Here is a 56,740-nt window from a genome sequence, read left to right on the forward strand (position 1 = left end):
GTGCGGGGGCGTACGCCGGGGGGCGCAAGCGCTTTCCGTTTACGGCTCAACGGGTGGGTGTAGCTGTCAGTGAATGTCAGGCTCACGCCTAAGTGTCCATTCATGTGCCGTACATGCGCGTGTTACGGAAATGTCCGTAATCGGTAACGTGGTGTCAGGCGCACCCCTACGGCCGGTGCCGGCGGGCCAGAGTTTGGGTCCTCGGCACCGACAAGGGGGCCGGGACCGCATCGCACCACCGGCCGTGTTTCGGCGGGTGGTGCACATGATCTGAGGGGACATCACTCATGTCTGCTTCTTCCACCCGTCGTCTGGCCGCCTCTGTTCTCGCGGCCGGAGCGATCGTTTCCGCCGCCGCTCTGCCGGCCATGGCCCACGACCGTGACGAGGACCGGCAGCAGCGCCGCTCGGGCGTCGAGATCAGCGCAGTCCAGGCCAACAGCCCGGGCCCGGACACCCGCTCGAACCGGTCGCTGAACCGCGAGTGGATCGAGATCACCAACAGTCACCGGCGCGCGGTCAACTTGGACGGCTGGACCCTGCGGGACCGTGACGGCAACCGCTACCGCTTCCACGACGTACGCCTCGCGGGCCGTGCGACGGTCCGGATCCACACCGGTGTCGGCCGCGACACCCGTACCGACCTCTACATGGACCGCCGCCACTACATGTGGGACAACCACGCCGACACCGCGACCCTGCGCAACGACCGCGGCCACACCGTGGACACCGAGTCCTGGGGCCGCGGCGGACACCACCGCGGCTGACCACACCGCCCGCACCTGACCACAGGCACAGGGCGGCGCGCCAACGGCGCGCCGCCCCCTCGCGGGCCTGGCGTGGCCTGCCGCCCGCCACCACTGTCGGCTGCTTCGAGCGCGCCGCAGGCAGTGATGCGCGGTCGAGCGCCCGCCAGCAAGCCCTGCCGGAACCGTCACCCGTGCAGACGCACCGAAGCCGGCGGCGGCAACCGCCATCCGGACTCAGCACATAGTTGAAGCGGTAATCGCAAGCTCGTTGCGCGGTAGGCTTCTGCCGCTCATCATCACTCTTGAGGGGGGACCTCACTTTGCGCATCACCCATGCCGCCGTCGCCGCTGCGATCACGGTCGGATCGCTCGCCGCACTGACAAGCCCGGTCCAGGCCGCCGAGTACTCCTCGGCGCTGAAGGTCCGCGGCGTTCAGTACGACGCACCGGGCCGCGACTCCAACAGCTGCTCCTCGGGGAACACCCGCGAGGAGTACCTGACGGTCAAGAACTACTCGGCATCGGCGACCGTCAACCTGAAGGGTTACGTCGTCAAGGACGCGACCGGCAACCGCTTCGCGTTCACGGTCAACCACTACCTGCAGCCGGGCGACTCGGTGAAGCTGCGGGGCGGCCACGGCACAGACTCCGACGCGAACAATGTTGTCTACCGCGACAACTGCAACTTCATGTGGAACAACGACAGCGACACGATCTACCTCTACAAGCCCTCCGGCAGCCGCGCGGACGTCCACTCCTACAGCAAGAGCGGCAACGACCGCGACGGCAACGGTTACATCACCTTCCACTGATCCCGCACCCGCTCACGCTCCCCTCGCCCAGTGGCGAGGGGAGCGTGAACTGCGTTCACAGCGGGAGGCGTCACCCGGATCCTGGCTCGGCGCGATCCCCGCTGCAGCAGCCTGCCAAGCCGAGTAGCACTGTTTGGTCGAACAGAAGGAAGCGAACGCGCGGCGTGCCGGCCTGGTGCACCTCCAGCGCGTACGCATTTCATCGAGGGCCATTGGAAAGCCGCCGAACCCACCGACTGGGTGCAGCGGACCGGGTCCCCACCCGCAGCGGTGACGTGTGCAAGAGCCGGACTGTCGAACCGCACGCCAGCCCAGGTAGGGCCGAACGCGCCGCCAGCAGTGCGGCAGGAGCCGCAGGCCATGCCGAGAGCGGCCGGGCGGGCGCGCGCGCTTCCGCATCTGACCCGGCGCGGGATCCCGCGGCTGAGGCGTCTTCACATCATCGTGCCGGGGCGTCGGATGTCCACGTACTCGCGGGCCTTCACCCCCGGCGCTCCGGGCTCGCAGCGTACCGACGTGATGCCGGAGGTGGCCCACCACTCACCGAGGTCGGTCATGACGGCGTGTACGGTCGCCTCGTCGGCGGCGCTGATGTCCAGCACGACGAGGCCGGGCTCGTTGATGTGCTGTTCGTCGATCTTCTCCATGCTCATGGCCGACGCTGCCCCGGCACTTCGTGGTTCGCCACTGGCCCACATTCCACCCATACGTGTCGTCCGGGCCTGCCTGCGCGGTGGGCCGGCTCATGCCCGGACGGTATTCAGAGTGTCCCCTGGGGGCGTCTCGTGGCCCCGGGCCCGGCGTGTGGGGAAGCGGCATCGTTTCTGCGGTGAATCGGCGCAGCAAGCGTGAACACCGAGAATCCGCCATACGTACCCTGCTGCTGGGGGTGCCCTGGGTGTCTGCTCTTCGGCAGCGTCGTAGGCTCACGACGCAGGCAGGCCTCGGTGGGGGAGGGGACGGCATGACGAGCATGTAGGTCCGCTGGAGTGACGCAGCGGCCTGCCAGGGCACCGACCCGGAGGAACTGTTCGCGAACACCGCGGGGCAGAAGCGGGCCAAGGCCAGCTGCGCCGGTTGCCCCGTGCGCCCGAGTGCCTTACCGAAGCACTCGACAACTGGTTCGAGTTCGGCGTGTCGGGCGGCATGACAGAACGCGAACGCAGAGCGCTGCTGCGCCGCAATCCTGAGGTCGTCTCCTGGCGGAAGGTACTGGACGAAGAGCGCCGCGAGCACGATCAGCGGCACGCGAGCTGACAGCAAAGCTTGGCAGCAGACGCTTGGGGAACCTGGGAGGCCCCTGCTCCCGAAGGCAGGGCAGGGGCGTCGCGCTCGCGTTCAGCGGCTGTCGTTGTGGAGGGCTTCGGCCATGGGTGAGGTGCCGTCCGTGACGTAGGCACGGATCGAGGCCAGGTATGAGGCCCGGTCGATGCGTCCGTCATCGTCAGAGTTGAGTGCTTCGAATGCCGCCTCGGCGCTGTCGACGGGGTTGCCGAGAGCTTCACGCAGCCGCGTGAACTCCGCCCGGGTCAGGGTTCCGTCCGCGTCGGTGTCGGCGAGGTCGAACAGTGAGCCCAGCGCATGCCGGCAGACCTCGTCGAACGCCTCTGCACCGGCCCAGGCCGCGTATTCCTCGAAGGTCACCTTCCCGTCGCCGTTCGCGTCCATCGACGCGTACACCTCTTCATGCGTGGCACGGGCGATGGAGACAAGAGGATCGTCACCGTCGCGCCCTGCCACGGCGGCGGCCCGTTCGGGGCGGGTGAGGTACTCCTGGCGGGAGATGACTCCGACACCGTCCACGTCCAACATGGAGAAGATCTACCTCTTGGCGGCGATGGCGTCCACAGAGATACCCTTCGCGAGTTCTAGCTTCCGGTCGATACATGCGGCTCCTGCCGCATGCAAAGCTGCGCGCCTGCCACTGGGCTCTGCTGCTGGGCTCATGGGGCGGGTTCGAAGTGCACTTCGGTGGTGGGGCACTGCTCGGCGAGTTCTAGCAGCTCGGCCTGTTCCTGCGCGTCGGCGGTCAGGCCCCAGCGGAGCTTGGTTGCGGTCCATTCCGCGGCGTACTGGCAGTGGACGTCGCCGGCGGGCGGCATCCAGGTGGCGGGGTCCTGGTCGGACTTGCTGCGGTTGGACCTGGCGGTGACGCCGACCAGCGAGGTAGGGGCTGTCAGGTCGTTGGCGTAGGCCTCGCGGCGCTGCGCGGTCCAGGCTGAGGCGCCGGAGTCCCAGGATTCGGCGAGGGGCACCATGTGGTCGATGTCGAGTCCGGAGGGCCCGGAGACCGTCGTTGCGTCGTAGTAGGAGAACCAGGTGCCGCCGGTCAGCTTGCACCCGGGGCCGATGGTCGGCGGCTCGATTGCCTCGGCGATCAGGACCTCGTTGCGGGTGTTGCAGCCGTCCGACGGGTTCTGTCCGGTGTTCCAGTGGCGGAACTTGTCGCGCGTGTACCCTGCGCGGGATTCGTCGGCGACGGTGAGCTGGTGGACGGCGACGCTGAGCGGGAGCGTCTCAGCGGAGTGCGCCGGCGAAGAGACGGTGACGGGCAGGAGGGTGAGCGCGGCAGCCGTAGCGGCGCGCAGCAGGTTCTTGATCACACACGTATGGATAGCGTGATATGGCCCGTGGTTGCCCCAGGACGCCGGACTGCTCACCCACCAGAGTGGTGCGGTTCACCGCAGAAACGATGCCCCCACGTGTCTGCGGCGAGCAGACACGCAGGCATCAGCGTGCCTGGAGGAGCAGGGGCCGGCTACGCCGATCTTGGTTCGCGGCCGCCGGGCTTCTACGCCGACGCCTGGGCTCGCCGCGTCACTCTCACCGCTCCGCACAAACCGACCCGTGCCCACCAGGGCATCGCGGCCGCTGCGTACCCTTGGTGAGCCCCCAGAGCTTGTCCTGGCCGTTAGCGACATCGCGGTCGACCATGGTCCAGCAGCGACTGCCACCCGGGGAGCTGAGCTGAACCACGTGCTGGTCCATTCGCTCGGGCAGCAGAATCATGACCGCAGCGGCGTACTCCAGCCGGATCTGTTCGGTCCACGCTCTGTCAGTATCGACGATCCCCTCGCCGTCACGGGCGAGCATGGCTGTCGTGGCGACAGTCATTGAGCCACTCGTCCGAGAGCAGAACGATTCGGTTGAGGCCTTCTGTCCTGCGGCCACGGGCCACATGGCCATGCCGTCGCCGCTATCTGAGGCGCTGGTGCAAGGGGCAGCGAAGGAGGAAGGCGACAGCCACGGTGCACGCGCCAGTTCAGAAATACTCGGTCGATCACCTCCTCCGCTGCATACAGCTGCCGATACCGGTCAGGCGAACGAGAAGCATCCGGCGACGTAATGGAGGCACGACGATGAACTGGCGTCACAAGGCCGCCTGTCGGCGGGAAGACCCCGACCTGTTCTTTCCCATCGGCACCGGTGGCCCAGCCATGCTCCAGGCCGAGGAGGCGAAGGCAGTATGCCGCCGCTGCCCGGTTATGGACGAGTGCCTGACATGGGCGCTTGAAGGAGGTCAGGACATGGGTGTGTGCGGCGGCCTGACCGAAGACGAGCGGCGCGCCGTCAAGCGCCGGACGACCAGGGCGGCCCGCGCCCGCGCGGAAGCCTGACTCACCAGCGTTCCATGCTGGTGGAGACGTTCCTGACTCCCTCGCACTGGTGGGCGCGGCCCTGCCGGCCGCCGTGGCGCCGTCCCACCCAGCCTCAATGCCGCTCGGTCGGACGGGTTCATGCGGGGGACCAGTGAGCGGACCCGGACGGGTCCGGCCGATTACTGCTCTTGTTGTCAAGCCACTGCCGTGACGGTTGGTGCCGGTTCGTAGCACCGCCCGTCACGGGCGGGGCCCACAGTCCGTACGGAACAACCCAACCTTAGTACTACAGCCGTAGATCGTGATCTTCATGCTTGAGCGGCTTGACGCCGGTAGTGGCTTGCCTGGGATCGGGCCTGGTGACGGCGTCGCCAGACGGACCAGCGAAGTCGGTGGACAGGGTCAAAGACGGTCCGGTCGACGAGCGTGATGAACAGTGGTTGGACCTCGTCACAAGTGAGCGGTATCAGCTCGTCGGGCGAGGGATGACCCTCGTGTTCGTTCGCGCGGAGGACAGCGAGGAAGGCATGCGCGAGCATGGCCAGGGTGACCCAGCGGGACCAGGGCGGGTTTGTTGTCACCGAGGCCGACGGCCCGGCAGCGGTCGGAATCGGAGGTCCAGGAACGCAGAACATAGAGTTCCCGGTCCACTGCGGCGTGCCTGCGGCGGCCGACGTGACCAGGTAGACGGCGACCTGGGCGTTCTCGACCCTGCCCGCGGTGCCGGTGTACTGCCGCTGGACTCCAACGGTGTCGGTGCCTTTCTTCACGTCGCCGGTCTCGTCGACCACCAGCACCGCCTCGTCGTCGTGCAGATGCTCCACCACGTAGTCACCCACCTCGTCGCGGACCTGGTCGGCATCCCACTTCGCTATCCCGAGCAGGTGCTGCATGCCGTCCGGGGTCCTGACTCCGGCCCACTCGGCGATGGTCCAGCAGTTCTTGCGCGGCAGGTCCGACAACAGGCCGAGTACCAACCTCCGGGGCCGGCGTCGGGATTCGACCCGTGTGAAGCGTCCCGCCATCCGGCTCATCAGGCCCTCGAACGCCTCCTGGCAGCAGGCAGGGTCTACGCTGTGACTTGCGGCCACCGCATGATCGTCTGTCTTCACACACCGATGATCAACGGTGGCCGCACCCGTCTCCACACCGCGTCAGGTCGCGCAGGGTCTGCCTGCCGTCCTGTGTATCGGAGGGCTTGTGCAACGTGGCGAAGTCTGGTGGGTCCAGTTCGACGAGCGGAGGCTGGTCGTACTGCTGTCAGGAGACGAGGCGTCCGGGCTCCAGGTGATGCAGGTCGTCGCTCCGGCGGGCCTCGACATCAGCGGTCTGGGCATCGAAGTGACGGTCGGCGCCGGTGAAGGGCTGCCGCTCGAAGGCGTGCTGCGGCTCGCGTTCCCGCGTCCAGGCTTCACCCCGTGCACGTGGCTGACCACCGTGTCCCGGGACGACCTGATAGAGCGGGCAGCCGTCCTGCCCTCCAGGAAGCTCAGCGAGATCGACGATGCCCTCCGACTCGCTGAACAAGCGCAGGAGGGGACCCCGCCAACGACCGCGAAGCTCGGCGAGTTTAGGGACGCCCTCCGTCGCGGTGAACTCGGGTAGACGGAGAAGGAGCCGACGCCCGCGACGGCATGAGCGACCTCGGGCGAGATGAGTGGGCCGGATTCTGAGCGGTCCGAACTCGTCGAAGGCGAAGGCCCGTTCGGGGAAGCGGTCCAGGACCTCCCCGATCCGATCCAGTTTCGCCTTGCGCCTGAGCGCGCATCCGCCCCGATCAAACAGGGAGTAGTGCGGTGCCACGGTCCGAGAGGGATCCGGCACAGGCAGATTCCGCCGTCACGCTGCCTGTGGGCTTCCGCGCCATGGTGTCGGTCGACTCCAGCATCGTCCGCGCCCACCAGCACGCGGCCGGCGCCCGAAAGGGGGCACCGCAACCCGGCGCTCGGCTGGTCCCGCGGCGGGATGACCAGCAAGGTTCATCTAGCCTGTGACGGCCTGGGCCGCCCGATCGCCTTTGTGGTCACGGGCGGCAACACTAATGACTGCACGCAGTTTACCGCCGTCATGGAGGCGATGCGGGTGCCCCGGCCGGGGCCCGGACGCGGGGCAAACAATGCCCTCGGGGCAAAACGCTCTTAAGTATCGCCAACCGGACTGGTGGATCCGTCAAAGGGGCTTGTCGGATCGACAGAGGACTGAGGAGTAACACGCAAGATCGTTTTTGCTGCCACGGAAGATCAGTTACCCTTCGACCTCCACACCTGATGTGCACACAACATGCACATCGGCGGGGGGTGTGATGTGGCGCCGCATTGCGTGTATCCCTCGCCGTTCATCGGCCGTTCATTCGGCATGGATCGAAGACGAGAAAAGGCTCATGATTCGACGAACTTCAGCAATGCTGCTTGCCGTGGCATCCCTTTTCGGAGCGGGAGTCGCCATGGCCGCGCCCGCGCAGGCTTTCGGATGCACATACAACAACGTCTGCCTCTGGTCTGACAGCGGACACAACGGATACGTGCGCAACGACTTCAACTCCCGTACCAACTGGTCCCAGATCAGCTACGACGGCGGCGCCTTCAAGCCGCTCTACCAGGGTGACGGCGTCATCGACAACGTCAGCTCCATCGACAACTGGGACCCGGACACCAGAGTCTCGGTGTACTACAACTCCGGATACTTCGGTCCCTGCTTCAAGGTCGAGGCCAACGGCGCAGTGTCCAACATGGCGAGCATCTACATCACCTCCAGCAAGACCGCCAACGACAACATGAACTCGCACAAGTTCAGCAACGAGTGCTTGGGGGCCACGTACAACTTCTGATCGCCGGCCCATGACCGCGGTGGGGCGGAGCCAATTCAGCCCCACCGCGCACATCCACTCTTTCCAGGGGTTCCCTTGCGTTACACACGTATCGTCATCGCCGCCGGGGTCGGCACGCTGCTGCTCACCGGGTGTGGAGAGGGCGTCCAGGAAGACGTCGGCGCAAGCGGCGGCGGTGGCGGTTCCGTGGTCCGGGATGTCGTCACGGAGGCCGACATCGTCCTCCCGGTATCTGCCTACTTCTTCACCTCCGAGCAGCAGGCGCTGGTCGACAACGCGAGCTCCACCCTGTCCTCCGACTGCATGAAGCGGTTTGGATTCGACTGGCCCGTCAAGAGGGTCGAGCCGGTGAAGGTCGTGAACCGTCGGTACGGCGTGGTCAGCGAGAAGGTCGCCGCTGAGCGCGGCTACCACCTGATCCCGTCGGCAGGCGAAGGCCGGGACGACGAAGATGCGGTTTCCAGAGGGGACAAGCTCCCGCCCGAGGCGTACATGGTCTACGGCGCCAAGGGCAGCAAGGTGGGCGCGGGCCGCAGCTACGAAGGCAAGGACGTCCCCGAGGGCGGCTGCACCGGGGAGGCCGGCCGCAAGCTGGGGCTCGACAAGGTACAGGACCCCGCAAAGGGCGACATCGAACTGCTCAGCATCGACTTCTCCTCCTTCGGGAAGGCCCAGGAGGCGCCGGAATTCAGAAAGGCGCAGGACGAATGGGAAGCTTGCATGAAGAAGGAGGGATATCAGTACACCGCTTTCCTGCAGCCCGCCGAGAAGTACGCACCTCGGGGGAACTCGGCGTCACCGCAGGAGAAGGTCGTGGCCAAAGCCGACGTGAAGTGCAAGCAGGAAACGAACATCGTCACCGTGCTGCTCCGGGTCGAAACGCAGATCCAGAACGACTACATAGAGCAGAACGCCACCGGTTTCGCCGAGATCAAGAAGGATCGCATCGCCGTCATCAAGTCGGCCAACGAGGCACTGGCGAACTGAATAAAGAACCACGAACAGCCCTCCGTGGACGCGGCCGAGGCAGCACGCCGTAACGGTGGTGACGTTGTACGGAGCAGGCGCCGGCGGGTCGCCCTACTCGCAGTGGGCGCGGTCGCGCTCACTGGGTCGGGCTGCGGAGCCTCCCTGCTGAGCGTCGCGCGGGCCCGCCGGGTCGGATCCGATTCCTCCGCTCCTCTGCCGGGCGAGCACGAGTGTTGGATTCCTCAAAGGGTGTACACATACCGGCGGGGTAAGCGCCTGGTGGGTGGTGCAGTTCTGCCCCCATATCCATGGCCGCGCGCGGGCGTTGAGCTGGGATGTTGCCAGGCGGGTGGCTTGTTCGATCTCGGGTGGCCCGGCAAGTGACTGTCCTGCGATGGCGGCCTTGCGGAAGATGCGCCACCGGCCTTCCTGGAGCTTGAGCCGGCAAGCACCGACGGGGATGAAGACGTGCCGGATCCTGGGGTGGTCCTTGAGCCAGGTTCGGGTGGACAGGCTGTTGTGCGAGGACAGGTTGTCGGTGACGACGTAGATCTCCCTCGTGGGATTGGCCGCCTCGATCTTCTGAAGAATGATCCTTGCCGAGATGTTCGGTGAGGGCCGGCACCTCCGGCTTGCCGAAGGAAATCTGATCCCCCCGCCGAGTTGTGTAGCCGGTCGAGGGCCGTGAACGTGCGGGTGGGCGACCGAGATCTGCCTGATCCGCCGGCCGTTGAGCCAACCGGCGGTACGGAGACAGGTGGTGCAGGCCAAGAGACAGCGAGGCGCGAATTTCGTGGCCCTCCGGGTGGAACAGCCCAATGGTGCCAAGCACGAACCCTGATGGCAGTTCGACCTGGTGGGGGCGGCCTTGGTGCGTTCTGCGTACGCCGCGGTGACGGGCCGTGCCACCACGACGACTTCGTCAGCGCGACCGGGGACGGCAGAGCTTGCCGGTGTACCAAGCATTGCGGATCTGCGCAGTGGTACCGAGCTGAGTTGTACCGGGGTCAACACAGTGCTTGGTGTCCCACACATTGATCCGGTCGATCTTGATCTGGATTCTAGAACCGTCATTGGTGCAGTGGTTGTAGAAGGCCAGGTGGCCTCTGGTGAAATACCCGCAGGGATCCGGGGCAGGCACCGCCGCAACCGCGGGCGCAGCAGTAGCCGCTGGAGCGGTAACACCCAGCAGGAGCGCGGCAAGGGCGAGAGGAACCAGTCGTCGTGTACCCATGAGGAGAAGGTACCCATACAGCGCAACAAATGAAACGAAAGGCCGCAATACGGCCGAATCGCAGCTGGCCGCTCGGGCGGACCCGAGGGGCAGGCGAGCCCGGTTCACGGACATCGAGCACCTCGAGTTCGGCCTGTAGATCTCCAGCAGCAGGGGCCCGAACCGCCTTCTGGGTTCGGGCCCTTTCTGCCGCTCCTGGCTTTGCCGAGCGTTCTCTGCCACAGGATTGTCGGACTCCGCTCCTATGATGCGGCCCGTGGATCGAGACTCACGACATCCGCCTGTGGTGCCAAGCCCTGCGGGGCCGACGGCCAAGCACCGGACATCATTGCCCAATCCCGCAACGCCGAATCCATGCACGTCGAGTGGCGACGCAAGGTCCGCGCCAGGCTCAAGCAACTGCAAGACAGCTACGTGCCCCTCTTCAAAGCGACGAAAGTCTTCCGCGTCTACTCCGGCACCTCGTCCCCCGGTCTCCTCCAAACTGAGGGATACGCCGCCGGCTTGATGTCCCTGATCACCGCGTTCCGCGAGATCCCCGACGACGTGGCGCAAGCCGTCGCCGCGCGCCTTGAGCGCTCCAAGATCCTGCACGAGTCGGGCCACCGCTTCGTCCTCCTGGTGGAGGAGACGGCCCTGCACCACCAGATCGGCGACGCTGACGCCATGGCCGCCCAGCTCGGATACTTGGACGGTGTCCTATGTGGTGAGTCGGGCAAGTCGTTTGTAGCAACAGAGTGCGGCGGCGAGGCCGAGAAAGGCCAGGTAGTTGCGGGGGTGTTGCTCGTAGCGGTGGTTGAGTCGGCGGTATCCGGTCAGCCAGGACATGGTGCGTTCAATGACCCATCTGCGGCGCCCAAGTCGCTCGCTGGACTCGATGCCCTTGCGGGCGATGCGCACGCCGATGCGTTTGCCGCGTAACCACTTTCGCAGGTGGGGAACGTCGTAGGCTTTGTCGGCGTGGAGGCGTTGGGGCTTGAAGTAGCGGCCGCGGTGGGGGTCGTGTCTCGTTTGGTGACCCGTGATCATGGGCTTCAGCGCTTCGCTGTCGTGGGTGTTCGCTGCCGAGACACCGACGAGGAGGGGCAGTCCGTTCGCGTCCGACAGGACGTGCATCTTGGAACCCGGCTTGCCCCGGTCCACAGGGCTCGGACCTGTGAGTTCGCCCCCTTTTTCGCCCTGACGTGGGCGGAGTCGAGGACCGCACGTGACAGGTCGAGCAGGCCGGCGTCGTCGAGGCGGTGCAGGATCTCCTCGTGGAGCCGCCCCCAGACTCCGGCCCTCGACCAGATTAAGAACCGGCGATGCGCGGTCGACTTCGATATCCCGAAGCACGGTGGCAACGCTCGCCAGGCACACCCACTGACCAGGACGTAGATGATCGCGGCGAACAGCGTCTCATCAGGCGTGTCCTGCGTCCCGCCACCCTGCGGGCGCACCTTCGACGGCGGGATCAGCGGCTCCGCGATCTCCCACAGCCCGTCCGGAACAATCCAGCTCCACGTACCCCGCCCCATACCAAGTCCAACGAACCAGCACCACATAGGACACTGTCTTGGACGTCGTTTCATTTGGTGAGGCGGCGGTGGCAGATGAGGGCTGCGGCTATGCCGACGAAGGCGAGGAAGTGCTCGGGCTTGCGTTCGTAACGGCGGTGGAGCCGGCGGCAGCCGGCCAGCCAGGACACGGCCCTCTCGACGACCCATCGGTGGCGGCCGAGCCTTTGTGAGGACTCGATTCCCTTGCGGGCGATGCGATGGCGGATGCCACGCTCGCGGAGCCATCGGCGCAGGTGGTCGTAGTCGTAGCCCTTGTCGGCGTGCAGTTTCCCGGGGCGCCGACGACGGGGACCGCGTCGGGAACGGATGGGCGGGATGCCCCGCACGAGCGGTTCAAGGCCCTGGCTGTCGTGCATGTTGGCCCCCGAGATGCCCAGCGAGAGGGGTAGTTGTATTGACCTGCAACGTTGTTGACGCGGGTGATGGGCGGGTGTCCGCCGAGTGCGGTGTGGCAGCGGTGGTGGTTGTAGGTGTGGAGGAAGTCTGACAGAGCTGCTTTCCGCTCGTGGTTCGAGGCGTAGGGCCGCAGGTAGGCCCACTCGTCAAGGAGCGTCCGGTTGAAGCGTTCGACCTTGCCGTTGGTCTGCGGCCGGTAGGGCCGGATCTTCTTGTGGCTGATGCCGGCCGCGGTGAGGCTCTGGGTGAAGAGCCTGGACTTGTAGCAGGCTCCGTTGTCGGTCAGGACACGTTCGACGGTGATGCCGTGGTCGGCGAAGAACGCGTTCGCGCGTTGCCAGAAGGCGATGGCGGTGTGCTGGCGCTCGTCGGGCAGGACCTCGCTGTAGGCCAGGCGGGAGTGGTCGTCGACGGCGGAGTGGATGTAGCTGTAGCCGATCACCGGAGTGCAGCTCTTGCGCTCGGTCGTGGTGGCCTGACGATTACGGTCGCCGGCCGTCCTGCCGACGGTCCGCCATCCGCCGCCGTCTGGGATGTTGCCGAGCTTCTTGATGTCGACGTGGACCAGTTCGCCGGGCCGGTCACGTTCGTAGCGGCGGATCGGCTCGCCGGTGGGCCGAAGGTGTGAGACACGCCATAAGGCCTCTGCGTTATCTCGCCCTCCATGGGGTAAGCGCGCGAAGGCAAAGTGCCAGGGCGACGTTCCACCGGCGCCGACAGACGACGCTAGGGTGCCTCAGATGTCACACGCTCCTCACGGGCGCACAGCCCCGCCCCCACCGGTCCGTGAGCCGGACTCTCCAAGTCCCCATGCACGGCCCGTCACCGCTACGCCCCGGCCCGGGGCCGCGAAGCAGCGTGACGCGTTCTTCGACAACGCGAAGTACTTGCTGATCGTGCTCGTGGGCGTGGCGCACATGTGGGAACCCGTGATGGACGGCAGTCGCGCGACCCGCGCGCTGTACCTGGTCGTCTACACCTTCCACATGCCGGCGTTCATCATCATCTCCGGATACTTCTCGCGCGGCTTCGACATGAGCCCCAAGAAGATCCAGCGCCTGATCACCGGCGTCGCCGTCCCGTACGTCATCTTCGAGACCGCCTACACCCTCTTCAGATGGTGGGCCGACGACTCCGATCAGCCGATCAGCCTGCTCGACCCCTGGTACCTCAACTGGTTCCTCATCGTCCTGTTCGTCTGGCGACTGACCACCCCCCTCTGGCAGTCGCTGCGCCATCCCCTGCCCGTTGCGCTCGGCCTCGCCGTACTCGCCTCGGTGACCCCCAACATTGGAGACGACCTCAACCTCCAACGTGTGCTGCAGTTCGCGCCGTACTTCGTGCTGGGGCTTCTGCTGAAGCCCGAGCACTTCCGGATGGTGCGCAGGCGCGAGGTCAGGCTGCTGGCCCTTCCCGTCGTACTGTGCACTGTCCTCTTCGCGTACTGGGTGGCACCCCGCCTTGAGCTCGGGTGGTTCTACCACAGCAGTGCCACTCAGGAGAGGGGTGTTCCGTGGTGGGTCGGGGCCGTGATGACGTTCGCCCTTTTCGGCTGTTCGCTTGTGCTGACGGCCTGCTTCCTTGCCTGGGTCCCGGGCCGCACGATGTGGTTCACGGTGCTCGGCGCCGGCACGCTCGGCGGCTACCTGCTCCACGGATTTGTGGTGAAGGGAGCCGTCTACGCGGAGGTGTTCGAGAGGTACGCCTGGCTTTCCACCCCGCTTGGCGAGGTTCTTCTGACCATGGCGATGGCTGTCGTGGTGACCCTGTTGTGCACGCCGTTCGTGTTGCGGCTCTTCCGCTGGGCGATGGAGCCCAAGATGAACTGGGCGATCCGCCGTGACCCGGTCGAGAACGCACGGAAGCGAGAACGGGCATCCCGTGACACTCGATATGCCCTCACCGCGAGGTGATCGACGCGATGCATGCATGCTTCAGTACCGGATCACAGGGGGCCATTTCCCGAGGACCCCAAGTGACAGTGACGACGCGTCTGCAACCGGCTGCTGATGCGGGCGCCTGAGGGAGACGGACATGGGGTGTGGGTGTAGAAGTGTCCGCAGGCAGGGTGGTCATCTCGATCCGGGTACCGGCGACTCGGTGGGCCTGTTCTCTCGGCGAAAGGCGGGCGATGAAGGGAGGCAAGCGGAAGCGGATGCGAGTGCTGCATTGCGCTGCGGGGCACGAAAGCACAGCCTGGGCCGCAGGTGGAACCTTTGTCGAGTGCCCACAGTGCAGCGTGACAATCTGGGTGCCCGAGGGCTTGCAGGACAGGAGCATCGCATTCTGGACCGTGCTCTCTGGTGCGCTCATCGCCAGCTTCATCCTGCTCGTACGGGCGTGAGACGTGCACACCGCGAGCCGGGCCTTGCGTGCCCTGGTGACGCTCGTTAGCGCGGTCGGCCCGATGATGATCTCGGGGTGCATCAGCCGCGTCAGGGGGCCTGGGACAAGATGTAGTTGGCCGGTCCGGGTGGGGCGTGGCGACCGCCGTTCTCGATGCCAGGCTCGTGGACGGCGGTTATGCACCTTTCGCGAGGTGGCTGCATTGATCACCAACGTCAGTTGGCTCCGCCCCGAAGCTCCTGAACAAAGCCCACTGGCTCCCGGCACCCGGTGGACCGCAAGGCGGGGTGGAGGCATTCCTCTTCCAGCTCGGTTGGAGCCCTTGGCCAGCGGGTTTCGGTATGGGCCGCCCGGGTCACCACCCGGCTCGCCGGGGGTGTGGCCCGCGATGATGCGGTGGCGTCAGTGAGTTCTCGCGGCCTTGGGGCGATGGCAGCCCACAGTCATCGTCGTCCGTCGATCAACCACGCTTTCGTCCGCTGGGAACCGCTCTGCGCGCAGCAAACGCGCTGCCGTAGGTGAGGGCCCTCCAGGGGCGGCAGGGCCCTCACAACGCGGGTCCGGGGGACAGATATACACACACGCGTCGCTCATTCAACGGCGCGGGTCGTGCGCTCGCCGGTTTCCTGCTCGGCTCCTACGGCCAGCAGGTGATCGCCGCTGCGCGAAGGCCGGTGGTGTCCGTGCGAATCGGTGACGCGATGGCGAGCGAGCCGGCCGGCGGTGAGGTCGTCGTCGGTCACCAGGGCGCGGCAGAAGACAGCGACGCCGTCCTGCGGTTCGCCTTCGAGGCGGCTGCCGTACGGGGGCTGCCTGTGCGGGCGGTCAGGGCCTGGAGCCTGCCGCCGATATATGCGTTCAGCCCCGGGTCGATGCTCCTGGCCGACGAAGCGGGAGGGTTTGAGCCGTTCGAGAGGAAGGCGTTGGAGCAGGCGCTCGCTCCCTGGCGTATGCGTTTCCCCGACGTTCAGGTGATCGAGCACGTCGAAATCGGAAGCGCGGGACAGATGCTGCTGTCGGCCGCCTCCCGTGCGCGACTGCTTGTGGTCGGCCGCCGGGTACGCCGCTCACCTGTGGGCGCCCGCATCGGGTCCGTCGCCCATGCAGCTCTGCACCATGCGCCCTGCCCAGTGGCGGTCGTGCCGCACGCCTGAGGACTGGCGGGTCTCCAGGTCTGCGGCGAGGCGCTGTGCATCGGCCGACTCCCTGCACGCCCCGCCGGTCCAGTCCGGCACCGGGAGACGGGCCTGGTCCGAGCGGCCGCTGCACGCCAGGAAGCCCGCCGCAACCCAGGAGGAAGCCCGCCCCGACGCAAGAGGACGGGGGGCGGGAACCACGGGGGCGGCAGGCTGGTTGCTCCCAGGCTGCTTATGGGCGAGGGCTCAGTGGGGTGGGCGGCCCTGGTGCGGCGAGGACGGGGTCGACGTCTGCTGTTCCTGCGTGGACAGCGCCTGGGTGGCGATGACAGCGGCCTGAACCCGGCGTTCCACACCCAGCTTGGCGAGCAGCCGCGAGATGTTGTTCTTGACCGTCTTCTCCGCGAGGAACAGTTGCTTGCCGATCTCACGGTTGGTCATGCCCTGTCCCACCAACGTCAGAATGTCCCGCTCACGTGCGGTCAGCCCCCGCAGACCCTGCGGCCGGTTGTCCTTGGGCGCATTGTCTCCTCGGAGGCGGGCCATCACCCGAGCCGTGGCGCCAGGGTCCAGCAGGGACTGGCCCGAGGCCACCGTGCGCACGGCGTTGACCAGATCGGTGCCGCTGATTTGCTTGAGCACGTAGCCGGACGCACCGGCCATGATCGCGTCGAGCAGCGCCTCTTCGTCGTCGAAGGAGGTCAGCATCAGACAGGCGAGATCAGGCATACGCGAACGCAGTTCCCGGCACACGCTCACGCCGTCCCCGTCCGGCAGCCGCACGTCCAGCACCGCGACCTGCGGTCGAAGGGCCGGCACACGCGCCAGCGCCTGCTCCGCGGTGCTCGCCTCCCCGACCACCGTCAGATCCGCTTCCGCGTCCAGCAGGTCGTGCACACCGCGCCGCACCACTTCGTGATCGTCCAGGAGGAAGACCTTGACCAGCGGCTTGCCAGGGGAGCCGTCGCTGCTGTCCGACATCGCATACTCCGTAGTCGCCGGGATCATCCACTGAGGCGGACCCTACGCATGGTGCCTGCGAGCGGGTCCGACGACCAGGGCCGGTCGGCCCTAATCGGCCGCTTGTCTTGCGGGGAGAAGAGCCGCTCCGGGACCTTCGGCCCACGGCGAGGGGCCTGCGGACCTGCTGGTGCGGTCCGCTTCCTGGTGGACTGACAGGACAGCGGCGCACCGCGCCCGGGCCACCGTCGCCCCTCCGCAACGCCGACACCCACGTACGGAGAGGGCTGCCGAGATGACCGTTACTCCGATCACCCTGTGCTCGACGCCGGTTGACGACACCACGGTGACCGTCCTCCTGACCGGTGAACTGGACATCGACACCGCTGACCGGATCGAGCCGGCGCTCGCTCACCTGGCCAGCGCCGGGGAACGGGACATTCACATCAACCTGGCGGGCGTCACCTTCTGCGACAGCTCGGGTGTCGCGCTGTTCGTCCGCGTCCCACCAGCGCTGCACGACCGCCGGTACGCGCCTTCGCCTGCACCGCATCCCGCGGCATACCACCGCTGGCGATCCGCGCCCTGGGGCTGGACCACATCGTCGCGTGCGGCTTCGCCTGAGAAGGGGTCCGGTCGGCCCTGTCGCCGTAGGAGCCTTGGGCGGAGTGTGACTGGCAGGAACAAGTGAACCCGGGGCGGGCCGGAGGGATCAGAAGGTCGGCATGATGAACGACGAAGCCACGTGGAGCACAGCGGACTACGGTGGTCAGACCGCAGCGCCGCGGCGTATCCCGCTTGACCGCGATGAGGCGCTGCGCCTGCTCGGTACGGTATCGCTGGGCCGGCTCGTCTTCACGCACCAGGCGCTGCCGGCTGTCCGTGCGGTCAGCCACCTCATGGACGGCGGGAACCTCATCGTCCAGCTGCACGACGGCGCCGCGCTCGCCTCCATCGTGGCCCCCACCAGCGCCACAGGGGTCGTCGTGGCCTATGAAGCCGATGCCATTGATCCAGTGACCCGTCTTGGCTGGAGCGTCGTTGTCACCGGCTATGCCCACCAGGTCACCGACGAGGTCGAGCTGGCCCGCTACGCCGCCGTGCTCCGCCCGTGGGCAGACCACCATGCCCCGGACGCCGCATTGCGTATCCGGCCGGACCTCATCACTGGGTCCCACCTTTCGGTTTAGGGCGCGTGCGTCGCAGCGGCATAGCGCTGACGTCGGCTTCGTCAGCAGCTTTGAGTGGCCTGCCAGGCGGCACGTGGGGACCAGACGGGCTGGTGCGGGAAGAGGCGGGCACCAGAAGGTCAGCAATTCCCCCTGGCCCCGATGGTGCGCCCCCGCTTGTCGGATGCTCCACTGCGCGAACTGCCGCTGCGCCGGACCTCAGCGGGGTGAGGGGGGAGGTGGGTCACTCGGCCCCCGCATTGTGGGCTCACCGGCCCTTCAGCTGCTCGTTCCCATGGCCCAGTCTGGTAATGGAGTCCGCCGGTCCGTTCGTGACCGTGGCGGTGGGCCGCGGCAAGTACAGAAGGTGGTGGGAAACGGTGTCCCGCAAAGTGCTGATCGCCTATGGGACCAAGAATGGTTCCACGGCAGAAATAGCCCAGGTCATTGCGTCGGTCATGCGTGACAGGGGTCTGGAAGCAGACGCCCGAGCTGCTGCTGAGGTCGAAGACGTCGCCCCCTATGACGCCGTGGTGCTGGGCGGCGCCCTCTACATGGGCCGCTGGCACAAAGACGCGCGGCGCTTCGCCCGACAGCACCGTCACATTCTTGCCGAGCGGCCGCTCTGGCTCTTCAGCAGCGGGCCCCTCGACCCGTCGGCGTCCGAGCGGGATCTTCCGCCGGTTCCCAGTGCAGGCCGTGCCGCGCGCCGGACACGGGCGCGTGAGCACGTCACCTTCGGCGGCAGGCTGGAGGCCGGTGCCAAGGGCCGTGTTGCCCGGATGATTCTTGAGGAGGGGCGGGGTGGTGACTACCGCGACATGAACAAGATCGCCGAGTGGGCCGCCGGGATCGCGAACGAACTGAGCGTCGGGGCGCAGTGAGTTGCGATGCTTTCGCCTGTCTGGAAGTGCCAGTGGCGTGAGCACCCGTTGCGCCGGCGTATCGACATCGTCGAAGCGTGGGTGCGCCTCGCTCTGGCCATGGTGCTGAGCGTGGGCGTTATGACATCAGGAGCGGCGGTGGTCTGGTCCGTGTACGCCGACGGCAGGACCGTCGCGGCCGATCAGGCGGCGTCCTGGCGTCAGGTCCGGGCCGAAGTTGTGCGCGAAGCTCCACAGCCGGATGCCTCTGTAGGGGAGACGGGGCGGGCGGACACGGTGCGCGCTGTGGTCCGGTGGGCCGCGCCGGACGGCAGCCATGTCCAGGGCGTCGCACTGGTGCCCTCGGGGCTGCAGCGTGGGCAGGGCGCCGATGTGTGGCTGGATGGCAAAGGCCGGCTTACACAGCCTCCGCTGAGTGAGCAGAACGTCGTGGCCGGTGCCGTGACGCTGGGTGTCTTTACCGCGGTCGCAGGAGTGGGAGTGGCTGCTGCGGCTGGTCTTGTTGTGCGGAGTGTCGCCGACAGGCGCCGTCTGACCGCCTGGGAGCGCGAGTGGCAGCAGGTCGGGCCGGGCTGGAGCCACCGCGACGCGTGATCTGGAAGACCACCTCCGTCCCCGTCTGAAGGAGTCTGCCGTATGTCTGCCTCACCCCATACCGTCAGTGACGTCATGACACGCGCCGTGGTCGCCGTGGGCCGCGGTGCGTCGTACAAGGAGATCGTCGAACTGATGCAGCAGTGGAAGGTCAGTGCCCTGCCGGTACTCGAGGGCGAGGGCCGGGTGATCGGTGTCGTCTCGGAGGCCGACCTGCTGCCCAAGGAGGAGTACCGCCTCGACAGCCCGAGCGCTGCCGAGCGGCCACCTACCGACCAGGGCAAGGCCGGTGCGGTGTTCGCCGAAGAGCTCATGTCGAGTCCTGCGGTCACGGTGCACGCGGACGCCACGATCGCCGAGGCGGCAAGGATCATGGCACGGCGGCGCGTCAAGCGGCTGCCCGTGGTGGACGGTGTCGGCCTGCTGAAGGGCGTTGTCAGCCGTAGCGATCTGCTGAAGGTGTTCTTGCGCTCGGACGAGGAGATCGCAGCCGAGATCCGTCACACTGTTCTCCTCGATGTGCCGACCACTGCGCGGGTCGAGGTCTCGGTCAAGGACGGCGTGGTCGTCCTGGGCGGCCGTCTGGACGATCGGGCGCTGGTGCCGCTGCTGGCGCGCGCCGTCCGCGCGGTGGAGGGAGTCGTCGACATTCGACTCGACCTCCACCCGTAGCCCATCCGTCGTCGACGGGTGCGTGTGCAGGAAGGGCGGGGACCGCACGCATTCGTCGCGTGTCTGCGGCGATCCGCCCACGGCACGTCATGCCCGTGCGCTCACACGCGTAAGCAGATTATGAAACTGGCGGGTCTGCATCACCAGGTGGGCCGGCTCCCAGAAGAGCACGTCCAGGGGCCGGGTCAGCAGACGCGGCCGGCTGCGCGAGCGCGTGCGGACGACCAGGCGGGTCATGTCCTCGGCGGCCGGGGCGAGGTGAAAACCCCAGATCGAGTCCACATACGCCCCAGGCACTGTGCCCGACGACGGGTCGAACGGACGGCCGAAGGGCAGCACTACGGACGAGCGCAGCACAAGGGTCTTCTGCGGCTCGAGAACCGCCACCGTGAACCAGGCGTCGCCGCTCGGCACGGCATCCAGCCGCTGTCCCACCACCAGCCTCTGCCAGTCCCCGACAATGCGGTCTGCGCTGGGCCGTCCGCCATTGTCCAACCGGTCCCAGCTGTACCAGCCCGCACGGTTGCACCCCATCTGCAGCAGCCACGGCCAAACCTCTCCAGGCGGTGCCGGCAACGTCGTTGCCATGGTCGACGACCCATCCGCGTCCGGCACCAGCTCATCGCCCGGGTAAGCGCGCGCTACCTCATCGCTGGATGCCCCCCAGGTCAGCAACCGGGGCCGGACGAGAGCGGTGTAAGCCCCCAGCGATGCAGCGGCCACCAGACTCACGGACGGCCCGCGTGCGAAGCGGTCTGTGTGCATGCGCCGAGCATCACGCCGACGACACTTGTCCGCCACCGGACGACAGCGGCCGTCGCCCGCAGCCGTTGCACCGCCCCAGTCGGATCGGCCCCGGCTGTGCGGGCCTGACAGCTGTCGCAGGGGAGCGGACGACGGGGGCTGCCCAGCTGGCACAGGTGGGGGCGAAGGTCCCTAACACGGGACATTTGGCCCTGTCGTACCTCATGGGCCGAGTCCCATTCTGGAAGCGCGGGAAGCAGCCTTCCGATCACCGGTGACACAGCGGAAAAGCGGCGAGCGCCATGCCAGACATCACCACCACGGACCTCTACGAGGTCATGGTGCCCAGTCTTGAAGAAGGCGCGGACAGAACCCCATCACTCAACCCGTTCACCAGGGGTGTGCCACCGCAGCGGGGCATCCCCCTCCCAGCTGGAGGACTGACATCCGCTGGGTACTCTCCCGCCGGTCTCTCCATGGCACCGGCCCCTGAGCCAAGGAATGCGCCACCGTCTTCCCCCGAGCCCCACCAGGACTCGAGCCCCTTGTCGCCTGGACCCCCGAGAGCGAAGCAGGCACTCCCCGGACGGGGACCTTCATGCCGCCCAGCTCCTGTCACGAGCGGCCGCACCCCTGCCGCGGATTCAGCTGCAGACCCGCCGCCCCCTCCCATCGCTGCTCTCATCAGACAGCAAGCGCCTCACGGTCCCTTGTGCGCTGACCGTGGCCGAGCAATGTCCGAGTGCCCCAACAACGAACGCGCGCGGTGCGTTCGGTTCCCAGCCTGAGCGAAGGAGCTGACTCTTATGACGACGCCTCCCGCCGTCTACCGCCCCGTGCGAGTCGAGGCGAGGCTGGATTCACCCTTGTCGCAATGGCTGTGGCTCGTGAAGTGGATCCTCGCGATCCCGCACTACCTCGTGCTCTTCTTCCTGTGGATCGCGTTCTTCCTGGTCAGCGTGGTCGCGTTCTTCGCGATCCTGTTCACGGAGCGTTATCCCCGCGGGTTGTTCGTCTTCAATCTCGGCGTGCTGCGCTGGACATGGCGCGTGTCGTACTACTCCTACGGCGCCCTGGGGACGGACCGTTACCCGCCCTTCAGCCTCGCAGAGGTCCCCGATTACCCCGCCCGGCTCTACATCGCCTACCCCCAGCGGCTGTCGCGAGGACTGGTCCTCGTCAAGTGGTGGCTCTTCGCCATCCCGCACTACATCGTCATCGGCTTCTTCGTGGGCGGCGCCCAGGGCGGGTGGTGGTCCACAGGACTGATCTCCGTGCTGGCAGTCATTGCCGCCGTCATTCTCACGTTCACCGGAAAGTACCCGAGAGACCTGTACGACCTGATCATGGGGCTCAACCGCTGGGTCCTGCGAGTGTCCGCCTACGCGAGCCTCATGACGGACGACTACCCGCCGTTCCGCCTGGACATGGGCGCCACCGAGCCGGACACCGGCCCGCTCTATGCGTGAGCCCCGCCGACGCCCGACAAGGGGCGTTCAGCCGCGAGGAGAGGTCGGGACCGCGCCTGTTGCCAGCACCGTCCGGGAGCGGGGAGGCGGCCTCCGTGCGCATCGTCTCTGCGCGAGGACAGTGGATGAACGTCCCTCGCCGTAGCTGTAAGGAGCTCGTCGTGCCTGATCAAGCCCTGGACGCGGCCGCAGTGCAGGCGCTGGTCGCGGATGCCACCGCCGCCCCCTCCATGCACAATGCCCAGCCGTGGCGGTTCCACCATGTACGGAACAGCAACGTCCTGCGCATGCGTATGGACCCCGCACGGGCGCTGCCGGCGGCCGACCCGCACAATCGGGGCCTGCACCTCGGGTGCGGCGCCGCCTTGTTCAACCTTCGCGTCGCCGCCGCCCACACAGGCTGGCGCGCGCGTGTATCCCTGCTGCCCGACGCGACCGAACCAGAGCTGATCGCCGACATCGCTTTCGTACGCCCGCCCGACACTGATCAGGACCTGGCCGGCCTTTACACGGCGGTACCCAGGCGGCACACGAATCGCAATCCATTCACCGACGAGGCCATCCCCCAAGCGGTGCTCGACGGGCTCAAAGGCGCCGCTGTCGCCGAGGGCGCCCGCCTGGCCTTCCTGAGCCCTTGGCAGGTGGACGCCGTACTCGAGCTCATGCAGGACGCCGAGACTCAGGAGGCGGCGGCCCCGGACGTGCAGGAGGAGGTTGCCCGGTGGACCCGTGCCCAAGCCGGGCGCACGTCTGCTGAGGGGATTCCCCGCGACGCCTTCGGACCCCGCCGGCACGGGGGCCGGGCGGTCGTGCGCGACTTCGAGGGCGGTCAGCACATCGACGGCCGCGAGACGGCGACGTTCGAGCACGCGCCGTGCCTGGCCGTCCTGGGCACCCAGCGAGACGGCCGAGCGGACTGGCTGCACGCCGGACAGGCCATGGAACGCGTCCTGCTGCAAGCAACCCTGGACGGGCTCGCCACCTCCCTCAGCTCCCACGCACTGGAATGGCCGGAGCTGCGCTGGGCCGTGCGTGACCCGCTCTCCGCCATGGGGCACGCCCAGATGCTGCTGCGTCTCGGATACGGCCCCGCTGCTCCGGCGACGCCCCGAAGGCCGGTGAGCGACGTGCTCGAGATCGTGTGAAAGCCGCACGGGGAACCGGCGCTGACGCGGGAGCTCTGGCGGGCCCCTGGCCGTCAGTGCGGGGCTGGAGCCGGGGGCGCGTCCCGCACGAAGATCCGCCGGCCGGTGATGCGGTCCGCCGTGACGGACACCCACAGGTCTCTCGCACCGCCTGCCCAAGGCAGGCTGTAGGCGTGCTCCGCAAGTGCGCGAACGGTCCCAGGATCCGTGACGGCGTGCGCCGTGCCGACGACCAGAACACTCCATCCCCGGCTGAACGCGTCGTCGATCCGGTCCACCTCGAAAGGCACCTCGTGCTCCACAGCCTGCGCCGGCAGGGCGTCGTGTGACGTCCTGAACACCACTTCACCCTCCCTGACCAGGTAGTTGACCGGCAGGATGGCAGGGCCTTCGCCGGACGTCACGCCGACCCGCCCCACACCGTGCGTGCCGAGCAGGGCCCAGCACTCTTCGTGATCGAGTTCCAGCAGCGCCGGGTGATAGGCGGCCCGGCCTGTACCCGGAGGCAGGTCGACACGCGCCCCGGACAGCTCGTCGGGAGTCGTCGACAGCGCGTCGGCCAGCTGCAGCAGGAAGCCGACTCCGGGACTGGCTGTCTGCTCCTCCACGTACTGGATGTATCCAGGTGCGGATCCGGCTCGGTGGGCCACCTCTTCGCGGGACAGCCCGAGCTGCTCGCGACGCGCGGCGACCCGCCGACCGAAGTCACCTGGCAAACCCTTCAGCACAGGGGCAGCGGATGCTGGCTGCGAATGTTCGGACATGTCGTCCACCTTCCTGGTCGGCATTCGTCGGCCATCTAGGGTCAGTCGTGCGGCACGACGGCAACGGGCGCCACCGAGTGGTGCACCACAGCGTGCGTCACCGCCCCGACATGGGCCCCGAGCCGCGCCTCGCGGTTCCTGCGCCCCACAACGACCAGCCGGGCATCGCGCGAGGACTCCACCAGATCCAGCGCCGGACGCCCTTGGCGCACCTGGCGGCTCACCGGCACGGCCGGGTATGTGCCGGTCCACGGCGCGAGCACGGTGTCCAGAGTCTTGTTCCGCTCGTTCGCGAGATCCGTCAGCTCCTTTGTCACCGCACCGGCAACGTCCGGCCCGAGGACGGGTGGCAGCGACCAGGTGTGCAGTACCCGCAGCCCGCAGCCGTACCGGTCGGCGCATGCGAACGCGAACTGCAGCAGGTCGCTGTTCGGATCGAAAAGATCCAGCCCCAGCACTACATCCCCTGACGGAGGGGACACCTGTGGTTTGTGGGGGCTGTCCGCCCGGACGAGAACCACTGGACGGCGGCTTCGGCCGAGTACGGCCAGCGAGACGGAACCGGCGACGAAGCCGGTGAGGGTTCCGATGTGCCGGGAGCCGAGCACCAGGAGCTCGGACCGGTCTCCCACCGCGCACAGGTCGGCAACGGGCTCTCCTGCGATGTGCTCCCTTGCGACCTGCAGGTCGGGATGCCCGCGGCGAAGACGCTCCGCAACAGAACTCAGAAGGTTGTCGGCCCACTTGCGCTGGGTGTCGGGATCCACCAACCGTGTGACGGCAGTGGCGTCGATGTTCCAGACGTGCACCAGACGCAGGGGCAGCGCCCGGCTCAGCGCTTCACCGGCGGCCCACTCTGCGGCCGACAGACTGTCTCGTGACTCATCGAGACCGACGGTGACACTTCGGGACATGGTGTGCTCCTCCCGTTGGCGAACACCCCCACCTACCACTCTGGTCGACGCTCTGCTCCCCCAAGAGGGGCCATACGGCCCTGTGAGGGCCGGACGGCCCCGTTCGTGCGACGCAGACCGGCACCCTGGTCCGGTCCATTACTGGCCACCCGGTGTCCATGTTGAGCAGCGGGCGACGCGACTCCTCGCGTATCGCGCCGAGCACCTGTCCGCAGCCCCTCTCGGACCTGCTCGGAGAGAGGAGGGCAGGCTGTTGCGACGGCTCGGCACCGGCATTGGCATTACCGCGACTGCCATCCTTGGACGACTGGGCAGGCGGTCAGCAGTGACCTGGAAGAGCGCTCGCAGGCCACTGTCCTCGGCCGCGGCTCGTCTCGCGGGCGATCCCCAGCACGACGGAGTCACAGCCATCGAGGTGGCGGTCACGACAGGCGCTCCGGGCTGCCAGTTGTGGGGCCGGTGAGCCGGCAGCGCACATCCACCACTCCCTCGACAGCACGGGTCAGGCGCTCCGCGACCGGAATGAGCGTGGCGTCCCGGACCTGACCGCTCAAGGTGACCCGGCCTTCCTCGACCTCCACAACAATGCCGGCGCGTGAGACGGGAAACAGGTGGTCGACCACCTCGTGGCGGACCTCGGCGGCAAGTTCCCTGTCGGGCCGCAGGAAGACTTTGAGCAGGTCCGCGCGGCTCACGATGCCTCTGAGGATTCCTGCCTCGTCGACCACGGGCAGGCGTTTGATCCGGTGCTGCGCCATGAGGCGTGCGGCCTGGGGCAGTGGGGCGTTGGGGTGGATGGTGACGGCCGGGCTCGACATCAGGTCCCGGGCGCTGACAGCGCCCGCCTTGGCGTAGTCCGCCAGCCGCTGTTTCTGGTCGATCAGCGTCGCGTCCGTGGCCCGAAGCTCCTCCTTGGGCATCAGGTCCGCCTCGGACACCACACCGATCACCCGGCCCTCGCCCTCCAGCACAGGCAGTGCGGTGACCCGCCACTGCCTCATCGTGGTCACGATCTCCTTGAACTGCGCCTCCAGACTCACGGCGGCCACGACGGAAGTCATCACATCGGCCACTGTGCTGGGGGACCGGCGCATCATGACGACGTCCCGTCTGCCGTGCGGTGTGCTGCTTGACCGGCTGTCTGCTCTTCCCGCGCGTCGGGTACTACGGCGACCGGACAGGCGGCGTGATGGAGCAGGGTGTGTCCGACTCGGCTCAGCTGCATGCCGAGTCGGCTGTGTCGCCGCCGGGCCCCGACGACCAGGATGTCCGCTGCTTCCGAGCGCGTCAGCGGTACCTTGCGGGCCGGTCCTTCGGCGGTGGCACGCAGCACCCGGACATCCGGGTAGGCCCGCTCAGGGGCTCGCAGAGCCTCTTCCAGGAGGACCGCCGCCTGGTCCTCGTAGTAACGGGACGGATCCCCGGCGAGGAGCGGATGGTCGGTCGGCTCGTGTGCCGGGCGACGCCAGGCTCGGACCGCCTCAAACGGGCACCCGCGCGCCCGCGCCTCGCGGAAGGCGAAGCGCACTGCCGCCGAGTCCACGTCGGCGTCGCCGATGGCGAGCAGCACCCGCTCATGTGTTCCGGCAATTCCGGCCGCATCACCGCGGACGACTGTCACCGGACACTGTGCGCCGGCGGCCACCGCCAGGCTCACCGAGCCGAGCAGAAGCCCGGCGATCTCGCCACGGCCTCGCACACCGGTGATCAGCGCGAACGCGTCCCTGCCCGCACGCAGCAGCGCACCCACCGGGTCTTCGGCCAGAACCTCCGTGATCGCCCTGACATCCGGAGTGCGCCGACGGACGCGCTCCGCCGCCGTTGCGACGATGTTCTCAGCGAGCACGCGCCCATCGGGCCGGCCGAGCGTGACAGCGAGCGCGGGCCGTTCGTACCGCTCCCACATCGACGCATGCACCAGTCGCAGCGGCACACCGTGGCGTACGGCTTCATCCGCCGCCCAGTCCGTGGCGCTCAAGCTGGGCTCGGAACCGTCGACACCAACGACCAGAGGCGACACCATGGCCGCCACCGCCTTTCATTCACATGCTGGGGGAGGGGTCCTTGTCACCGTCACACCGCCCCGCATCGTCCTGATAGGGCCGGTCGGCCCCCAGCAGCGTCCGGGCGGGGCCGGATCCTGAGGCGAGCCGCAGACGGCAGCGCGAGGAGCCCAGGGAAGGCGGCGAACGCAGAATCAGTCCGCGCGTACTACCGGGTGTGGGGAACGACTGCTACGGGGCAGGGCGCATGGTGGATCGCCGAATGCGTCACCGGGCCCAGACGCGCGCCGGCCGAGTCGCGGTGTCCGACGATGACCAGGCTCGCCCGGTCGGCAGCCATGAGCAGGCGATGCGCTGCACGCCCCTCGACCAGTTGGCCCGTCACGTCGACGTCCGGGTACTTCGCACCCCACGGCTGCAGTACAGCGCTCAGCGCCCGCTGTTTGTCGTCCCGCACGCTCTGTGCGCCGGGCCGCCAGGCGTGCAGGATCTCCAGCGGCGCGTCCCGGGCGGCCGCCGTCTGGAAGGCGAACGTGAGCAGCGCCTCGCCGGCGGATTCCAGGTCGATGCCAAGAACAACGGGGCGGTAGGGAGCCAGGGCAGAGCCCGCGATGGTGCCGACGTGCTCGTCCCGGGCCCGTTCACCGGCCCGTACGAGAACGACCGGCCCACGGGCACGGGCCGTCACGTCCAGGGCCACTGAACCGATCATGAAGCCTCCGATTCCGCTGAACCCGTACGAGCCCAGTGCCAGCATCTCGGAGCTTTCCGCTGCTGCGAGCAGAGCCTCGACCGGGGGCTCGGGAACTCGGCGGGGGACGAGCCCCAGGCCGGGGTAGACCGACAGGAGCCTTCGTCCGACGGTGTCCAGAGTGAGGTTCTCCCGCTCGGCCGGCACGTCGATCTCCGGTAGGTGGCTACGGGGAAGCGGTTCGTACCCCGCGTGGAGCAGCGTCAGCGGCAGGTCCCTCAGCACGGCCTCACGCGCTGCCCATTCGGCGGCGGCGATACTCTCGGCGGAGCCGTCGATGCCCGCGGTGATGGCTTTTCCCATGTCGCGCCCCTTGTTGGTGCTGTTCGGCGGATGACTGCGACTCCAGCTGGGCGCCCCCGCTAGGTGGGCAGCGTGACAGCGTCATGCCGGGGACCGCCCAGCACGACCTTGATCGCGCCGGTCTCCGCGGCCCGGGAGAACACCTCGTACGCCTCTTGCATCTGCCCCAGCTCGAAGTGGTGAGTGACCAGTTCGGCGGAGGGCAGCCGTCCCGCCGCCATCATGCGCAGCAGCAGCGGGGTCGAATTGGTGTCGACCAGTCCCGTGGTGATCGTGACGTCCTTGATCCACAGATCTTCGAGGTGCAGGGAGGCGGGCTTGCCATGGACGCCGACGTTCGCGACGCAGCCTCCAGGGCGCACCATCCGGGTGCACATCTCAAAGGTCTCGGGTACCCCGACCGCTTCGACGACGACATCGGCGCCCAATCCTTCGGTCAGGTCCGCGACCAGCGCTTCCGGCTCTTCGGCGGCCGAAACAGTGGCATCGGCACCGAGGGCACGTGCGGCGGCCAGCCGCGATTCGGCGAGATCGACAGCGATGATCTTCCCGGGTGTGTACAGCCGGGCGGCCGCGATGGTGGCCAGACCGATGGGTCCGGCGCCGACCACCACGACCGTGTCACCGGGGCTCACCCTCCCGTTGAGGACGCCGACCTCGTAGGCGGTGGGGAAGATGTCGGCCAGCAGGACCGCGTCGTGGCTGTCGACGGAGCTGGGCAGTGGATGGACCGACAGGTCCGCGAAGGGCACGCGTACGAATTCGGCCTGCGTCCCGTCGATGAGGTGGCCCAGCACCCAGCCACCGCCTCCGCGGCACTGCCCGTAACGGTTCTCCCGGCAGAAGCGGCAGCGCCCGCACGCCGAGATGCAGGAGACGAGGACTCGGTCACCCGGTCGCACGGTGCGTACCTCGCTGCCGATCTCCACGACCTCGCCCACAGCCTCGTGCCCCAGCACCGTGCCGGGCACGACCTCCGGCACATCGCCCTTGATGATGTGCAGGTCGGTACCGCAAATCGTTACGGCGTCGACCCGCACGACCGCGTCGGCCGCGTCCTTGATGCCCGGATCCGGAACGTCCTGCCAGGACGTCTTTCCCGGGCCTTGGAATACAAGAGCCTTCATGGCGTCGTCCTTCTTCCGATTCACTGCCTCACTACAAGCGTGGCGCGGCGAACGCTTTGGCGCCTGGGCCGGTCGGTCCCCGATGAGGGACGGTCGGCCCCGGGCCCCGGCACGGGGTGCAGAATCGATGCCCGCCCTTGACTACCCGCAGCGCCCCCACACTCGACTTGACCATCGCCCGGGCCCTTGTCGCAGCGGCGGCTGGCGGGGGCTACTTCTGGTGGGTCAGGGGGGCTCGCCAGACAAGTCGGCTGCCGCCCTCCGACGGCCTTTGGATCTCCAGGGCCCCGTCCAGGCTCTGGGCGCGCTCCGTGAGGTTCTTCAGCCCGCTGCGCCGGCCGCCGCGGGGGATGCCGACGCCGTTATCCGCAACCGTCAGGACAACCTCTTCTCCGGTGGCCTGCAGCGTCACCTCCACCCGGGTCGCCTGCGCGTGCTTGGCCGCGTTGCTGAGCGCCTCCTGGAGCGCCGCCATCACGTGGTCCGCCACGTGCGGTGGGACGTCTGTATCCAGCAGCCCTTCCATGCTCAGGTGCGGCGGGTGTCCCAGTGTGATCGCGGCTTCACCGACGGCCCGGGCCGCGCGTGCCCGCAGGCTGGGGCCCGCTCCCTCGTCGTGGGCACGCAGCCCGAAGATCGTCGAGCGGATGATCTTGATGGTCTCGTCCAAGTCTCCGACGGCCCGTGTCACCCGCTCGGCGGCGCTGGCATCGCCGATGAGACGAGCCGCGCTCTGCAGCGTCATGCCTGTGGCGAACAGCCGCTGGATGGCCAAGTCGTGCAAATCCCGAGCGATACGGTCCCGGTCAGCCAGCAGGGCCAGCTGTTCGGCGTCACGCCGCCGTTCGGCCAGCTCCATTGCGAGAGCGGCCTGCCCCGCGAAACCGAGCAGCGGCTGGAGCTCAGCATCCGTGAAAACGGGCTCCTGCGCAGTGCGTGCCAGCAGCAGCACGCCCCGCGCCTCCTCTGCCGCCCTCCCCAGCGGCACCGCCACCGCCGGCCCCAGCCCTTCGTACCTTCCCGGCCCGGCTGTGTACCGGGCGTCACCCTCCAGTTCCGTGGTGGTCACCGGTGTGCCGGCCCGGTACGCCGCCCCCGAAAGCGTCCCCTCGACCGGCACCACCAATCCCCGGCGGACCTCGCTGTCTACTCCCACGGCCAGCTCTACGACCAGGTCCTCGGTGCCCGCGACGGCTACGGACACTTCCGCGAGCCGCGCCCCGGTGATCTCCCGCGCCCGCCGCGCGATCAGTGCCAGCACGTCGATCCGTGGGCTGCCGGACAGCAGGCTTTTGGTGACCTCCGCGTTCGCCCCGAGCCACCGCTGCTGGCGCTGGGAGTCCTCGTACAGGCGGGCATTGTCGATGGCCACCCCCGCGGCCACCGACAGGGTCGAGATCACGGCTTCGTCCTCGGCGTCGAAGTCCTGCCCGCCCTGCTTGTCGGTCAGATAGAGGTTGCCGAACACCTCGTCCCGCACACGGATCGGGACACCGAGGAACGTGTGCATCGGAGGGTGGTGGGAGGGAAAGCCGTACGAAGCGGCATGCTGGCCCAGGTCGGTGAGCAGCAGCGGCTCGGGGTTACGGATGAGTTCACCGAGGAGTCCGTGCCCCGCCGGAAGGTGGCCGATCTTGGCGATCTGCTCCTGCGTCATGCCGACGGTCAGGAACTGCGACAGGCTGCGGCCGTCGGGACCGATCACGCCGAGCGCCCCGTACTGCGCGTCGACCAGCAGCGCTGCGGCTTCCACGATCCGCCGCAGCACCTGTGCGAGGTCCAGCTCGCGGCCCACGGAGACGACAGCCTCCAGTAAGCTGTGCACGCGGTCACGGGTGCCCCGGGCGGCGTTGATGCGAGCCTGCAGTTCCTCCAGCAGCTCGTCCAGACGCAGCTGCGGCATCCGTGACAACGGCTCGTCCACGCCCACCGGATTCTCCTCAGGTCGGTCAGCGGCCCGAGACCCACAGTATCGGCCGGGCAGGCCGACCAGCAGGCCGCGAGGGAACGGTCGTGCAGTCGCGGCAGCCTTTCGACAGTCCCCGACGCCGACGCGGGACCAGCGAAAGCGCCGAGCAAGTGGTCTCACCACAGCCGGGTTCGCTACTCGTCGGGAAGGACCAGCTCGACCGATTCGCCAGGTTGCACGGAGATCTCCAGGTCCCGCAGCCGGACGTCGATGGGCGTCCGGTCCGAGGTCGGCACGCTGATGCTCAGCTTCTTGGACCGCGTGCGCAGGCGTACGCCCCAGTGTCCGTGGTAGCGGACGGAGAACCCGTACTCCGACAGCTTCGGCGACGGCACCGGGTCGAGCCACAGGGCCCCCTCCCGGGTTTCCAGGCCGGTCAGGCCCCGTTGGACCAGGTCGAGGGTGCCGGCCATGGCGCCGAGATGCACGCCCTCTTCGGTGGTGCCGCCCTGGAGGTCGGCGATGTCGCCCTCCAGAGCCTCCTGGAAGTACGTCCACGCGTCCTCGCGCCGCACGCGGGAGAGCACCCAGGCGTGGACGAGCCCGCTCAGGGTCGAGCCGTGGCTGGTGCGCCGCAGGTAGTAGTCGACCGTCCGGCGCCATGCCGCGTCGTCGAGTTCGTATCCGAGTGTTCGGAACAGGTCGCTCAGTTCGGCGGGGGAGAAGAGGTAGCCGAGCATCAGGACATCGGCCTGCTTGGACGCCTGGTACCGGTTGACCGAGTCCCCTTCGGCCTCCAGGATGCGGTCGAGGCGGCGGATGTTGCCGTACCGGGCGCGGTAGGCGTCCCAGTCGAGTTCCGCGAGGTCGCCGTAGCCGTCGAACTGGCTGATCACCCCGTCGTGGAACGGCACGTGGAGCCGGCGGGAGAGGTCCTCCCAACGGGCCAGTTCGCCGTCGTCGATGCCGGTGCGTTCACACAGTTCCAGTCGGCGCGGTTCGGGGAGCGTCCGAACGACGTCGACCGCGCGCGCGATGACCCAGGCCGCGGTGACATTCGTGTACGCGTTGTCGTCCAGACCAGGGACCTCCGAGCCCGGGTACCCCTCGTGGTACTCGTCCGGCCCCACCACGCCCCGGATCCGGTAGCGCCCCAACGCCTCGTCGTACGTCGCGCAGCCAGCCCAGAAACGGGCGATCTGCGTCAGCATCTCGGCGCCCTTCGTCTCCAGGAACTCCACGTCGCCGCTCGCCTCGCAGTACTGCCACACGTTGTAGGCGACGGCGGAGCCCACGTGGCGCTGAAGCCTGGAATGGTCGGCAAGCCAGCGCCCGGAACGCGGGTTGAGGTGCAGCAGCTGCGTCTCCTCCCGGCCGTCGCTGCCGCTCTGCCACGGATAGCAGGCTCCAGCCCGCCCCGCGTCGCGGGCGGCGTTGCGGGCCGCCTCCAGCCTCCGATAGCGATAAAGGAGCAGGCCGCGGGAGACCTCGGGGAAGTGCAGGTTCAGGTAGGGCAGCACGAACAGCTCGTCCCAGAAGACGTGTCCACGGTAGGCCTCCCCGTGCAGACCGCGGGCCGGCACGCCCACATCGAGGTCCGCCGTGTGGGGGGAGAGCGTCTGCAGCACGTGGAAGAGGTGCAGGCGCAAAATGCTTCCGGCCTCGCCCGGCACGTCGAGCTCGGCCCTGCGCCACAACTGCTTCCAGGCCGCGGCGTGCGAGGCGAGCAGCGTGTCGAAGCCCGGCGCCCGGCCCACCCGGTCGACGGCGGCGTGCAGCGGATCGCTGATGGCCGGATCGCGGGAGGTCTGCAGCGCCACGGTCTTGTCCACCACGGCGGTACGGCCCGGTTCCAGTGCCAGGCGGAAGGTCTGAACGGCGCGCAGGGGCTCGTGAGCGCTGCGTACATCCTCCGCGGCGCCCTCCGCCGTCGTACGGGCCGCCATCCCGATACGGATGTCCGACGTGCTGGTGCGGCACCGCAGCCACACCGTGCCCGGAGCGGCGTCCCCCACGTCGACATGGACGAGGTGGCTGCCGTTCAGCTGCCGGTAGCGGGCCACGCCGCTATTGGTCACCGAACCGTCCAGGCAGGCCTCCACCTCGATGCCACCGGACCAGCCGTCGGCGGTGAACTCGGTGCGCAGCGCTCCGAGATGCGGGTCCGCCATGGAGACGAGGCGCAGCTGCCGGACGACGAGAGCGCGGCCGTCCGGAGCCGCGTACCGCGTTTTGCGCTCCAGCGTGCCCGACCGCAGGTCCAGGCTCTGGCCGTGCTCGACGAGTGCCGCACTGTCCGGGACGAACCACTCAGCGGCCTCCTCACCCGGGCCGGCTGCCATGCGGAAGCGCAGGGGCAGCCAGTTGGGCAGGTTCACCATGTCCTCGTTCTCGACCGGGCGCCCGGTGACGGTGGAGACGAGACGGTTGTAGCAACCGGCCGCGTACGTGCCCGGATAGTGCACGGCGTCAGCAGCGCACTCCGGTGCCGCCCCGCGCGTCGCGAAGTACCCGTTTCCCAGGGTGCACAGTGCTTCCCGCAGCCGCTCTTTCACTGGCTCGTAGCCCGCGTATTCCCAGGTCCACTCGGGCATCGTCACTCCTTGACGTCCTCGGTGAGCAGTTCGGACAGGTCCCGGACCACGATGTCCGCACCGTGCCGCAGCAGCGCGGCCCCGGTGTCCGGGCCGGCCGTGCGATCCACTCCCACCACCAGCCGGAATCCGCCACGCCCGCCCGCCTCCACACCGGCCAGAGCGTCCTCGACGACCGCGGCCTGCCCGGCGGGCACCCCGAGCCTCCTTGTCGCCTCCAGGAACAGCGCCGGGTCGGGCTTGCCGGGCAGGTGAAGCCGGGCGGCCTCGGCGCCGTCCACCAGGGCGTCGAAGAGCGGCAGGACCCCCGCCCGGGCCAGCAGCTCGGGCGCGTGCCGGGACGCCGAAGCAGCGGCCAGGGGCACACCCCGCTCACGCAGCGCCTCAAGAAGGCGCACGGTGCCGGGATAGGCCTCGATGCCGCCCTCGCGCAGCCGCTCCATGAAGATCCGCTCCTTGTACGCGGCCACGGCCGCGACCGTGCCGGTTCCGGGGCGGTCGTCGGGGTGACCGGGCGGCAGCGTCAGACCGCGGGAGTCGAGGAAAGAGGCTGCGCCGTCCAATCGCGACTTGCCGTCCACGTATCGCAGATAGTCGTCGCGGATGTCGAACGGCCGTCGCAGCCGGGAGTCCGCGGGAACGTGGTCCCGCAAACAGGCGTCGAAGGCCGCCTTCCATGCCGCGGCGTGCACCCGTGCGGAGTCGGTGATCACCCCGTCGGTGTCGAAGACGACCGCCCGCACATCCCGCCACACGGGAGATCCGCCATGGTGCCGGACGGCGCGCCCACCGCCGCTCACGGCCACCACGCCACGCGGACGGAGCCACAGGCGACGACGCATGGACGTACCGTCATCCCGCACCTCCCGCTCGGACGGCGGCCGGCGTCTGCCGGCCGGGGTGGTGGCGACCCTCCGTGCCCATCCTGCCGAGCCGCCCGGTGCGCCCGGTGGAGGACACGGCCGGCACGACGCGGTTCACCCGTCCCAGGTCCAGTCGGCGATCTCCGGCATGTCTGTGCCGTGTTCGCGGATCCAGGCGTGGTGGTGGGTGCGGGTGTCCGCCATGGCCTGGCGTACGCCGGCCGCGCGCACGCCGAGCCCGGGGGTGCGGTCGATGACGTCCATGACGAGGCGGTAGCGGTCGAGGTCGTTGCGCACGACCATGTCGAAGGGCGTGGTGGTGGTCCCCGTCTCCTTGTAGCCGCGCACGTGCAGGTGGGGGTGGCCGGTGCGGCGGTAGGCGAGCCGGTGGATCAGCCAGGGATAGCCGTGGTACGCGAAGATCACCGGCTTGTCGGTCGTGAACAGCGCGTCGTACTCGGGGTCGCTCATGCCGTGCGGGTGCTCCTCCTGCGGCATGAGGCGGGCCAGGTCGACCACGTTGACAACGCGTACGGCGAGGTCCGGAAGATGGCGGCGCAGCAGACCGGCCGCCGCGAGGACCTCCTGGGTCGGGACGTCGCCCGCGCAGGCGAGCACAACGTCGGGCTCCCCGTCGGCGGTTTCGGTCCCCGCCCATTCCCAGACGCCCAGGCCGCGCGCGCAGTGCAGACGGGCCTCCTCCAGCGAGAGCCAGTCGAAGTACGGCTGCTTGCCGGCCGCGATGACGTTGACGTGGTCGCGGCTGCGCAGCGCGTGGTCGGCCACGGACAGCAGGGTGTTGGTGTCCGGGGGGAGGTAGACCCGGACGACTTCGGGGCTCTTGTTGAGGACGTGGTCGACGAAGCCCGGGTCCTGGTGGGAGAAGCCGTTGTGGTCCTGGCGCCAGACGTGTGAGGTCAGCAGGTAGTTGAGGGAGGCGACGGGGGCGCGCCAGGGCAGTGCACGGGATGTCTTGAGCCACTTGATGTGCTGGTTGACCATCGAGTCGACGATGTGGACGAACGCTTCGTAGCAGGAGAACAATCCGTGCCGGCCGGTGAGGAGGTAGCCCTCCAGCCATCCCTGGCAGGTGTGCTCGGAGAGGATCTCCATCACGCGGCCGTGCCGGTCCAGGTGCTCGTCGCTGTCCAGGGTCCCGGCCTGCCAGGCCTTGCCGCTCGCTTCGAAGACCGCCTGGAGGCGGTTGGACGCTGTCTCGTCCGGTCCGACGAGGCGGAAGTCGCGGCGGTGGGCGGTGTCTGCCATGACGCTTTCCAGCAGGTCGCCGAGGATCCGGGTGGGTTCGTGCCGCGTCGCGCCGGGTTTGTCGACGGGTACGGCGAACCGTTCGAGCGGCGCGATGGGCAGCTCCCGCAGGAGCAGGCCGCCATTGGCGTGCGGGGTCGCGCCGAGCCGTTGGTCGCCTTCCGGTACGCAGGCCAGAACCTCGGGGCGGGGCCTGCCGTGCTCGTCGAAGAGCTCCTCGGGGCGGTACGAGCGCAGCCATTGCTCCAGCTGGGCGAGGTGCGCGGGGTTGTCACGTACTGCGGCGAGCGGGACCTGGTGGGCGCGCCAGGTGCCTTCGACCGGCTGCCCGTCGACCTCGGCGGGGCCGGTCCAGCCCTTCGGCGTCCGCAGGACGATCAGGGGCCAGCGCGGGCGTTCGGTCGCGCCGCCGGCCCGCGCGTCCCGCTGGATCCTGGCGATGCCGTCGACGGCGGTGTCCATGGCGGCCGCCATGGCACGGTGCACCTCGCGGGGGTCGTCGCCGGTGACGTGCAGGGGCTCGTGCCCGTATCCGCGCAGCAGCTCGTCGAGTTCCGCCTCGGGGATCCGGGCGAGCACGGTCGGGTTCGCGATCTTGTAGCCGTTGAGGTGCAGGACCGGCAGGACGGCTCCGTCGTGAACGGGATCGAGGAACTTGTTGGAGTGCCAGGAGGCGGCGAGCGGCCCGGTCTCGGCCTCGCCGTCGCCGATGACGCAGGTAACGAGCAGCTCCGGGTTGTCGAGGGCGGCGCCGTAGGCGTGCGACAGGGCGTAGCCGAGCTCACCGCCCTCGTGGATGGACCCCGGGGTCTCGGGTGCGACGTGGCTGGGGACCCCGCCGGGGAAGGAGAACTGCCGAAAGAGGCGTTCCATCCCGGCTTCGTCCCGACTCACATCGGGATAGGTCTCGCTGTAACTGCCCTCCAGCCAGCTGTTGGCGAGCACGGCGGGGCCGCCGTGACCGGGCCCCCAGACGCACAGCGCGGAGATGTCCCGCTGCCTGATGATCCGGTTCAGGTGCGTGTGCACCAGGTTGAGGCCGGGTGACGTACCCCAGTGCCCCAGCAGGCGCGGCTTGATGTGGGCGGGTTCCAACGGCTGTTTGAGCAGCGGATTGCCCATCAGATAGATCTGCCCGGCGGCCAGGTAGTTGGCGGCCCTCCAGTGGGTGTCCAGAGCGGCGAGGTCTTCGTCCGTCAGCGTGGAGCGTTCGTTCCGCTTGGCCCTGCGCATCTGTTCCTCCGACTTGTGCGTACGAACGTTCGCCGCTCTCGATCGAGCGGGACACTGCGTGCCTACGTAGAGTGACATATCGGATCAATGCGTGACGAGAGGCCGCACGGCCCTGCCCCACATCCACAGGTCCCGCGGTGATGACGAACCGCGGGCAGCCGAGCACCCACAACCTGGAAGCAGTTGCCGAACACTCGACGGCGAGGACCGGAACACGATAGGTCGCTCAACAAGGCGACCGAACCTCACGAGGTGGGACCATTCCGCGCGATCTGTCCTTGCCAACAACCGGAGAGGGAAGAGACACCTCAATGAAGTGGCTTGTCACACTGGCCGGAGCAGGTCTCGTCCTGGTCAGCCTGCGGGATGTGTTTCACACGCTCTGGCACCCCACGCGCCACGGAGGTTTGAGCCGGCGCGTCATGACGGCCTTCTGGCGACTGTCCTCCCGGCTCGGCCGCTGTCGCGCCGCCGGTCTGGCCGGCCCGCTCGCCATGGTCACGGTGGTGGCGCTGTGGGCGTCCACCGTCACGATCGGCTGGGCACTCGTCTACTGGCCGCATCTGCCCGACGCCTTCTCCTTCACCGCCGGCCTGGAACCTGCCGAGCATGCGGGGTTTCTGGACGCGCTCTATATCTCCATGGTCACCGTGGCCACCCTCGGCCTGGGCGACATCGCCCCGGAGAACGGATGGGTGCGCATTTTCGGGCCCATGGAAGCCATCGTCGGCTTCGCCCTGCTGACCGCCGCCGTCACCTGGGTCCTCGGCATCTACCCCGCCCTGGCCCGCCGCCGCGCACTGGCCCTGCGCCTTTCCCACCTACGGCGCACCCGCACCACGACGCGACAACTGGACTCCGCCGCCGGGGCGTCCATCCTCGACAGCCTGGCCTCCGGCGTTGCCACCGTGTCCGTAGATCTGCTCCAGTACGCCGAGTCCTACTACTTCCACGACGGCGACGAGCACACATCCCTCGCCAACAACATCGGATACGCGCAGGAGCTTGCCGAACTGGCCGCTACCACGAAACGCGACGACGTCCGCCTGTGCGGAGACTTACTGGGCACGGCGCTTGAGGACCTCGCGCTCATCCTCGAGCAGCGCTTCCTCCCCGCACAGGGAACCGGTGCGGCGACATTCGTCGCGTTCGCACGGGACCACGGTGCTCGGCGCGGGTCCGACTGACGAGGTCGAAGTCGGGTTTCCGCTTCGACAGCTCGCCGTTCGAGATCCTGCTGTGTCACTTGCCGGCGCGGTGCAGCCTGATGTTCTTGTTGACGAAGAGGTGGACGTAGCCGCAGTGTGCGCAGCTCAATCCGGTTGCCGACTCGTCCGCCCAGGCGAGCTTCAGAAACTCAAGCAGCGAGGCGGACACCGACAGGGGGACGCCACGACCACGAGTGCCGCGGAGAACAGCACGATGGGGAACGTCGCCGTAGCATGCAGGAACTCGTCCATCCCTCTTCCTCCTTGATCCGCGCTGCGGGCGGCTGCACCCACTGCGCCCCGGTGCAACTTCCAGGCGATGGCGTCGATCACTATTCGGTGGTCCCGCCACCGGCCACCCTGCTTGGTGTCCGGTCTGGAAGCAACGGCTCGATCCGCGCCCACTGCGCGTCTGTCAACGGCACACCCGGACAAACGGGCAGACGATTTGGAGGGAGCGACTACGCGTAGCCGGTGCCATCGGCCTTGCCGGCAGCTGTCCACCAGGTCATCAGTCGGGCCGCCATCGCTTCCGGCTCTGGCGGCAGAGGGGTATGACCGAAGTGATCCTCCAGCTCGTGCCGCAGAAACTCACAGATCTCCGTCTGGTCGGCGCCACCCCGGAGCCGCTGGAGGAGAGGGCGAGCATGCAGTCGTACTCGTCCTGCACATGATCAGCGACGCCGATCGGATCCCACTCATTGAGCAGATGCCGCAGGCCGTTCTCGGTGACGCCGGTTCTAGGGTCCGTCTTCAAATGATCGTTCGATGATGGATCATGGTGTCGTGATTCGTCGCCATGAACTGTCCAATGCCGAGTGGGAGTTGCTGGCCCCACTGATACCGAGTGCCGGCAGAGGCCGGCCTCGCGCGGAGGACCGCAGGGTCATCAACGGGATGGTCTACAAGATCCGGACCGGAGTTTCCTGGCGTGACCTGCCGGAACGTTACGGCTCGTGGAAGTCGGTCTACACCCGCTTCCGCCGCTATGCCATCGACGGAGTGTTCACCCGGGCCTTGCAGCAGATCCAGGCCCAGGCCGATGCGGCGGGTGACATTGACTGGCTGGTCCAGATCGACTCCACCATCATCCGCGCCCACCAGCATGCCGCCGCCACGGGGCGAAAAGGGGGAAGCGCCGGACGGACGAACCGGACGATCACGCCCTCGGCCGATCCCGAGGAGGCCTGACCACCAAAATCCATCTTGCCTGTGATGGCCGCGGTCGGCCCTTGGTCGTACTGATGACTCCCGGTCAACGGCACGACGGCATCTGCGCACGACCGCTGCTCGAACGCATCCGGGTGCCCCGCGCTGGCCTGGGCCGGCCCCGCTGCCGATCGGACCACGTTATCGCCGACCAGGCCTACAGCTCACGAGGGTTCCGCGCCTACCTGCGCAAACGCGGCATCGGACACACGATCCCGGAGAAGAGCGACCAGAAACGGCACCGCCGGAGCCGAGGCCGCCGAGGTGGCCGACCCACAGCCTTCGACAGCGAGATCTACCGCCGCCGCAACACCGTCGAACGCTGCTTCAACCAGCTCAAAGGTCCGAGGCATCGCCACCCGCTACGAGAAGACCGCCACCTCCTACGAAGCAGCGGTCACACTCGCATCACTCCTGCTCTGGGCAAGATCAATTTGAAGACGGACCCTAGATCGCATCGCCCCAGGATGTCAGCCGGGAATTGCCGTCATCACTCGCCCCCACCTTGATCCGAACGAAACCGCCTGGCTAGATCAGATGCGCTCGAACCCCCGTACGCGCTAAGTATCCCTGGCTGGGGGGGGAGGGAAGCCGAGCTGCGTCACAGAGCATGACCGGACCCATTGCCGCAGACGCTTTGCAGCTGCCGCTTCTCTCCGACCGGATTCATTTGGTGAGGAGGGCGCCGGTGGGTCGGGGCCGTGTTGAGCTGCGTCACCGTGCCAGCGCGGAGCTCCCCGGCAGTGGCCGACCATTCACAGGGCCCTCCTCACAGACGAGGATTGCACAGTGCAAAGAAGAGTTCCAGGGTTCGGGCTTACGCTCCGCACCTTGTGCCCCTTCCGGGGGCGAGTCCTACTTCTGTGTCACCGCGGCTTCGACTTCCTGCAGGGTTGCGCTGCCGACGAGTCCGGTGTCCTCCAGGACTTCGAGGTGGTCGAGGACGGTCTGGTTGGCCTGGCGGGCGTGGCGGCGGATCAGGTCGTTCTGGGTTGCTGCCCTGACTTCACCGATCGTGGCGAAGATCTTTCCGTGCGAGGCACGCAGGAGGTTGGCGAAGATGCGGTCGAACTCGGCTCCTCGGGCGTTCTCCATCTGCCGGACGAAGCCTTGCTGTTCCGGGGTTGCCTGGTCGGGAAGCTCGACGCCGAGGATCCTGGCATCCTCGCGGACCAGCTGGTCGAGCTTGCTGTGTCCGTCGATCAAGTGCAGTCCGGCGCGCTTGACGGCTTCGCTGGAGGCGTGAGTCTGAGCCAGCCGGCCTGCGGGAATTTCCCACAGCCCGGCTTGCCGCACCTGCACAAGGAAGGTCCTGTCCACCTCCGTCGCGGGCTGCGGCCCCTTTGTTGCCGTTTGCGTACCGGTCTCGTCGGTGCCGGGCCGCGCGTCGGGGCCAGCGGAATGGTCACTGCTGTGGCGCGGAACGCCCGTGGCCGCCGGACTGGCCGCTGCTTCGCCGTCATCGCCCCGCACCACGATGAGCATGGTGCTCACGGCGGCGCAGAGCGCGACGATGGCCGCGATTGCCCGCAGCGAGATCCTGGACTGTGCCGCGCGTCGGTTCGGACGCATGATGCCTCCCGGTTTGGCATGGGAACTTGTCGTTTATGTGGTCGGGAGCTGTCTGTCGGCGGCTGGCACGGCGCGCAGCAGGGAGTACGGATGTCAGCGCCGAGATGTTCAGGGCCGTGATCCGGGCGCCTTCCTCTGCCGTCAGAAGGGGTGCCGGCACGGCGTGGTTACGCCTTCGGCTTGGGTGGTGGCCTGAGGGGTCTCGCAGAGGCTCCGGTACCACGGGGCGCGAGGGCCGTACCTGCGGGCCACCGTCCAGAAGCGGCCCTGCGGTCACGCTCGACGGCCTCGATGACCACTGGCCGGCTCGCCTCGCAGCCGCGTCCCATGGAGAGGAGAAGCAGCAGTCGGGTGCCGAGAACTGGTCCAGGCTGCCCAGTACAGGTGGGGACCTGCATGAGGTCGTCGCCTCACCAGGCGGCAGACGCGTGATCGTGGGCGATGTCCAGGGCAAGGGCCTGGAGGCGGTCGAGACCGCGGCTGTCGTACTCGGTGCCTTCCGGGAGGCCGCGTATGACGAACCCGACCTGCGGTCCGTGGGCGCACGGCTCGAACGGGCTGCCGACCGGGAACTGAGGGGCGAGAAGTTCGTCACCACGGTGCTGACGGAGATCGGTGACTATCAAAGCGTCACTCTGCTCAACTACGGTCACCCAGCTCCCCTGTTCGTTCGCTCCGACGGCACAGTGGACTTCGCCGAGCCCCCGTGCATCGCGCTGCCGCTCGGCCTCGGAATGAGCGGCACGAGCGGACCGGAGCCGTACGACGCAGTCTTCCGTCCCGGGGACCAACTCCTGCTGTACATCGACGGTGTCACGGAGGCCCGCGACCGAACGGACCGCTTTTATCCCCTCAGTGAGCGAGCGGTCCTGCTCGAGGACCCGGACCCCGAGGCGGCTCTCCAGACTCTGCGGGCGGACCCAGTCGAGCACGTCGAGGGGCCGTTGGGCGACGATGCGGCCATGCTGCTGCTCCGATACCACGATCCTGCGTAGGTCCGCGGCGCCGGTTTGCTGGGGTGCGGGTAGTGGAGCAGCTCGGGCACGGTAGAAAGGGGCGGTGGCCGAGAGCTCGAAGCCCCTGCGGGGCATGGATGACGTTGATGCGGTGACCCGTGCGGTGCTGACCGCCTCCCGTCTGCTGGTCGCTGTCTCCGCACGCTCTCTGGCGGCTGTCGAGGACCGTGTGACGCTCCCACAGTTCCGACTGCTGGTGGTGCTGTGCACCCGCGGCCCGGCCAAGCTGGTGGTGCTGGCCGACCGGCTCGGTGTCAATCCTTCGACCGCGATGCGCATGATCGATCGGCTGATCGCGGCCGGCCTGGCGGACCGCCAGACCAATCCCGCCAACCGACGCGAGACGGCGCTCAGGGTGACGGACGAGGGACGCAGGCTGGTGGACGAGGTCACCGCCTCACGACGACAGGAGATCGCGGCGATCGTGGAGCGCCTTGCTCCGGAACAGCGCTCGGTCCTGATCGACGCCCTCACCGCGTTCACGGAGGCGGCAGGAGAACCGGCTGTCCTCGACGGAGACGCCGGCTTGCATCCACTGGGCTGGTTGGAGGGTCCCTGAAACCGGCAGGTGGCGCACACGACCAGCAGGGAGGACAGGGCGAACAGCCAGGACAGGGCCTCCTGGGACTCGGTCGCGCGCTGCACCTCGTCCGGCAGGGCGAGATAGAGCTGGTTGTAGGCGAGCAGGTAGGTGCCGTACGGACAGCACAGGGAGAGGAAGCGGCGGTTGCGCAGCAGCACGCGCATCCCGCCGCGTTCCCGGATGCCGACCCGGCCGGGGATGTGCTGCGGCATCAGCCACATGTGCCCAGCCAGGACGAGGACGAAGACCCCGGCTCCGGCGAGGCAGATGGTGCGGAAGTCCACGGCGAGCAGCAGGGCGCCGAGCAGCGGGCCGACGAAGGCGCCGACCTGCCCTGCCGCGCTGAGCAGGGCCAGTACCCGGGTGCGTGAGCCGTGGCCCTCTTCCTCCCAGATCACCGCTTGCCGGGCGACCTCGGACTCCACCGCCGGGGAGAACAGGGCGGCGGCGACCCCGATCAGCAGCACGGCGCCGATCACGGTCCACGTCGCCTCCGCGTACCCAAGGCAGGCGAAGCCGGCGATCCGCAGCACGCAGCCGACCAGGACGAGGGGGCGTACGCCGTGACGGTCGACGATCCAGCCGCCGACCACGAACAGCCCCTGCTGGCTGAAGGTGCGCAGGCCGAGGACGAAGCCGACCATCCAGCCCGCCATGCCGATCGCGGTGCCGAGGTGCGTGGCGAGGAACGGCAGAACGGCGTAGAAGCCCACGTTTGAAGGCGAGTTGGGTCAGGATCAGCAGCCGCAGGAGCGGTGATAGGTGCTTCCAGGTCCGCTCGCGCGGGGATCGTGCGGCGGAGCGGCGGCGCAGGACGCGGGACATCAGGTCGCTCATGAGGTGTGGGAGGGGGAGGTGGACGCGGCGGTGAGGGCGGTGTCGGCACGCGGCGGCTCCATGTCCGGCGGAACCTGGGGCGCGGGAGGTCCGGGCCGCGCTCCGGGCCGGGAGTTCCGCTTCAGGCGGGGCAGGCGAACACCGCCGGCCGCCGGACACGGCCAGCGCCCCGAGCAGGGCGAGGACGGCGGTCGGGGCGAGGACCGCCCACGGCGCGCGTTCGGCGTACGGCTGGTTCTCGGCGATCAGCAGACCCCACTCCGGGGAGGGGGGCTGGGCGCCGAGGCCGAGGAAGCTGAGGGCGGCCAGGGCCAGGGCGATGCCGGGTAGCCGGAGCAGGGCGTGGCGGGCGACGGGCGGCAGGACGGCGGGCAGGAGCACGCGCCACAGCACGTACCAGGGCCCGGCGACCAGCGTGCGGGTGGCCGCCACGTGGGTGGTGGCGCGCTCCTGCTGGAGCAGGGCGGCGGTGTGGGTGGCCAGGGGGGACCAGGCGACGACGGCCACGGCCAGCGGGGGTGTCTACGGGCCGCTGCCCGCGATCCCGGTGACGAGGAGCCGACGAGGACGGGCGGCAGGGCGTTGACGGTGTCGACGATCGGAGCCGACAGCCGGGGCAGCAGGCCCAGCAGGATGCCGGTCACGAGGGCGAGGGCGCTCACCGCGAGGGCGATACCGAGGGTGTTGAGCGCACCGTGGGCGATGCGGGCGAGGATGTCCCGGCCGAGGGCGTCGGTGCCGAACGGGTGTATCACGCAGTGGGCGCAGGAAGCGGCGGACGGCTTGTGGTGTGCGGCCTGGATAGCCCTGGGCCTGGATTTCCCGGAAGAGTGCGGAGGCGTTCGTGCAGCCCTGGTTCCAGCGGCTGACCAGGTAGGCCGCCAGGCATCCAGCCGGGTGGTGCGGATGGCGCGGTCGGCGAGGGCCTCGGGGTTCTCGCAGCGTGCATAGCGGCGGGCGGTGTGTCGGGCCAGGCCGAGCTCGCGTCCGATCGCGCTGATCGTCCATCCCCGAGCCAGCAGGTCCTGGACGGCCTGGTGGCGCTCTCGGGTGCGGGTGACCAGCCACTTTTCGGTGCCGGTGCCGGTGCCGGTGTCCGGGTTGAGGGCGGGGTCGGGCGCACTTTCCGGCATGGGCTCGGCGTGCTTCGCAGGCGATGGCGTCAAGCAGGACCGGTGGGCGATCACGGTGCGTTGGACCGCGTGGGCCAGGTTGTCCCACAAGTGCCAGGCGTCGGCGACCTGTCGGGCCTGAGGTGCACCGACGCCGGCTGCCTCTGCGTAGGCGCCGGCTCGGTCCCGGCAGATCATCTCGATCCCGGGATGACCGGACAGCCAGGCGACCAGAGGTGCTTTCTCCCGGCCTGGGAGCAAATCCACGACGCGATGGGAGTCCAGGTCGACGAGCACGGTTCCGTAGCGTCGGCCCCGGCGGGTTGCGAAATCGTCGACACCGAGCACGCGTAACGCAGGTCGGGGCGGATCCGGCATCACGTTGAGCAAGGTGGTCCGGCTGACGGGGATGTGAAGGACGGCCGTGAGCCGAGCGCCTGCCCGCCCCGCCAGAGCGATCACCTGCACGATCTCGGCAAGGGCGCTGTGCGGCGACCGTATTTCATGGTCAGCTCCGGCACCTGCTCGGCGAAGGTCCGGCGAGGGCAGCAGGCAGTGTCACAGAACAAACGCCGGACCTACAGCTCGATGACGACCGGGCGGCCGCCGAGGGCGGCATCAGCCAGACGCCGCCGGTAGCGACTGTGTACTCGCCGAGCAGGTGTACCGCAGTCGGGACAGGGCACGGCCGTGCCGTCCCGGGTCCGCGCGACCACCAGTACCTTGTCCTCCGTCACCCGCACCCGCTCCACCACAACTGCAGCCAGGTGCGGGAGGAGCTTCTGCAACATTCGCTCACACGATTGCAGCGTCCCGCTGCCTCGACCGGCGCGTCACCGGCGCAGGGCAGCACGGGCATAGCACTCCAGCCAGGTATGACGCTCCGTTACCGCGTCACGAAAATCTTGGCAGACCCCATCGAGAAGCCGGCTTCGTCCTCGAAGACGAGCCAGGCCCCGAGCGCCGCCGCGATCGTTCCGCCTGTGGCCACACGTCCTTCACCCAGCCGGCCACGGCCGCCTCGTCCCGCTCGACGGCCCGACGAGCGGGCACCTGATGACTCCAGCCATGTCGTCGCAGCATCTGGGAGATGCCCGACAGTGTCATGGACTTGTGGAACCGCCGCCCGATCAGGGTCTTGATCCGGGCGAGTGTCCACCGCTGATCAGGCCACCCGTGAGCGACCGGACCTTTGGCCAACTCCTCCTCGAAGACGGCGAACAGCGCATCGCTCAGCTTCGGCCGGGACACCGGGCCACGGGACCGAACCCCGTCTTGGCCCGACTCCTGCCAGGCCCGCCGCCACCGCTGGACCGACCGGACTCTGACCCGTAACTCCTTGGCGATCTCCGTACTGCCCCGCCCATCGGCGAACATCCCAACCGCTGCCATCCGGACCCGCTCACGGAATGCTTGCCTCTCCGCGGTCAGACCCCCACCCTGCGGATACCTCGTACCTCTGGCATACCGCGACGATCACCAACCGTCAGCCCCTACGACAAGACGACTTCAAGGTCAGTAACCATGCACGAGCTCGTTAAAGGGCTCGCAGAGAATCAACGTGTTGCTTCCCATGGGTGAACTCGTTCACGTGGTATGCGCATAGCTGACGAGACTCAAGATCAACTCGCCATCAAGTTCCGGGTGTTGTTCCCGCATCTGGACGAGCGGCAGCGCCGGCTGATGATGGGGGCCGAGGCGCGGATCCTGGGCCACGGCGGTATCCGGGCGGTCGTGCGGGCGGCCCAAGTCAGCGAGACGACGGTCCGGAAGGGGGTGGACGAGTTGGAGGCCGGCGAGGCGCCTTTGGGACGGGTGCGTAGGCCCGGTGGTGGTCGGGAAAGGGCCGTGGACCTTGATCCGGGTCTGCGGCCCGCCCTGCTGGCACTGGTGGAACCTGACGAGCGGGGCGATCCGATGTCGCCATTGCGTTGGACGGTGAAGTCGACCAGGAACCTCGCGGCCACGCTCACCCATCAGGGGCACAGGGTGAGCGCGGACACGGTCGGAGACCTGCTGCGTGAGGAGGGCTTCAGTCTGCAGGCCGGCGCCAAGACGCTCGAGGGCAAGCAGCATCCGGACCGTGACGTCCAGTTCCGCTACATCAACGAGCGGGCCAGGGAGCACATGGGTACTGGTCAGCCGGTGATCAGTGTGGATACGAAGAAGAAGGAACTCGTCGGCGACTACAAGAACGCCGGGCGTCAGTGGCGGCCCGAGGGTGAGCCGGTACGGGTCAAGACGCACGACTTCCTGGACCGGCAGGGACCGGGCAAGGCCATCCCGTACGGGATCTATGACATCGCCGCGAACACCGGATGGGTCAGCGTCGGCATTGACCACGACACCGCCGCGTTCGCCGTTGCCTCCATCCGACGCTGGTGGCAGGCCCGTGGCAGACACGACTACCGCAGGCCACCCGTCTGCTGATCACCGCAGACGCAGGCGGCTCCAACGGCTACCGCACCCGCGCTTGGAAGACTGAACTCGCGACCCTGGCCGCCGAGACGGGCTTGGACATCATGGTCTGCCATATGCCGCCGGGCACCTCGAAGTGGAACAAGATCGAGCACCGGCTGTTCTCCCACATCTCCATGAACTGGCGAGGCCGCCCGCTGACCAGCCACGACGTCATCGTGAACAGCATCGCGGCGACCACCACCCACACCGGGCTCAAAGTCCACGCCGAACTCGACCCGGGCATCTACGACACTGGCATCAAGGTCACCGACAGCGACATCGACGCCCTGCCCATGCACCGGCACCGCTTCCACGGCGACTCGAACTACACCCTCCACTCTCAACCTCGCGACACCACCAGCGCAGCCAAGAACCCACGGTCAGCCGGCGGCCCATCCCCGCAGCCCTGCACTGGATGTCTGCGCAACCCGGAGCTGACCGGCATGCCGGAACCGGAGCTGGACGAACTCGTCGACCAACTGGCCTATAAACTAGACGGGTTACGTGAGCAGGGACGACTCCAGCAGCGAGGCGGGGAGCGTATCCGTGCTCGCGGCGCAGGGGCCAAGGACAAGCTGACCACCGCCGACAGAGTCCTGGCCACCGTCCTCTACCTGCGCAAACTCGGCACCCGAGACCTGCTCGCCCAGCTTTTCGGAGTCAACGGCAGCACCCTCACCAGGGCCGTTCGCCAAATCCAGCCTCTCCTGGCCGAGCACGGCTACACCATTCCACCCTCGACAGCCCGGTTCCGCACGCCTGCTGACGTCACCGCGTTCCTCGCGAACAGCAGCCCCGCCGAGATCAAATCAGCATGTTGATTCTCTGCGAGCCCTTAGAGGGCCGGTAACCCGGGAGGCAAGATGCATCTCCTTCTCGCTGCCGCTCATCGCGAGACCGTGCCGTCAGAGCAGGCAGGCGTGATGCGTCGGTAGGCGGCTCGGGCCATGGTGAGACGGTCAATCGCAGTGCCACCGGCGACCCCGAGCAGCAAGCAGACGAGTCTGGTGAGATCGTGGCCGCCTGCCCAGGACAGTTCGCCCATGGGTGGTGCACCGAAGCCGTTCAGGAACAACCAGCAGATGATCGCGGTGCCAGGCCCGGCGGCAAAGCGAGCGCGCACACCCAACAGGGCGGCCAGGGCCGTCATCACCACAAGGTCGATCAACGGGTCGCTGTGCCCGTCAGCCAGATTGAGGACGCCGACCACGAGGGGCGCGGTGACGAACGCGGCCATCCAGCTGACAGGGCTGGGCACCGATGTGGGTACCGGGTTGATGCCGGTGCTCAGCGTCCGCCACTCAACAAGCATCTTCCGATTCCTCCCGCGCTCGCCCGCTCCACGGGACGGCGGCCATGCGCAATCCCAACTACCAGCCCCTCAGGGCAGGCCAGGCACGTCGTCGGTACACCAGCTGGCTGGACACACGCAGCCCCACTCATCACGAGCCGTATCGTCTCCGGTTTTGCCCAGCCGCGCCATCGGGCCGGTCGTCGGTGTCCCAGAACAAGCCAGAACGGGCTGGGCTGCCCCGGCAGTGCTGCTACCCAAAGAGGTGACGGCGTCAGCGGGCTGTGTGGGCGACGTCGGTTCGTTCCGCTTCGGGGGCCGCGACCGGTGTCTTATCGGCGGTGCGGCGGGTGAGGCGGCGAGCGAGAGGTTCGGTCCAGCGGGCGGCGAGCGGGCCGATAATGACGAGAATCAGGACATAGGCGGTGGCCAGGGGGCCAATACGGGGCTCGACTCCGACGGCCAGACCGGCGATGACGATGGAGAACTCGCCGCGGGCGACGAGGGTTCCTCCTGCCCGCCAGCGGCCGGCGGTTTTGATGCCGGCGCGCCGTGCCGCGTACCAACCGGTGGCGATCTTCGTCAGGGCGGTGACGACGGCGAGGATCAGTGCGGGGACAAGGACGGGGGGGATGTCGGCGGGGTCTGTGGAAAGGCCGAAGAAGACGAAGAACACGGCGGCGAACAGATCTCGCAGCGGGGTCAGGAGGCTGCTCGCTCCCTCAGCGACCTCTCCTGACAGAGCGATGCCGACGAGGAAGGCACCAACGGCCGCAGAGACCTGGAGTTCTTGGGCGATGCCGGCGACGAGGAGCGTGAGGCCGAGGACGACCAGGAGGAGCATTTCGGCGTTGTCGGACGAGACGGCCTTGCTGATCAGGCGGCCGTGGCGCAAGGCGAGGTAGAGGACGGCGCCGACCGTGCCCAGGGAGATCAGCAGCGTGATCGTGCCGCCCGCCAGGCTCACTCCGGCGAGCAGGGCGGTGAGGATCGGCAGGTAGACGGCCATGGCCAGGTCCTCGATCACCAGGACGCCGAGGATCACCGGAGTCTCGCGGTTTCCGAGGCGTCCGAGGTCTCCCATGACCTTGGCGATGACGCCGGAGGAGGAGATCCAGGTGACACCGGCCAGAGCGACTGCGGCGACCGGCCCCCAGCCGAGGATCAGTGCGGCGGCGGCACCCGGTACAGCGTTGAGAACAAAGTCGACTGCGCCGGAGGGGTATTGGGTCTTGAGATTGGTGACGAGTTCGGAGGCGCTGTACTCGAGGCCAAGCAGCAACAGCAGGAGGATGACGCCAATCTCGGCGCCGGTGGCTATGAACTCCTCGCTGGCCTGGAGCGGAAGGATGCCGCCGTGCCCGAAGGCGAGCCCGGCGAGCAGGTACAGGGGTATGGGGGAGAAGCCCACTCGTCCGGCAAGGCGTCCCAGCAGGCCCAGGGCGAGAATGATCGACCCGAGTTCGATAAGCATGGCTGTCGTGTTGTGCACGGGCGTCTATCCTCCGGTGATCAGTTCGGCGACGGCGTCGACGCCTTCTCGGGTACCGACGACGACGAGGGTGTCGCCGATGGCGAAGCGGAAGTCAGGGGTGGGTGACGGGACGGCGGCGGTACGGCGCAGGACGGCGACGATCGAGGCGCCGGTACGGGTGCGGGCCTGGGTCGCGCCGAGGGTGCGGCCGGCGTACGGCGAGCGTTTGGTGACCGGAATGTGCTCGGTGACCAGGTCGATCTCGATGTGCTGGTGGAGATGTGCGACCGGGTCGGGGGTCAGCAGCTTCGCCAGAGCGGTCGACTCATGTGGCTCGAGCGCGGCTGAGTCGCGGCAGTTGTCGTCGTCCTCGGGGTCGTGGAAGGCGAGGATGCGCCGTCCGTCCTGGTGTACGACGACAGATACGTGCCGACCGGCGTCGGTCTCCAGGTCGTAGCGGGTGCCGACCCCGGGCAGGGAAGTTATACGGGCGTGAGCCGTGGGCTCCATGATGTTCTCCAAAGAACGCAGGTACAGACGTGCGGGTTTCCAGCGACGGCCGGTCAAATGCACGGTCCGGGCATACGGGAGTGCCCCGTTCGACAGGGGGATTCTGCAACACTCGCCGCTCTCGGCCGGAGTCCTGTCCGACATCAAGACGGCCCCAGCGGGCTTGCACGTCAACGGCCAGTCAGAGGGGGACGGCCCGCAGGCGAACCGATTTCGCCTGAGGCGCTAGCGGCGGAAGCCGGTGCCGCCGGTATCAGGCACGCTGTCGCGAGCGGCGTTCTCGACGCGCACAGACCGGGAGGTGCGCGACGCGGGCGGGCTGCACGCCGCCTCGATGCGGGGCAGAGAGAGGGCGCGGCTGTATCGAGTCAAGTCACGTCCCCCCATCACTCCGGCGTCCACGACCGCCGATCCGCATCAAAAGCACCCACTCGCTCAATGGAGCGTAATGGTTTAGTAAAGGATTGTAGCGCAGGAGAAAAGGAGAGAACCTCACCCAACTGTCTCTTAACCGCCAGAATGGGCACCCAGCTGTTCGCCGCGATCCTCCGCATCGGCCTCGCCGGCGTCTGAGCGCTACATCGGGCGTCAACGCCGCCGGTGTAGCGACGGACAATCGGCTCCAAGTAGTTCGCGTGCGGCCCGATCAGGCCCGCCAGCTCGTCCGGTGAGCGGACCAGCGCAACCTCGTCGAGTTCGGGTTCACGGCCCTGTGAGTGCTCCGCACTTGCCGGAGCGGCGAAGCCGTTGCGTAATGCCGGCTCCGGCAGGGCGGCGGGCGAGGTAGGTCAGGCCGACGCTGTTGTTCTCCCCGCGGGTAACGGCCCACAGAGTCAACACCTCGGGGGCTGCGTGGGCAGTCGGCTCCGATGATTGCCTCTCGTTCCGTGCCCGTGCCGAGGTCCGAGAGGAGGACCAGCGGGGGCGGCGATTGCGGGCGGGATCAAGATCGACAAAGAGGTTCCCGGGCACCTTCAGGTCCGCTTGATCTGCGACAACTACGGCACCCACAAGACACCGGCCATCAAGACGTGGCTGGCTAGACACCCACGGTTCCACCTGCACTTCACACCCACCGGCTCCTCCTGGATCAACCAGGTGGAGCGATGGTTCGGCTTCCTCGCAGACCAGAAGATCCGCCGCGGCGCCCACAAGAGCGTGCGCTGGCAATCGTGTGGTCGCGGGTGGGCACCAGGGTGCCGTCCACGATGAGCACGGCGTCTCTGGCGAAGCGGCGCCGAGGTTGCAGTGCCAGGAGCGGACCGAGGTGGTCGATGATGCGGTCGGCAGCGGATTTGGATATGCCGAACAGCGGGGCGAGCTGGCGCATTGTCAAGTTCGTGCGCCAGTACGCCGTGACCAGCAGGACCCGGTCCTCGAACGACAGGCTCCACGGTCGCCCTCTGCGGACCGTGTCCGCGCCTTCACGCCGCAGTGCGGTCAGCAGCTTGCCGAAGCAGCGCGGACTCAGCCCAGTGAACGGAGCTATCCAGACGGCTCTGACGCCGTGATCACACCAGCCACACCAAGATCGTCTCCTGTGGCGGAGCAGCTCTGACGACGTCCCGCGGAATCCGATGGCGCGACGCAGCTTCGCCGTCAAGAATCGGCGGATGCATGAAATAGAGCTGTCCGACGGGGTCATCACGCTGTCGCCGTTGCGCCTGGACGATGTGGAGGCACATCTCACGGGGGAAGACGAGCTGCTGGTTCGCTGGCTCAACGGAGGTCCCGGCACGCGCGAGGGCGTGGAAGCGTACTTCCGGCACTGCCGGGAACAGTGGGACACTGCCGGGCCGCTCCGCGCCTTCGGCATCCGGGCAGGCACCGACAAGGTGCTCGCGGGGACGACCGACCTGCGGTTCACAGGAGAGAGCTTGGCTCCCGGCCAGGTGAACGTCGCCTACGGCCTCTATCCCTCCTGGAGAGGCCGTGGCCTGGCCACCCGCGCGGTCCTCCTGGCATCCCGGTACGCGGCCGCTGAGGGCGCGCAGGAGGCGGTCATCCAGGTCGATCCCGAGAATCCCGCATCCGCCGAAGTCGCGCGACGCGCAGGATTCACTCCCCGCAAGCAACCGCACAGCAACGACGCCACACGATTCGACTGGTACATTCGGGACCTGCGCAAGGACCATCCTGGCTGCCTCTGTTGAGCAAGTGGCGCTGCGGCGGGTTCAGAGGTTCCTTCGCATGAGAACGCACATCGTCTCGTGGCGACGGATCGACCCGTCGGGCCCTTCTTCGTCCCAGACGTCCGGCTCACGGCCGTATGCGACGTAGCCCAGGCGCTCATACAGGGCGCGCGCCCGCCGATTGTCCTCCTCTACAGCGAGTGCGACCCTGCGCAGCCCGCGGTCCCGGATCCGTTGTTCGGCTGCTCGGACGAGCAGCGTTCCCAAGCCGCAGGACTGCAGCGCCGGCAGCACGGCGAGCTGCCACAGGATCCCGGCTCCCTCGGAGACTTGGTAATCGATGCCGCCAATCGCCACCGGCAGATCCGCAGGAGTGCATACAGCCAGATAGTCCACCTCACCCGCCGCAGCGCGCGCCAGTTCTCGTTCCACGTGGCGCAGGTGGGTGTCCGAGCCCGCCCAAGTGCACGCCGGCAGATCCTGGGGCAGTAGATCACGCACGCTCACAGGCAAGGTGACGGCGGCCTCAGTGGAGTCGTCTTCAGTCTGCACGCACGGAAGCATGCGATGGCAGCGACGGCACGACAACGGATTTCTTCGGCTGGTTCCGGTAGGTCGAAGGCAGCGACCGTGCCCCGATGCCGTGTGCTGACGCTTCTCGTGAGCACAGCCAGAGGACCAGCAGTTACGGGACACCCTTTAGGTGCTGGTCGATCAGTGCGGCGACGTGTCCGCACGGTGCCTAACCGCCGTCACACAAGGCGAGGACGGAGCGGATCCGCGAGGGTGAGCCCGGCGCTCTGGGCGTCGCGGATGAAAGCGAGCCCACCTGCGGTTTCGGTGGGGTAGTCGCGGTAGCCGTAGCACTATTGCTCAGCCGGTTGTGCTGTCGAGGCTCGCTATCGGTTACATGCCGTCTACGTTGCCCGCGCTTCGTTGTGCTGAGCCGGCACTACGACGACAGGACACTCGGCCGTATGCAGGACTTCTGCGCTGACCGACCCCAGGAGCAGCCGGCGCAGCCCCGTCCGGCCGCGTGACCCGACAACGAGCAGGGCAGCATTCCGTGCCGCTTCGACCAGGAGTGTCGCCGGCCGAGTGCGCTCCACCCTGAGGTCGACCGGCACGCGGGGGTACCGGCCGCGCCGTAGTTCGATCTCCTTCTCGAGGAAGTCCCACACTCCACCTTCCATGATCTCGAGATCCGGCGGCACCATACCGACCGGTCCTGTGGGAACCATTCCCAAGTGGTGAGCACCGTGGATGACCTCCAGCGGAGCGCCGCGCATGTCAGCTTCCTGGTACCCCAGCTCCAACGCGGTCAGCGAGGCATCGTCTGCTTTCACGCCCACTACTACGCGGTTGTCCGGCGCCCCGTCGGCACTGCCAGGGCGTACTACGACCACCGGGCACTCGGCGTGCGTCGCTACCTGCCAGCTGACCGAACCAAGAGGCAGCCGGGGGAACCCGCCACTGCCTCGGTGACCGATAACCACCAGCTCAGCATCCTGGGAGCATTCGATCAATGCACCTGCCGCAGGCCCCAGGGCGACCTTCCCGGCCACAGCGGCTCGGGGGCACTCCGAGCGCGCGAGTTGCTCGTGGCGCTCCAGCAGCTCTGCCGCGGCTTTAGCGGCGGCACCTCCTTCCGCCGCGTCCCCGTGAGCGCCGCCTGGAAGGGGCCGTGGGATGGCGTGTACCAGGCGAATCGGACTTCCGCGAAGTGCTGCTTCCCGGGCCGCGAAACGTACGAGACGGTCCTGATCCGGCCCTGCGTCGAGGCCCACCACGATGGGCCGTTCGTCAGTAGGCACCGCACTGCTCATGCTTACTCCCGATGTCAGGTCCTCCACCCGCGAATGGACTCTTGACGCGTACCCAAACATCGTGGGTGAAGCCCACTCCGACCCGGCATACTCATGGAGCACGTACACGGGTACGCGCGGAGCAGGCGGAGGAGCCGGGCGTCCAGTCGCGCCGAGGACTTCCCACCTCTTTGACACGGCTGCCCGAGCGCTGTCGGCCGACCCATCCTTGATCGCGCCGGGCGCCGACAGGGTCAACCATCCGTGGCCCAGCAGGCGACGGTCGTCCAGGCACACTCGCCCGAGCCCGCCCCTGGTCCAATTCTGGCCGTGCCCACGGCTCAGTCTCCCGGCGGCCCGGGAGACCATTGAAGAACAGGAGAATGTCGCGGATCGCGAAGGAGGCACTGTGAACGGCGAATCCCCACTCACCTCGCCGACCGGGCCGGTCATGGCGGTTTCTGCCCCCGACGGCGGTCCGGTTGAGCTGGTCCTGGCCGGAGAGATCGGAACCGACGCCCTACGCGAGCTTGAGGAACTCCTCGGTGAGCCATCCCTACGCGAGGCCGACGAGTGGCTCGTCGACATGAGCCGAGTCACCCGCCTTGATCTGGCGTGCGCCTACGCGCTGCTGCGGGCGTCCACTCTGAGGACGGAATCCGCCGCGCTCACGATCACCGGCGCCCGACGGGCTGTCCGGCGCACGCTGCGCCACGCCGGTCTCGACGCGATCGCTGGGACAGAGGGGTGATGGTGGCCGACGGACACTGACACCAAGCGGATCCCGCCTTTGAGTGAGTAGCACTACCGTGATCGTGATCCCCCTGGTGAAGGGCATCCCGCCGATCCGCTCCCGCCGGGGACCCCGGCGCACTCTGCAGGGCGCCATCCCCCTTGGCGTCGATCGCATGCGTCAGCAGCGGCATGTTGCTGAAGACCTCATCGGGATCCGAACCGTTGGCGAGCAAGCGAGCCAGAGCCTCTGCATCCTCGTGCTCGACCGCGTAATGGTCCGGGGTCCAGTGGTCACTCACGAGGGCATTCAACAACGATGGACTCGTACCTACCAGCGACTATCTACGCAGTCGGTGACCCATTGAGATGAAATCTAAAAGCCTCGCGCGGCGCGGTCTACACGTCGATCGGACGGTGACCGGCGGAAGTATTCTGGTCCAGGCGGGCGCGGAGGGTGGTCGCGAAGTCCTCGGCGCGGGCCAGCTGGACGCGCAGCTTGTCGACCTGTTCGGTGGCGGCCTTCTCGTACTCCCGCAGGCGATCCAGCAGGGCCTCGCGTTCCCCGGCATCGGGGCCGGGCGCGCGGTCGAGGCGGTCGGTGGCCTCCAGCAAGTCGCGCATCTGGTCGAGGGTGAAGCCGAGCGGCTTCATGCGGCGGATGACCATGAGGCGGGCGACGTCGGTCTCGGTGTAGAGGCGGAAGCCGCCCTGGGAGCGGGCCGAGGGGGCGACCAGGCCGGTCTCCTCGTAGTGCCGGATGGTGCGCAGGGACAGCTCCGTCCGCGCGGCGACTTCGCCGATCTGCATGTGCTTGTCGTCCACGCCTGTGGTCCTGGCCCTTCTCGTCGTAGCGGACCGCGCTCCTGCGCGACCCCACCTATCCCTACTCTAACGTTAGGGTAGAGTTGCTGGTGGTGAAGGCGGGCCGTCCGCCCCGCCACTGCCGTTCCGGGGCCGATGGCGCCCCGGTGAAGATCCGATTCTTGCAGGAGAGAGCGTGCGCGAGCCCATGACGCCGATCGCCGCCGCCTGCCCGCCGTGACGCTTCGCCCTCGGATGTGAGCCGCTCGGCCGCGACTTCGCGCAGGCCCCGGTTCCGTCGTTTCTTCGACTTCCGGCCCGCCCCTTGCGGGCCGTCCGCGGGGCGCCGGCCCGGCTCCTCCGCGTTCTCCCGCACGCCCCGGCCTGCCAGTAGGGGTGTGCCCGAGCACGACAGGTACGCATCTCCTTGTCTTCTGCTGCTGTGACTCCCGCCGCGCGGCTGCGCGGCCTCAAGCCCGACTGGCTGAACAATCCGAAGGTCTGGCGTACCGAGGTCCTGGCCGGCCTGGTGGTCGCCCTGGCCCTGATCCCCGAGGCGATCTCGTTCTCGATCATCGCCGGTGTCGATCCGGCCGTTGGCCTGTTCGCCTCCTTCACCATGGCCGTGGTCATCTCGATCGTCGGCGGCCGCCGCGCGATGATCTCCGCCGCCACCGGCGCCATCGCCCTCGTGATCGCCCCCCTGAACCACGAGTACGGCCTGGGCTACCTGATCGCCGCGGTCATCCTCGCCGGCGTCATCCAGGTCGCCCTCGGGGCGCTCGGGGTGGCAAAGCTGATGCGGTTCGTGCCGCGCTCGGTGATGGTGGGCTTCGTCAACGCCCTCGCCATCCTGATCTTCATGGCTCAGGTTCCCGAGATGACGGGCGTGCCGTGGCCGGTGTATCCGCTGATCGCGGCCGGGCTGGCGCTGATGGTGTTCTTCCCGAAGGTCACCACGGTGATCCCAGCCCCGCTCGTCTCGATCGTCATCCTGACCGTCA

General features: G+C 68.1%; 44 protein-coding genes and 17 pseudogenes (1 of these 61 cut by a window edge). 27 read left to right on the forward strand and 34 right to left on the reverse strand.

Annotation, left to right across the window (positions count from 1 at the left end; all coding sequences use genetic code 11):
- The first annotated feature begins 287 nt into the window (after positions 1 to 287).
- Positions 288 to 767 (forward strand): lamin tail domain-containing protein, encoded by a 480-nt coding sequence (locus E2E34_RS00005; protein ID WP_138899825.1) that lies wholly within the window; start codon positions 288 to 290, stop codon positions 765 to 767.
- Positions 768 to 1,069: 302 nt separating this feature from the next.
- Positions 1,070 to 1,561 (forward strand): lamin tail domain-containing protein, encoded by a 492-nt coding sequence (locus E2E34_RS00010; RefSeq protein ID WP_138899826.1) that lies wholly within the window; start codon positions 1,070 to 1,072, stop codon positions 1,559 to 1,561.
- 434 nt (positions 1,562 to 1,995) lie between these two features.
- On the opposite strand, the gene E2E34_RS00015 is transcribed toward E2E34_RS00010, so the two are convergent.
- Positions 1,996 to 2,214, reverse strand: coding sequence for a DUF6207 family protein (locus E2E34_RS00015; protein ID WP_244315436.1), 219 nt, complete (start codon positions 2,212 to 2,214; stop codon positions 1,996 to 1,998).
- A 374-nt stretch (positions 2,215 to 2,588) separates the two neighbouring features.
- Between E2E34_RS00015 and E2E34_RS00020 the strand changes: the two are divergent.
- Positions 2,589 to 2,818 (forward strand): annotated as a pseudogene (locus E2E34_RS00020) (WhiB family transcriptional regulator).
- A gap of 81 nt (positions 2,819 to 2,899) precedes the next feature.
- Here the strand turns inward: E2E34_RS00020 and E2E34_RS00025 are convergent.
- From E2E34_RS00025 to E2E34_RS00035, 3 genes are all read right to left on the reverse strand, one after another.
- Positions 2,900 to 3,373: an EF-hand domain-containing protein gene (locus tag E2E34_RS00025; protein WP_167518163.1), complete on the reverse strand. Its 474-nt coding sequence runs from the start codon at positions 3,371 to 3,373 to the stop codon at positions 2,900 to 2,902.
- A 131-nt stretch (positions 3,374 to 3,504) separates the two neighbouring features.
- Entirely contained in the window at positions 3,505 to 4,164 is a 660-nt protein-coding gene (locus E2E34_RS00030; RefSeq protein WP_138899827.1) for an HNH endonuclease family protein, read from the reverse strand.
- Positions 4,165 to 4,384: 220 nt separating this feature from the next.
- Complete coding sequence (locus E2E34_RS00035; RefSeq protein ID WP_138899828.1) at positions 4,385 to 4,675, reverse strand: hypothetical protein; 291 nt, start codon at positions 4,673 to 4,675, stop codon at positions 4,385 to 4,387.
- A gap of 245 nt (positions 4,676 to 4,920) precedes the next feature.
- On the opposite strand from E2E34_RS00035, the gene E2E34_RS00040 reads away from it, so the two are divergent.
- The gene (locus E2E34_RS00040; protein WP_138899829.1) at positions 4,921 to 5,178 is read left to right on the forward strand and encodes a WhiB family transcriptional regulator; all 258 of its coding nucleotides are present in this window, start codon (positions 4,921 to 4,923) and stop codon (positions 5,176 to 5,178) included.
- Between the two features lie 558 nt (positions 5,179 to 5,736).
- Here E2E34_RS00040 and E2E34_RS37390 read toward each other — a convergent pair.
- A pseudogene (locus E2E34_RS37390) lies at positions 5,737 to 6,194 on the reverse strand (IS701 family transposase); the annotation flags it as partial.
- Between the two features lie 166 nt (positions 6,195 to 6,360).
- On the opposite strand from E2E34_RS37390, the gene E2E34_RS00050 reads away from it, so the two are divergent.
- The 4 genes and pseudogenes from E2E34_RS00050 to E2E34_RS00070 all read left to right on the forward strand — a co-directional run bounded on the left by E2E34_RS00050 (position 6,361) and on the right by E2E34_RS00070 (position 8,974).
- Entirely contained in the window at positions 6,361 to 6,765 is a 405-nt protein-coding gene (locus E2E34_RS00050; RefSeq protein WP_138899830.1) for a type II toxin-antitoxin system PemK/MazF family toxin, read from the forward strand.
- A 263-nt stretch (positions 6,766 to 7,028) separates the two neighbouring features.
- Positions 7,029 to 7,266 (forward strand): annotated as a pseudogene (locus E2E34_RS00060) (transposase); the annotation flags it as partial.
- 337 nt (positions 7,267 to 7,603) lie between these two features.
- The gene (locus E2E34_RS00065; protein WP_244315447.1) at positions 7,604 to 7,987 is read left to right on the forward strand and encodes a peptidase inhibitor family I36 protein; all 384 of its coding nucleotides are present in this window, start codon (positions 7,604 to 7,606) and stop codon (positions 7,985 to 7,987) included.
- A 75-nt stretch (positions 7,988 to 8,062) separates the two neighbouring features.
- Complete coding sequence (locus E2E34_RS00070; protein WP_138899832.1) at positions 8,063 to 8,974, forward strand: hypothetical protein; 912 nt, start codon at positions 8,063 to 8,065, stop codon at positions 8,972 to 8,974.
- A gap of 904 nt (positions 8,975 to 9,878) precedes the next feature.
- Here E2E34_RS00070 and E2E34_RS00080 read toward each other — a convergent pair.
- The gene (locus E2E34_RS00080; protein WP_138899833.1) at positions 9,879 to 10,190 is read right to left on the reverse strand and encodes a DUF6355 family natural product biosynthesis protein; all 312 of its coding nucleotides are present in this window, start codon (positions 10,188 to 10,190) and stop codon (positions 9,879 to 9,881) included.
- Between the two features lie 272 nt (positions 10,191 to 10,462).
- On the opposite strand from E2E34_RS00080, the pseudogene E2E34_RS36110 reads away from it, so the two are divergent.
- Positions 10,463 to 10,880 (forward strand): annotated as a pseudogene (locus E2E34_RS36110) (Scr1 family TA system antitoxin-like transcriptional regulator); the annotation flags it as partial.
- 9 nt (positions 10,881 to 10,889) lie between these two features.
- Here the strand turns inward: E2E34_RS36110 and E2E34_RS00090 are convergent.
- From E2E34_RS00090 to E2E34_RS00100, 3 genes and pseudogenes are all read right to left on the reverse strand, one after another.
- Positions 10,890 to 11,707 (reverse strand): IS5 family transposase gene (locus E2E34_RS00090; protein WP_138899834.1). Its coding sequence is split into 2 segments (ribosomal slippage): positions 10,890 to 11,365 and positions 11,365 to 11,707, totalling 819 coding nucleotides; the frame shifts between segments, so codons are not numbered across the junction.
- 50 nt (positions 11,708 to 11,757) lie between these two features.
- A pseudogene (locus tag E2E34_RS00095) lies at positions 11,758 to 12,138 on the reverse strand (IS5 family transposase); the annotation flags it as partial.
- Positions 12,139 to 12,140: 2 nt separating this feature from the next.
- Positions 12,141 to 12,764 (reverse strand): annotated as a pseudogene (locus E2E34_RS00100) (IS481 family transposase); the annotation flags it as partial.
- A gap of 121 nt (positions 12,765 to 12,885) precedes the next feature.
- Here E2E34_RS00100 and E2E34_RS00105 point away from each other — a divergent pair.
- Both E2E34_RS00105 and E2E34_RS00110 read left to right on the forward strand, forming a co-directional pair.
- Entirely contained in the window at positions 12,886 to 14,058 is a 1,173-nt protein-coding gene (locus tag E2E34_RS00105) for an acyltransferase family protein (protein ID WP_138899835.1), read from the forward strand.
- 1,044 nt (positions 14,059 to 15,102) lie between these two features.
- Positions 15,103 to 15,645, forward strand: a pseudogene (locus E2E34_RS00110) (universal stress protein); the annotation flags it as partial.
- A gap of 228 nt (positions 15,646 to 15,873) precedes the next feature.
- On the opposite strand, the gene E2E34_RS00115 reads toward E2E34_RS00110, so the two are convergent.
- A complete protein-coding gene (locus E2E34_RS00115) occupies positions 15,874 to 16,608 on the reverse strand; it encodes a response regulator (RefSeq protein WP_138899870.1) in 735 nt (244 codons plus the stop codon).
- A gap of 274 nt (positions 16,609 to 16,882) precedes the next feature.
- Between E2E34_RS00115 and E2E34_RS00120 the strand changes: the two genes are divergently transcribed.
- The 5 genes from E2E34_RS00120 (at position 16,883) to E2E34_RS00140 (ending at position 19,906) form a co-directional block, all read left to right on the forward strand.
- Positions 16,883 to 17,278, forward strand: coding sequence for an STAS domain-containing protein (locus tag E2E34_RS00120; RefSeq protein ID WP_138899837.1), 396 nt, complete (start codon positions 16,883 to 16,885; stop codon positions 17,276 to 17,278).
- A 37-nt stretch (positions 17,279 to 17,315) separates the two neighbouring features.
- Complete coding sequence (locus E2E34_RS00125) at positions 17,316 to 17,777, forward strand: pyridoxamine 5'-phosphate oxidase family protein (RefSeq protein WP_138899871.1); 462 nt, start codon at positions 17,316 to 17,318, stop codon at positions 17,775 to 17,777.
- A 359-nt stretch (positions 17,778 to 18,136) separates the two neighbouring features.
- A complete protein-coding gene (locus tag E2E34_RS00130; RefSeq protein ID WP_138899872.1) occupies positions 18,137 to 18,640 on the forward strand; it encodes a flavodoxin domain-containing protein in 504 nt (167 codons plus the stop codon).
- A 6-nt stretch (positions 18,641 to 18,646) separates the two neighbouring features.
- Positions 18,647 to 19,234 (forward strand): Rv1733c family protein, encoded by a 588-nt coding sequence (locus E2E34_RS00135; protein WP_138899838.1) that lies wholly within the window; start codon positions 18,647 to 18,649, stop codon positions 19,232 to 19,234.
- Positions 19,235 to 19,276: 42 nt separating this feature from the next.
- A complete protein-coding gene (locus tag E2E34_RS00140; protein WP_138899839.1) occupies positions 19,277 to 19,906 on the forward strand; it encodes a CBS domain-containing protein in 630 nt (209 codons plus the stop codon).
- Positions 19,907 to 19,993: 87 nt separating this feature from the next.
- Here the strand turns inward: E2E34_RS00140 and E2E34_RS00145 are convergent, their stop codons facing one another.
- Complete coding sequence (locus tag E2E34_RS00145; RefSeq protein ID WP_138899840.1) at positions 19,994 to 20,671, reverse strand: hypothetical protein; 678 nt, start codon at positions 20,669 to 20,671, stop codon at positions 19,994 to 19,996.
- Positions 20,672 to 21,456: 785 nt separating this feature from the next.
- Here E2E34_RS00145 and E2E34_RS00150 point away from each other — a divergent pair.
- Positions 21,457 to 22,119, forward strand: a complete 663-nt coding sequence (locus E2E34_RS00150; protein ID WP_138899841.1) for a DUF4389 domain-containing protein — start codon at positions 21,457 to 21,459, stop codon at positions 22,117 to 22,119.
- 125 nt (positions 22,120 to 22,244) lie between these two features.
- Positions 22,245 to 23,264, forward strand: coding sequence for an Acg family FMN-binding oxidoreductase (locus tag E2E34_RS00155; protein WP_138899873.1), 1,020 nt, complete (start codon positions 22,245 to 22,247; stop codon positions 23,262 to 23,264).
- Between the two features lie 53 nt (positions 23,265 to 23,317).
- Here the strand turns inward: E2E34_RS00155 and E2E34_RS00160 are convergent, their stop codons facing one another.
- The 10 genes from E2E34_RS00160 to E2E34_RS00205 form a co-directional block, all read right to left on the reverse strand.
- Complete coding sequence (locus E2E34_RS00160) at positions 23,318 to 24,028, reverse strand: helix-turn-helix domain-containing protein (protein ID WP_138899842.1); 711 nt, start codon at positions 24,026 to 24,028, stop codon at positions 23,318 to 23,320.
- A 41-nt stretch (positions 24,029 to 24,069) separates the two neighbouring features.
- On the reverse strand, positions 24,070 to 24,942 hold the full coding sequence (locus E2E34_RS00165; protein WP_138899843.1) for a universal stress protein: 873 nt from the start codon (positions 24,940 to 24,942) through the stop codon (positions 24,070 to 24,072).
- A 422-nt stretch (positions 24,943 to 25,364) separates the two neighbouring features.
- Positions 25,365 to 26,036 (reverse strand): CBS domain-containing protein, encoded by a 672-nt coding sequence (locus tag E2E34_RS00170; protein WP_208765103.1) that lies wholly within the window; start codon positions 26,034 to 26,036, stop codon positions 25,365 to 25,367.
- Entirely contained in the window at positions 26,036 to 26,965 is a 930-nt protein-coding gene (locus E2E34_RS00175; RefSeq protein WP_208765098.1) for a universal stress protein, read from the reverse strand. Before E2E34_RS00175 ends, E2E34_RS00170 begins: the two co-directional genes overlap by 1 nt.
- 188 nt (positions 26,966 to 27,153) lie before the next feature.
- On the reverse strand, positions 27,154 to 27,999 hold the full coding sequence (locus E2E34_RS00180) for a universal stress protein (protein WP_138899846.1): 846 nt from the start codon (positions 27,997 to 27,999) through the stop codon (positions 27,154 to 27,156).
- Positions 28,000 to 28,058: 59 nt separating this feature from the next.
- Positions 28,059 to 29,126, reverse strand: a complete 1,068-nt coding sequence (locus E2E34_RS00185) for an alcohol dehydrogenase catalytic domain-containing protein (protein WP_138899847.1) — start codon at positions 29,124 to 29,126, stop codon at positions 28,059 to 28,061.
- A 211-nt stretch (positions 29,127 to 29,337) separates the two neighbouring features.
- Positions 29,338 to 31,056, reverse strand: a complete 1,719-nt coding sequence (locus E2E34_RS00190; protein ID WP_138899848.1) for a sensor histidine kinase — start codon at positions 31,054 to 31,056, stop codon at positions 29,338 to 29,340.
- Between the two features lie 173 nt (positions 31,057 to 31,229).
- A complete protein-coding gene (locus tag E2E34_RS00195; protein WP_138899849.1) occupies positions 31,230 to 33,629 on the reverse strand; it encodes a glycoside hydrolase family 65 protein in 2,400 nt (799 codons plus the stop codon).
- 2 nt (positions 33,630 to 33,631) lie between these two features.
- Positions 33,632 to 34,429 (reverse strand): HAD family hydrolase, encoded by a 798-nt coding sequence (locus E2E34_RS00200; protein WP_425573447.1) that lies wholly within the window; start codon positions 34,427 to 34,429, stop codon positions 33,632 to 33,634.
- 177 nt (positions 34,430 to 34,606) lie between these two features.
- Positions 34,607 to 36,991 carry a phosphoketolase family protein gene (locus tag E2E34_RS00205; protein ID WP_138899851.1) on the reverse strand — a complete coding sequence of 795 codons (2,385 nt, stop codon included), beginning with the start codon at positions 36,989 to 36,991 and terminating at the stop codon, positions 34,607 to 34,609.
- A 422-nt stretch (positions 36,992 to 37,413) separates the two neighbouring features.
- Between E2E34_RS00205 and E2E34_RS00210 the strand changes: the two genes are divergently transcribed.
- Both E2E34_RS00210 and E2E34_RS00225 read left to right on the forward strand, forming a co-directional pair.
- Positions 37,414 to 38,178 carry a potassium channel family protein gene (locus tag E2E34_RS00210; RefSeq protein ID WP_341870198.1) on the forward strand — a complete coding sequence of 255 codons (765 nt, stop codon included), beginning with the start codon at positions 37,414 to 37,416 and terminating at the stop codon, positions 38,176 to 38,178.
- A gap of 810 nt (positions 38,179 to 38,988) precedes the next feature.
- A pseudogene (locus E2E34_RS00225) lies at positions 38,989 to 39,846 on the forward strand (IS5 family transposase).
- A gap of 417 nt (positions 39,847 to 40,263) precedes the next feature.
- Here the strand turns inward: E2E34_RS00225 and E2E34_RS00230 are convergent.
- Positions 40,264 to 40,980: a DUF4142 domain-containing protein gene (locus E2E34_RS00230; protein ID WP_138899853.1), complete on the reverse strand. Its 717-nt coding sequence runs from the start codon at positions 40,978 to 40,980 to the stop codon at positions 40,264 to 40,266.
- 383 nt (positions 40,981 to 41,363) lie between these two features.
- On the opposite strand from E2E34_RS00230, the pseudogene E2E34_RS00235 reads away from it, so the two are divergent.
- Positions 41,364 to 41,975: pseudogene (locus E2E34_RS00235) on the forward strand (PP2C family protein-serine/threonine phosphatase); the annotation flags it as partial.
- A gap of 94 nt (positions 41,976 to 42,069) precedes the next feature.
- Positions 42,070 to 42,555, forward strand: a complete 486-nt coding sequence (locus tag E2E34_RS00240) for a MarR family winged helix-turn-helix transcriptional regulator (protein WP_138899876.1) — start codon at positions 42,070 to 42,072, stop codon at positions 42,553 to 42,555.
- 11 nt (positions 42,556 to 42,566) lie between these two features.
- On the opposite strand, the pseudogene E2E34_RS00245 reads toward E2E34_RS00240, so the two are convergent.
- From E2E34_RS00245 to E2E34_RS00260, 4 pseudogenes are all read right to left on the reverse strand, one after another.
- A pseudogene (locus E2E34_RS00245) lies at positions 42,567 to 43,404 on the reverse strand (MFS transporter); the annotation flags it as partial.
- Between the two features lie 8 nt (positions 43,405 to 43,412).
- A pseudogene (locus E2E34_RS36115) lies at positions 43,413 to 44,165 on the reverse strand (ABC transporter permease); the annotation flags it as partial.
- A gap of 4 nt (positions 44,166 to 44,169) precedes the next feature.
- A pseudogene (locus E2E34_RS37395) lies at positions 44,170 to 45,319 on the reverse strand (ISL3 family transposase); the annotation flags it as partial.
- A gap of 133 nt (positions 45,320 to 45,452) precedes the next feature.
- A pseudogene (locus E2E34_RS00260) lies at positions 45,453 to 45,959 on the reverse strand (winged helix-turn-helix domain-containing protein); the annotation flags it as partial.
- A 165-nt stretch (positions 45,960 to 46,124) separates the two neighbouring features.
- Between E2E34_RS00260 and E2E34_RS00265 the strand changes: the two are divergent.
- Positions 46,125 to 47,809 (forward strand): annotated as a pseudogene (locus E2E34_RS00265) (ISAzo13 family transposase).
- A 65-nt stretch (positions 47,810 to 47,874) separates the two neighbouring features.
- Here the strand turns inward: E2E34_RS00265 and E2E34_RS00270 are convergent.
- The 3 genes from E2E34_RS00270 to E2E34_RS00280 all read right to left on the reverse strand — a co-directional run bounded on the left by E2E34_RS00270 (position 47,875) and on the right by E2E34_RS00280 (position 50,263).
- Positions 47,875 to 48,300: a hypothetical protein gene (locus E2E34_RS00270; RefSeq protein ID WP_138899855.1), complete on the reverse strand. Its 426-nt coding sequence runs from the start codon at positions 48,298 to 48,300 to the stop codon at positions 47,875 to 47,877.
- A gap of 253 nt (positions 48,301 to 48,553) precedes the next feature.
- Positions 48,554 to 49,771, reverse strand: coding sequence for a cation:proton antiporter (locus E2E34_RS00275; protein WP_208765099.1), 1,218 nt, complete (start codon positions 49,769 to 49,771; stop codon positions 48,554 to 48,556).
- A 6-nt stretch (positions 49,772 to 49,777) separates the two neighbouring features.
- Positions 49,778 to 50,263, reverse strand: a complete 486-nt coding sequence (locus E2E34_RS00280; protein ID WP_138899856.1) for a cation:proton antiporter regulatory subunit — start codon at positions 50,261 to 50,263, stop codon at positions 49,778 to 49,780.
- Positions 50,264 to 51,208: 945 nt separating this feature from the next.
- Here E2E34_RS00280 and E2E34_RS00285 point away from each other — a divergent pair.
- Positions 51,209 to 51,427 (forward strand): annotated as a pseudogene (locus E2E34_RS00285) (transposase); the annotation flags it as partial.
- A 1-nt stretch (position 51,428) separates the two neighbouring features.
- Here the strand turns inward: E2E34_RS00285 and E2E34_RS00290 are convergent.
- Positions 51,429 to 51,787 (reverse strand): annotated as a pseudogene (locus E2E34_RS00290) (transposase family protein); the annotation flags it as partial.
- 53 nt (positions 51,788 to 51,840) lie between these two features.
- Between E2E34_RS00290 and E2E34_RS00295 the strand changes: the two are divergent.
- Positions 51,841 to 52,416, forward strand: a complete 576-nt coding sequence (locus E2E34_RS00295) for a GNAT family N-acetyltransferase (RefSeq protein WP_244315441.1) — start codon at positions 51,841 to 51,843, stop codon at positions 52,414 to 52,416.
- A 21-nt stretch (positions 52,417 to 52,437) separates the two neighbouring features.
- Here E2E34_RS00295 and E2E34_RS00300 read toward each other — a convergent pair whose 3' ends face one another.
- Entirely contained in the window at positions 52,438 to 52,959 is a 522-nt protein-coding gene (locus tag E2E34_RS00300) for a GNAT family N-acetyltransferase (RefSeq protein WP_138899858.1), read from the reverse strand.
- A gap of 353 nt (positions 52,960 to 53,312) precedes the next feature.
- The gene (locus tag E2E34_RS36935; protein WP_341870199.1) at positions 53,313 to 54,653 is read right to left on the reverse strand and encodes a universal stress protein; all 1,341 of its coding nucleotides are present in this window, start codon (positions 54,651 to 54,653) and stop codon (positions 53,313 to 53,315) included.
- Here E2E34_RS36935 and E2E34_RS00315 point away from each other — a divergent pair.
- Positions 54,610 to 54,951 carry an STAS domain-containing protein gene (locus E2E34_RS00315; protein WP_244315442.1) on the forward strand — a complete coding sequence of 114 codons (342 nt, stop codon included), beginning with the start codon at positions 54,610 to 54,612 and terminating at the stop codon, positions 54,949 to 54,951. The genes E2E34_RS36935 and E2E34_RS00315 overlap by 44 nt on opposite strands.
- A 121-nt stretch (positions 54,952 to 55,072) precedes the next feature.
- On the opposite strand, the pseudogene E2E34_RS36135 reads toward E2E34_RS00315, so the two are convergent.
- Positions 55,073 to 55,234 (reverse strand): annotated as a pseudogene (locus E2E34_RS36135) (ankyrin repeat domain-containing protein); the annotation flags it as partial.
- 97 nt (positions 55,235 to 55,331) lie between these two features.
- Positions 55,332 to 55,757, reverse strand: a complete 426-nt coding sequence (locus tag E2E34_RS00325; protein WP_244315443.1) for a MerR family transcriptional regulator — start codon at positions 55,755 to 55,757, stop codon at positions 55,332 to 55,334.
- A gap of 406 nt (positions 55,758 to 56,163) precedes the next feature.
- On the opposite strand from E2E34_RS00325, the gene E2E34_RS00330 reads away from it, so the two are divergent.
- A protein-coding gene (locus E2E34_RS00330; RefSeq protein ID WP_208765100.1) for a SulP family inorganic anion transporter crosses the window boundary here: on the forward strand, positions 56,164 to 56,740 show its 5' end (the start). It continues 926 nt past the right edge of the window; the window shows 577 of its 1,503 coding nt (coding positions 1-577); it begins with the start codon at positions 56,164 to 56,166; its stop codon lies off the right edge, out of view.

It is taken from the genome of Streptomyces albidochromogenes (genome assembly GCF_005981925.1).
GTDB lineage: Bacteria > Actinomycetota > Actinomycetes > Streptomycetales > Streptomycetaceae > Streptomyces > Streptomyces albidochromogenes.

Coding starts and splice junctions, on each gene's coding strand:
- E2E34_RS00005 (WP_138899825.1), top strand. CDS start 288: ATGTCTGCTTCTTCCACCCGTCGTCTGGCCGCCTCTGTTCTCGCGGCC.
- E2E34_RS00015 (WP_244315436.1), bottom strand. CDS start 2,214: ATGAGCATGGAGAAGATCGACGAACAGCACATCAACGAGCCCGGCCTC.
- E2E34_RS00025 (WP_167518163.1), bottom strand. CDS start 3,373: ATGTTGGACGTGGACGGTGTCGGAGTCATCTCCCGCCAGGAGTACCTC.
- E2E34_RS00035 (WP_138899828.1), bottom strand. CDS start 4,675: ATGACTGTCGCCACGACAGCCATGCTCGCCCGTGACGGCGAGGGGATC.
- E2E34_RS00040 (WP_138899829.1), top strand. CDS start 4,921: ATGAACTGGCGTCACAAGGCCGCCTGTCGGCGGGAAGACCCCGACCTG.
- E2E34_RS00065 (WP_244315447.1), top strand. CDS start 7,604: ATGGCCGCGCCCGCGCAGGCTTTCGGATGCACATACAACAACGTCTGC.
- E2E34_RS00080 (WP_138899833.1), bottom strand. CDS start 10,190: ATGGGTACACGACGACTGGTTCCTCTCGCCCTTGCCGCGCTCCTGCTG.
- E2E34_RS00105 (WP_138899835.1), top strand. CDS start 12,886: ATGTCACACGCTCCTCACGGGCGCACAGCCCCGCCCCCACCGGTCCGT.
- E2E34_RS00115 (WP_138899870.1), bottom strand. CDS start 16,608: ATGTCGGACAGCAGCGACGGCTCCCCTGGCAAGCCGCTGGTCAAGGTC.
- E2E34_RS00120 (WP_138899837.1), top strand. CDS start 16,883: ATGACCGTTACTCCGATCACCCTGTGCTCGACGCCGGTTGACGACACC.
- E2E34_RS00125 (WP_138899871.1), top strand. CDS start 17,316: ATGAACGACGAAGCCACGTGGAGCACAGCGGACTACGGTGGTCAGACC.
- E2E34_RS00135 (WP_138899838.1), top strand. CDS start 18,647: ATGCTTTCGCCTGTCTGGAAGTGCCAGTGGCGTGAGCACCCGTTGCGC.
- E2E34_RS00140 (WP_138899839.1), top strand. CDS start 19,277: ATGTCTGCCTCACCCCATACCGTCAGTGACGTCATGACACGCGCCGTG.
- E2E34_RS00145 (WP_138899840.1), bottom strand. CDS start 20,671: ATGCACACAGACCGCTTCGCACGCGGGCCGTCCGTGAGTCTGGTGGCC.
- E2E34_RS00150 (WP_138899841.1), top strand. CDS start 21,457: ATGACGACGCCTCCCGCCGTCTACCGCCCCGTGCGAGTCGAGGCGAGG.
- E2E34_RS00155 (WP_138899873.1), top strand. CDS start 22,245: ATGAACGTCCCTCGCCGTAGCTGTAAGGAGCTCGTCGTGCCTGATCAA.
- E2E34_RS00160 (WP_138899842.1), bottom strand. CDS start 24,028: ATGTCCGAACATTCGCAGCCAGCATCCGCTGCCCCTGTGCTGAAGGGT.
- E2E34_RS00165 (WP_138899843.1), bottom strand. CDS start 24,942: ATGTCCCGAAGTGTCACCGTCGGTCTCGATGAGTCACGAGACAGTCTG.
- E2E34_RS00170 (WP_208765103.1), bottom strand. CDS start 26,036: ATGCGCCGGTCCCCCAGCACAGTGGCCGATGTGATGACTTCCGTCGTG.
- E2E34_RS00175 (WP_208765098.1), bottom strand. CDS start 26,965: ATGGTGTCGCCTCTGGTCGTTGGTGTCGACGGTTCCGAGCCCAGCTTG.
- E2E34_RS00180 (WP_138899846.1), bottom strand. CDS start 27,999: ATGGGAAAAGCCATCACCGCGGGCATCGACGGCTCCGCCGAGAGTATC.
- E2E34_RS00185 (WP_138899847.1), bottom strand. CDS start 29,126: ATGAAGGCTCTTGTATTCCAAGGCCCGGGAAAGACGTCCTGGCAGGAC.
- E2E34_RS00195 (WP_138899849.1), bottom strand. CDS start 33,629: ATGCCCGAGTGGACCTGGGAATACGCGGGCTACGAGCCAGTGAAAGAG.
- E2E34_RS00205 (WP_138899851.1), bottom strand. CDS start 36,991: ATGCGCAGGGCCAAGCGGAACGAACGCTCCACGCTGACGGACGAAGAC.
- E2E34_RS00210 (WP_341870198.1), top strand. CDS start 37,414: ATGACGGCCTTCTGGCGACTGTCCTCCCGGCTCGGCCGCTGTCGCGCC.
- E2E34_RS00230 (WP_138899853.1), bottom strand. CDS start 40,980: ATGCGTCCGAACCGACGCGCGGCACAGTCCAGGATCTCGCTGCGGGCA.
- E2E34_RS00240 (WP_138899876.1), top strand. CDS start 42,070: ATGGATGACGTTGATGCGGTGACCCGTGCGGTGCTGACCGCCTCCCGT.
- E2E34_RS00270 (WP_138899855.1), bottom strand. CDS start 48,300: ATGCTTGTTGAGTGGCGGACGCTGAGCACCGGCATCAACCCGGTACCC.
- E2E34_RS00280 (WP_138899856.1), bottom strand. CDS start 50,263: ATGGAGCCCACGGCTCACGCCCGTATAACTTCCCTGCCCGGGGTCGGC.
- E2E34_RS00295 (WP_244315441.1), top strand. CDS start 51,841: ATGGCGCGACGCAGCTTCGCCGTCAAGAATCGGCGGATGCATGAAATA.
- E2E34_RS00300 (WP_138899858.1), bottom strand. CDS start 52,959: ATGCTTCCGTGCGTGCAGACTGAAGACGACTCCACTGAGGCCGCCGTC.
- E2E34_RS36935 (WP_341870199.1), bottom strand. CDS start 54,653: ATGACCGGCCCGGTCGGCGAGGTGAGTGGGGATTCGCCGTTCACAGTG.